Below are 57,500 nucleotides of genomic sequence, written 5' to 3' on the forward strand. Positions count from 1 at the left end.
GCGGTGAAGGGTTTTATTTTGAAATGCGAGAGTGAGTTCATCATTTGGCAATGCAAAATGATCCATTCCAATTTCAATGTATCCGGCTTTTTCTAAAAGTGTTTTTCCCAATTCGTACAGTTCACGTTTGGCATCATTCTGTGGTAGATCGTTTTCTGAAAACTTGCGCTGAATGCCTTTCATCCACGGGACGTGGGCGTAACTGTAATAGGCAATTCGCTCAGGCATTAACTCTTTTACAAAATTGAAAGTTTGCTCGATCGACTCCGGCTGTTGGTGTGGCAATCCGTAAATGAGATCGTAATTGATAGACTCATAACCGATTTCACGCGCTGCATTAGTGACATCACGAACCATATCAAAAGGTTGAATTCGGTTAATCGCTTCCTGAACTTTTTGGTCAAAATCCTGTACACCAAAACTCACACGCCTGAAACCTAAATCGTAAAGGGTTTGAAGTTGGTCTCTAGTGGTGTTTCGCGGATCTGCCTCAAAACTCATCTTAGCCTGTGGGTGAATTGTAGAGGTGCTCTTTATCATTTCAATCAGATCGCTGAGGTTCTGTTTTGAAAAGAAGGTAGGTGTCCCTCCGCCAAGGTGAATCTCAGAAATTTGAGGAACATCAGGCAATAGGTTTAAGTAAAGCTGCCATTCTTTTATTACGTAACCGATGTAAGAATCCTCAACTTTGTGGTTTGTTGTATGGCGAACATTGCAGCCACAATAATGACAAAGACTTTCACAAAAGGGTAGATGTATGTAAAGACTAATCCCTTTTTCGTTATTGGTAGCTCTGAAAGTTTCCACCACAGATTCTTTCCATTCATCGAGATCTATCGGGTCGTTTTTCCAGTACGGGACAGTTGGATAACTCGTGTAACGGGGGCCGGGAACGTTGTATTTTTTGATCAGTTGTTTTTCCATCTTTAGAAGCTCAATTGAGCTTCAAAGATCAGGAGTAGAAAGCTGACATCCCATGAGTGAAATCAAAACAAATACTGATTTTTGTCAGGATTTTAGAGCTTTCCTTTCAGGTATTGACCTGTATAGCTCTCTTTGTGATTTATTAAATCTTCCGGTGTGCCGGCAAAAACTAAATCTCCACCATTTTTACCACCTTCTGGTCCAAGGTCAATTACCCAGTCTGCAGATTTGATGATCTCGGCATTGTGTTCAACCACAATAATGCTGTGACCGTTGTCGATCAATGCGTTGAGAGCTCTGAGTAGCTTCTCGATATCATGAAAGTGTAAACCGGTTGTTGGTTCGTCAAAAATGAAGAGCGTTTTGTCACGTGTTTTTCCTTTTACCAAAAATGAAGCGAGTTTAATACGCTGCGCTTCACCACCACTCAATGTACTTGAAGATTGACCGAGCTTGATATAACCAAGCCCCACGTCTTGAAGCGGGAGCAGTTTGTTTACAACCTTTTTAGCATCGTTTTCTTCCTGAGCACCAAAAAATTCAATTGCTTCATCAATGGTCAGATCCAATACATCAGCAATTGTTTTTCCCTCGTACTCGATTTCCAGAACTTCACTCTTGTAGCGTTTCCCTTTGCAGGCATCACACTGCAAATGGATATCAGCCATAAACTGCATTTCAACAGTAATTTCACCCTCACCTTTGCATTTTTCACAACGGCCACCTTCAACATTAAACGAGAAATAGGAAGGTTTGAAACCGCGGAGTTTTGCGAGTTGCTGCGAAGCAAATAGCGAACGGATTTCATCAAATGCCTTTACGTATGTAACCGGGTTGCTTCGTGACGATTTGCCAATCGGGTTCTGATCGACAAACTCGATGTTTTGAATTGCACTTATGTCTCCGGCTAACTCGTCAAATTCTCCTGTTATATCACCGTACTCACCGAGTTTCTTTTGAATTGACGGGAACAAGATTTTGCGAACGAGAGTAGATTTTCCCGATCCTGAAACACCTGTTACAACTGTCAAAGCCTTTAGAGGGAAAGAAACATCAATGTTTTTGAGGTTGTGTTCACGAGCACCGCGAATATCGATTGACATTTTCCAGTCTCTGCGCTTTTCAGGCGTTTCAATATTCATTTTACCGGTGAGATATTTAGCCGTAAGACTTTCATCACTATTGATCAGGTCGTCATGATCGCCCTGGAAAACAACCTCACCACCATTCGTTCCGGCCATTGGCCCCATATCAATGATTTCGTCAGCAGCTCGCATCACTTCTTCCTCGTGTTCAACCACGATTACCGTATTTCCTAGTCTTTTGAGAGAATGCAACACGCCAACCAAACGGTTTGTGTCACGTGGGTGTAATCCTATACTCGGTTCATCGAGGATGTACATTGATCCAACGAGGCTGCTTCCTAAAGTTGTAGCCAGATTAATGCGTTGTGATTCACCGCCTGAAAGTGATCCTGAAGTTCGGTTGAGTGTGAGATAGCTCAATCCAACTTCCTGTAAAAACTGTAGTCGATTGTTGATCTCTATTAATAGTCGTTTTCCAACTTTCTTGTCGTAATCGGTTAAATGATTGTTGAGATCCTGGAACCATTCGTAGAGCTCATCAACAGGAGTGAGTACCAGGTCAATGATCGATTTCTCATTGATTTTGACATACGAAGCATCTTTGCGGAGGCGTGTTCCTTTACAATCTGGACAGGTTGTTTTTCCACGGTAACGCGATAACATCACGCGAAACTGGATTTTGTAACTCTTTGATTCCAGGTGTTTGAAAAAAGCATTGAGTCCTTTGAAGTACTCATTTCCCGTCCACAACAACTCTTTTTGTTCCTCAGTAAGCTCGTGAATAGGGCGGTGAATAGGAAAGTCAAACTTAGTTGCATTCCTGATGAGCTTGTCTTTCCATTTACTCATCTTTTCGCCTTTCCAGCAAACGATAGCATCTTCATACACAGATAATCCTTTGTTTGGAATCACGAGATCAGGATCAATTCCCATCACACTTCCAAACCCTTCACAGGTTTTACAGGCTCCCAGCGGATTATTGAAAGCAAAGAAGTGGTGAGTTGGTTGTTCAAATGTTATTCCGTCTAACTCAAAACGGTTTGAGAAATCCTTGCGGTCAAAGCCATCATCTGTTTTGGTCAGAACCGAACAACTTCCGTCACCTTCATAAAAGGCTGTTTGTACAGAGTCGGCAATGCGCATTTGATTGTCTTCATCATCGTTTGCTACAACGCGATCGATTAAGATTTCCAGGTTCTGACTGTGAACATCAGGATCAAAATCTTCAATTCTAACCGGTTTTTCATCACTCAGCAAACGAGTAAATCCTTGCTGTTTGAGGATTTTGACCTGTTCCTCAAGTGTTTTGTTTCCCGTAACGAGGAGGGGAGAGGCGATCATCAGTTTTGATCCTTCAGGTAGATTGGTGATGTAATTTACAACATCAGTAACGGTGTCTCGCTTTACTTCATCACCGGAAACAGGCGAAAAAGTGCGACCAATACGAGCGAATAATAATTTGAGATAGTCGTAAATTTCAGTTGTTGTTCCTACTGTAGAGCGGGGATTACGTGTGTTTACTTTCTGCTCGATGGCAATTGCCGGAGAAATTCCTTTGATATATTCAACTTCAGGCTTGTCGAGCTTGCCCATAAATTGGCGGGCATAAGACGAAAGTGATTCTACGTAGCGTCTTTGTCCTTCAGCATAAAGTGTGTCAAATGCCAGCGATGATTTACCGGAGCCGGATAATCCTGTGATGACAATAAACTTGTTTCGCGGAATTATGACATCGACACCTTTGAGGTTGTGCATTTTAGCACCTTTAATAACAATGTTCTTCTTTGTGTCGACTTGCTGGAGGTCCGTTTTTGGCATATTTTGCTAAAATTTGAATTTGCAAAGGTACAGGGAACTGAGATTTTATTTGTTTCGAAAAGATTTTTTTTTCATCTTAGCACCATATTTAACAGAAACGAGCTCCAGATAGTTCAATTCAAACAAAAATTTTAAAGCCTATAGTAGCATTTTTACTCTTCAAGAATTTTAAGTGATTAATTGAAAAAGAGGAGGTAATTATGCTTTGTGCTAATGTAAGCGATAAGGAACTCGTAAGTCAATATTTACGAGGAAAAGAACAGGCTTTAGAAATTCTCATCACCCGACATAAAGAACGCGTTTTTACTTACATTGTATCTTTGGTTAAAGATCGTCAACTCGCTGATGATATTTTCCAGGATGTATTTATTAAGGTTGTAAATACCTTAAAAAGAGGTAAGTATAACGAGGAAGGGAAATTTCTTCCATGGGTAATGCGCATCTCTCATAATCTCGTGATCGATAACTTTAGAGCTCTTAAACGCAATCCAACAATTGATGGTGGGGGAGACTTCGATATATTTGATTTAATCAAACGCGAAGATCCAAATGCTGAAGACCAACTTGTTTGGGATCAGATCACGGGAGATCTTAAGGAAATCATTGAAGAACTTCCTGATGAACAGCGCGAAGTGCTCAAAATGAGGCACTACGGTCAAATGAGTTTCAAGGAAATTGCCGAAGAAACTAATGTGAGCATCAACACTGCTCTTGGTCGTATGCGTTATGCGCTTATCAATATGAGAAAAACGATAGAAGAGCGAAGAGTGGATTTGCTCAAGCATTGATTTGATTGGTGAAAAAATCATTTTTTGATTTACATACAATAAGATCATGACTGTGGCCGTTATGTGGGAAATGAACCTAAAAAAAGTAAACATATCGTGCCTATGGAGCAACAGTTACCCTTTGAAAATGCTCACGATGAGCCTAAACACAAACAATTACTCGATGAAGTAAACAATGAAATTTACGAGCAGTATAAGAGCACACCGAGTAACAATACAGTTCAAAACATTTTGAATTATTCTAAATCACTCAAAGTTGAAAAAAGTAAACATGTTGGTGATTTAGCTTATAACATGAATTAAATAGAAAAGCCCCGAATTCAGGGGCTTTTTTTATGTTATATCAGTTGATTTCCTGTCATTTCCTCAGGAATATCGATTTCCATTCTCTTTAAAATGGTAGGTGCAAGATCACCTAACTTACCGTGTTTGAGATCGATTTTTTGGTCAGATCCTGTGACAAAGATACACGGTACCGGATTGGTTGTGTGAGCTGTGTTTGGTGATCCATCTGCGTTGATCATGCAGTCGCTGTTTCCGTGATCGGCAATGATGAAAAATTCATAGCCGTGTTTGAGACCTGCTTCAACAACTTGTTTTACTGATTGGTCAACTGTTTCACAGGCTTTTACCGCTGCTTCAAAAACTCCGGTATGACCAACCATATCTGGGTTGGCGAAGTTGAGACAAACAAAATCTGGCCATTCGTTTTCGAGTTCGGCTATGATTTTGGCTGTTACTTCAGGAGCGCTCATCTCAGGTTGTAAGTCGTATGTTGCTACTTTAGGTGAATTGACCATGATTCTCTTTTCATTTTCAAAAGGTTCTTCACGTCCTCCCGAAAAGAAGAATGTCACGTGTGGATATTTTTCAGTTTCTGCTATTCTTATTTGTTTTTTCCCTGCTTTAGCGATTACCTCTCCGATTGTGTTTTTCAGATTATCCTTCTCAAAAATAACGTGTACATTTTTGAAAGTATCATCATATCGTGTCATCGTGCAGTAATAGAGATCGAGCTTTTTCATTTCCTGTTCAGGAAAATCCTGTTGAGTTAGCGCCATTGAAATTTGACGGCCTCGATCGGTTCTGAAGTTGAAGTTGATTACCACATCGCCATCGTTGATGGTTGCCAAAGGCTCGTGATTGTCATTTTGGAGCACGATTGGTTTAATGAACTCATCGGTTACGTCATTCTCGTAACTCGATTTGATGCCTTCAGCAGCACTTTTAAATTCTGCACCCTTGCCGTGAACCATTGCATCATAAGCCAACTTAACGCGTTCCCAACGCTTATCGCGGTCCATCGCGTAATAGCGACCAACAATTGAAGCGATTTTTGCCGGAGTGTCACTAATATCTTTCTCCAGTTTTTCAATAAAGCCTTTTCCACTGTGCGGATCACAATCGCGACCATCAGTAAAAGCGTGGATGTAAATATTTTCAAGTCCGGTTTTAGCTGCTTCTTTGGTCAAACCCACAAGGTGGTTCATGTGAGAGTGTACTCCGCCATCTGATACCAATCCGATGAAATGCAGGTTTTTACCTTTTTCTTTAGCGTGTTGGAATGCGGCTTTTAAAACCTGGTTCTGACCAATAGAGCCATCTTCAACAGCTTTATTGATTTTGACTAAATCCTGAAACACCACGCGACCAGCACCCAGGTTCATGTGACCCACTTCAGAGTTTCCCATTTGCCCATCAGGCAAACCTACCGCCATGCCTGATGTGTCAAGCGTGTTGTGTGGGTATTTGGTGTAAAGTGAATCGATAAATGGTGTATTGGCTTTGTCGATTGCCGATACATTTTTATCCTTAGCTATTCCCCATCCGTCAAGGATCATGAGAACTACGCGATTGTTCATGGTGCTTATTTTTTACAAAGGTATAACCTGATTTTAAATTCGGGTGTTTATCGTAGACTAATGAACGATTATCACCGGTGAACGTTTGTGTTTTGTAATTTTGTTTGAACTTTTTAGTTGTTTTGCGTTTAACATAGTGTATGACAAAGAAGAAAGACGATAAAGAACTGGGAAAAGAATCTAAGACACCTATTGATCCTGATAAAGTAGCTGAAAATCCTGGCTTGTTGCCTTATGCCAGTAATGTTGGAGCTGTTTCGATCAGACCCGAGGATAAAGGGAAAATCGTGGGCAGGGCGATGTCGAGCATGGCTGATCAAACGAATCGTCAAATGGATCAGATAAAAGGACAGATTCAAACGCTTGCCGGACAGGCAAAACAACTTCAAAACCGTGTTGAAATCAGTCAGCAGATTTACGATGCTGATATCAACTTTGAGCCTGTTCCAGGTAAAGTTTATTTCCTCTATCAAAAGAAAGACGAAACGATGTTATTGTCGATGATAGCTCCAAATGAATGGGGAAGAAAAAAGCCTTTTGAAAGTTTTGTTGCTTCAGTACAGTTACTTTCAGATCACACCTGGGAAGTGATTGAGTACAGTGATGATCAAAAGTAGACCCTGAATCCTGCACCAAGAGTTAATAACTCCATGTAGGAAAGCTGTTTGTAGTTTTCATTAGCTGAGTAATTGTAAAGATCTAGATCCCAAATACTGGTTTCAAAATACAATCCAGCTTCTTTTATAAACTCGGTATCAAATGATCTGCTGATTTCTATTTGATAGAAGGATCCAAATCGCATTGCTGTTGTCCACCAGTAATAACCTCTTTCATATTGGCTGGTATTATTGTATTTGCTGTATCGCTCCCCGTAAGTGTAATTGATTCCAATACCCAGTGAAACAGGGTAGAGGTGAGTTTTATCATCAATATCGAATTTCCATGGGGTAAAGCGAAGTTTCAATGCTGAGCTGTATATGGGCTTGAGGAATTCATTTTCGGGAACTATGCCAAATGAGTACTCGAGATGTAATTTCTTTTTGTAGAGGTTCCAGTTTGGCCCAATTGAAACCATCCCGATGTTTCCTGCAAACTGTCCCTGAGCTCCGGTTGGAATCAGTTTTTTTGCAAACGAAGAGCTCGATGAATCCTGGGCTCTGACCGTAATTGAGAGACAGAATAAAATAAGCAATATGTAGTGTCTCCTTCTCATCTTAGTTTGTTACAAGTCTGTAAGAGAATTTATCATCCCATATTTTTAAGAGGACAAACTCACCGTTTTCAGGACTCGAGGTATTGAGAAAAGGGACATTTCCTGCCATAGAAGGTCGAAAGGCAAAATTGTGGTTGTGGCCATTTATGCTGATGAGTGTGTTTGGGTATTTATTGATTGTATTAAAGTAGTCATCTCTCAATGAAGGATTGAAATCATCGTTGTCATAAGGTACATGATTAACGACAATCGCTTGCTTGTAAGATGAAGTATCGGCTAATTGTTGATCGAGCCAGGAGATATCAGGTACATTTTGAGAGAAGTTAAATTCTCTGGCGTTTGTATTCAGGTAGATGAATTTGTAACCATTAAATGTGAATGTGAAGTCGTATGGACCGTACATTTCGCGAAATACTTTACTGCCATTTCCAATTAAATCGTGATTCCCAATAACAGTAATATAAGGAGCTTTAATTTCTTTTAAGATGTCGTGTATTAATTTGTATTCTTTTTGAATTCCAAAATCCACAAGATCTCCGGTGTGTATGACGAAATCAAGATTATCGATTTTGTTGATTCTGTCCACAGCTATTGATGCTCCTTCATAAAACCTTTGAGAGTCACCAATTAATGCTAGAGTTATTGTGTCAGAACCGGAATTGCGAAGTCTGTTGATGTTTTGTTGGTTAATGTCCATGTATTCTTCACTAAGATCAACCTGATAATGGTTGTATTCAAACTTATCACAGGAGAGATAAGTTAGAGACATGACAAAGAATAAAGATAGCGATTTGATGGGTTTCATTAACCAGTATTTGTAGTTGAAACGTAGTTTTTTAAGCAATGGTTAAAAAGGTAACAAGATTTTATGTGATTTGGTTTTAAATTAACTTAAAATGAATTCATAAAAAAACCCTGACGAAGCCTTGCGGCTTGTCAGGGTTTAAATTCAAAAGCCAATTAATTGCTTTTTATTTTCTTATTTGTCCATTACCCAGGACATAATATTTATTAGTCACCAATTGTTTTAGTCCAAGCGGACCGCGGTGGTGAAGTTTGTCAGTACTAATTGCAAGCTCAGCACCAACTCCCATTTGACCACCATCAGTAAAACGTGTTGAAGCGTTGTGATAAACAGCCGCACTGTCAATCTGCTCCATAAACTTAGAAGCATCAGCTTCATTTTCAGTCAATATTGTATTTGAGTGACCACCTGAATAATGGTTGATAGTTTCGATAGCGTCATCGAGTCCGTCAACTGCTCCAATTGCAGCTTTCATCGCGAGGAACTCCTCAAACCAAACATTTTCATCTTTGATTTCATCGTTTGTATCGAGTTTGTCGATTACATCGCTGCTTGCGATAATTTTTACGCCTGCATTAGAAAGTTCAGACTCAATTTTCTTGAGCGTTCCTTCAAAATCAGGATGATTTTTATCGACTAATACTTTATCGAGAGCATTACATCCTGATATTTTATCAGTTTTAGCGTTGATAATAACCGGAATAACTTTTTCCATATCAGCATCTGGAGCTACATAAGCAAAGTTATTTCCACGGCCACTGATCAGAACCGCACATTTAGCATGCTCTTTGACAAAATTGATCAACTTTTCACCACCGCGTGGCACGATGAGATCGAGTGGTTGATCTGGATTGCGCAAGAATTCTTGTGTCGTGGCGCGATCCATTTTGAGATACTGGATCCAATCCTCTTCAAGACCATTGTCTTTTAAAGCCTTGTGCCAGCATTTAACGAGTTCTTCGTTACTGTTGTGGGCTTCTTTACCACCTTTTAGTAATATTTTGTTGTTTGCTTTAAATGCGAGAACAGCAGCTTCAATTGTAACATCTGGGCGAGACTCGTAAATGATCATGATGGTTCCGAATGGAGCCGTTTTGTTCGTGATTTTGAGTCCGTTCTCGAGCGTATCATCACTGATAGTTTTACCTACCGGATCATCTTGATTTTTCACTTCACGCACGGCTCTAATCATGTCATCAACTTTAGCTGAATCTACTACAAGCCTGTCGTAAAGCGCCTGATCATCACGATCAAATGCTTCGAGATCTTTTTTGTTTGCTGCAATGATGGCTTCCTTATCTTTTTCCATGTAGTCCATCATTGACTGTAATACTGCATTCTTTTTTTCTTCGCTTAAAAGCTTCATATATAAAATTGATTTTATTCGAAAATCTTGTCGGTCAGAGCCGATTTTCGGTTCTGACCATCACATTACTCATCATCTTCCTGAAAGATGCGAGTTCCAACATCCTTGCCATGAACAATATCCATGATGATATCTGGTGTTTTACCGTTGGCAATAAATGTTGTTATGTCCTTGGCAGCAGTTTTCTTTGCAACATTTAGTTTGGATTCCATTCCTCCACGTCCTTCACCTTCTTTTTTGGTAGAAGACTGTACGAATTGTTCAACTCTTTGATCAGTTGTGACGTGTGTGATCAATGATGAATCATCATGATCAGGGTGACCGTCATACAATCCATCAGTATCAGTGAGGAGGATAAGCATATCGGCATTGATCAACTCTGCAACAAGACTTGCTAATTCGTCATTATCTGTAAACATTGACATGGATAATGATACTGCGTCATCCTCATTTGCAATAGGAACAATTCCCTGGCTCATGAGTCCTTCGTAACAGTTGATCATGTTTTCGCGATGCTTACCGGGATCGAAATCTCGTTTCGTAGCCAACACTTGTGCGCAGCGCATTCCGTAATCGTGGAACATGCTGTAATAGTGTCGCATCATGCGAGGTTGACCAACTGCAGAGTAAACCTGCCTGCGTACTGTATCATTTTCAATGTTATTGGTGTCCAGAACTTCTTTACCGGCAATTACAGAACCGGAAGAAATTAAGACTGTAATGACATCTTCCTCATATAACCTGGCTATTTGATCAACCAGTCTTTTGAGGATTGGGCCAACGATTCGGTTATCTTTATTAACCATTACGTTAGTCCCTACTTTTACAACAACTCTCTTTTTGTACTGCTTTTCAGAATCCATGTCTAAATGTGCGCGTTTTTAACTGTTTTCGTTTTGTTCTTTACCGAGTTCAACTGCGCGATTGAACGCGGCATATGCTGCTTCTTCAACGAGATCTTTGATATTGTTGTCCTCCATTGAATCAAGTGCTGCACGGGTTGTACCGCCCTTAGATGCAACACGGTTCATCCATGATGCAGGACTGAGATCTGACTTGTTGAATAATTCTACAGCTCCTTCAAATGTTTGACTCACTAAAACTTTAGAATCGTGTTCTGAGAAACCCATTTTGCGAGCTGCGTCCATCATGCTTTGCATGAAATAGAATACATATGCAGGACCACTACCTGAAATTCCTGTAGAGGCATCAACATCGTTCTCTGTGTCGAGACGAACAGAGCGACCTGTTGTATCGAGTAGTTTTTCTACAGTTGAAAGCTCAAGTCTTGAAACTTCGTCTGAAGCTGTAAATGATGTTAAACCTTTTCCAACCTGTGCTGGTAAGTTTGGCATTGCACGAACAACTTTTGTGATGCCGAGTCCATCTTTCATACTTTGAATTGTTACACCTGCCATGATGGAGATCGCAAGTTGATCTTTTGTCATCATCGGTTTTAACTGTTTAAACAATTCTTCAGAGTGATATGGTTTAACCGCGATAAAGATAATGTCTGCACTGGGAAGACAATCTTCTAGGTTCGTGTAAACATCAAAACGGCTTACTTTTTTGAGTTCTTCTGTTTTTTCCGGACTCGTATCCGAAATCATCAGGTTTGTTTTTTGGAGAAATTCTGATTTTACGAGGGCTTTAGCGTAAGCTAATCCCATATTTCCTGCTCCAATTACAAGTACTTTCATGAATGAAAATTTTCAGTCTTAAAGTTAATTAATTTATTCACTCCTTAGCCGCAAGGTTTGTGCATTTTGTGGGTTTAAGAGATTATATGTCTGTTAATGTCAAGATGATAGGTTTTTGTAAACAATTTAAAATCAATATTTAACAGCTTATTTCTTTAACTAAAATAAAAAAATATTGTACTGGGTGTCATATTGTTTGCTTTTGCGCCATATAGTCTGAATGCTGCAAATGCGTCATATTTACCTTCGTGTTGTGTATTTGTTTCTACAATTCCGAGACTCTGATTTGTGGTGATCACGGAGCTAGAAGTTGACATTTACAATTAAATTGTAGTGGCTGAAGTAAGTGCGGTAAAACATGTTCTTTTCAGGAATTGTGATATTCTCATCAGAGATCCGATAGATGTAAATAAACCTGAGATCAAGCCCTTTGAGCATCCCGTTGAAAGAATATTGGATATCAGATGTCAATTGGCTGTAAGGCGGAATTGCGTACTTGTTATTCTCAAGATCTTTTTGGGATACTGAAAAAATTCTGTTGTAAGCAAAGCCGGCATTTATATCACCGTATTTGGAGTTGTTGATACGGTAGTTCGCTTTTAGCTTCATCACATCAGAATTACCAAACCCGTCCTGCCAGCTTCTCGGTTCTGAAGTGAAGAAATTGTCTCTTCCCAATTCTCTCGGATAGAGAAAGCGACCTCCTTCAAAGGTATGCAGGTAATTCCCTGTGAGTAACCAGTTTGAAAGTTTTGTGCCGAGTTTTGCTGCAATGATATTTGCGTTTTCACCGGGTTGGTAGTAGCGATGGTTATAATCGAGCTGCTCTTGTTTAGGGAGTGCATGCTGAAATACGTACTGTACACCTGCCAATATATTTTCATTTTCGTAGTGTCCTTCAAGCCAGTGTATACCGTATATTCGGTCAAGCCAGTTAGTCCATAAGTTTACGCTCCATTTTTTCCCAATTTTATGTTGATGGCCTGCAACAACCAATGCTCTTGTATCACTTTTCTTGCGGTAATTCGATATTGTTCCATCAGGTTGTAATCCTCTACCAATAATTCCGATTCCATCATTCAAAGAATACCAGTTTGTCATTCCGCGGGATCCTATTCCGTTGATTACTCCCAAAAAAGATTTGCCTTTTGCATGTTGATATTCGCTCCATATTCCCTGATAAACGAAAGGCATCATTCGACCATCTAATTGCTGGAGAAGCGGTTCCTGATCAATATTTTGACTTCCAATTGTAACACGAATGTTTTCCTGTTCATAGCTGAGGTATAACTCATCAAAGCGAGTGTGTGTTTTATCAAAATTCGTTTCATTTAAATCGTAAAGTTCACTTTCCCATTTAGCACTTAATTGTGGGCTTGAATCGTTATACAATTCTGATGAGAATGTTTTGAATGCGATGTTTCCTGTTACACCCAGACTAAAACCATGGAATTTTGCTGTTTGAAATTTTAGAGAACCGCCAGTGGCATTTGTCCAGTAGTTTGGAAGGGTGGAGTGGTGAACGGTTGCCATGAAGTAATTTCGGATCTGACCATTAAATTTACCTTTTGAGAAGAATTCACTCAGGTTTTCGATATCGGTAGAGTCTGATTGTGAATTAGCGTGTGTTTCTAACGGGGTAATTAGAAGGAAGAAAACGTAAAAAAATAGTAATTTTTGTGAGTATATTTCCTTTAATGACACGATATGCTGAGTGTTTTAGTTTTTGATCGGCTGCAAAAATGATCCCAATATTATCAATTCACAGTGATTGTTGTTACAAGAGCTGTTTATTTTTGGTTTAAATTGATTGAACGATGAAAATATACAAAGAGTTTAAAGAGTTTGCCATCAAAGGCAACATGTTTGACATGGCGGTTGGTATTATAATCGGAACCGCTTTTAGCAAAGTTGTTTCATCACTGGTTCAGGATATCATCATGCCGCCCATTGGTGTTTTGTTGGGGAAGGTGAAGTTTGAAAATTTGGCTTTTGTTTTGCAACCTCAAGAGCTCGATGCTTCAGGAAAAATGATACAGGAAGAGGTTGTGCTGAGGTACGGTGCTTTTTTACAGCTAACCATTGATTTTATCGTAATAGCGTTTGCGATGTTTGTGGTGATTAAAGTATTCAACAGGGTTCGCAAGAAAGCAGAAAATGAAAAAGATACCTCTGAAGCAACTCCAAAAAATGTGGAGTTACTTTCAGAGATAAGAGATTTATTGAAAGAAAAATAAATCAAATTAAACTGAATAGGTTGGGGAAATTAAGAGAGGTGAACTTCATATTCACCTCTTCTTCATTGTCAGATTCTGAGTCTGCTGAGTCAGTATCCTGTAGATCTGGGGAAGACTCAACTTCTTCTTTTTCAAAATCCTTGCTCCAAAGCCCTTTATCAGTCATTGTCCAATAGTGACCAATCATTTTTCCATCGTACGTATTCGTAACGTTAGGAATATCATCGAGCATATTTCTAAGTCCGTTTTCAAAATAAATTGTCTTTCCCAACGGAACAAATAGCTCAATATCAATTTGTTGTTTTCGCCACTGATCATCTCTTGGGAACGTAAGCATTTCGCTGAAAAACAATCCGCTACCGTTTTGGTAATATTCGTAATTGATTTCACCGGCTCTTTTTTGAGCTTCTTCTATCGAGCCTCCGTTTGAGGCCTTGATAAATTCCACTTTAAATGCCGAGTCACTAGAGCGGTGAACATGTAAGTCAATATCACCTAAATACACGTGGTGATCATCCAGGTTAAAAGGATAGTTTGAACGAAATGAACCCGTATTCAGGTTTATTTTTGACTTTAGTTTGTTTTCGGTCAGAGCCAAAATCAACGTATCGCCAGCTGTCTTATCAATCGTTATTTCCTCAGTGATTTCGGCATGACTTTTAAAATCACCACCAGTTGAAAGACCAGCATAAATAGTAAGGATCATACCCAGAATAAAAGCTCCCAGAGATCCCCATGCAACCTCTTTTTTGATCGATCTCCTGGTGAGCAAAATCCAACCGACCATGGTCAATACCAGTAGTGGAATTCCTGCTACCAAAATTGTCCCTGTTATGGCTGAAAAGTAGTCAAATCCATTACTGAACAGTAGAGAACGCAATTCACTACCCGCTATAGAAGAGAACTCTTCAGCTTCGCCAAACATAATTGGACCATAGTTTGCGCCAAAGATTCCCATGATAAAGGCAAACAGACTAACAGAGCCTGCTATGAGTAGTAGTACGCCCAGTACTTTTCCCAGGGCGCTAAAAAACAACTTGAGGATACGGATTAAAAACTGGCCGAGGTTTTCGAAAAATTGCCCAACTTTTCCTCCAAAATCCTTTTCTGATGCACTATCGCGAAAAGAGTTGAATTTTTCATTTACGTTTTGAAAACCTTCTTCAACCTCTTTCCCGATTGTATTAAAATTTACGGGTTCCCCCTTCATCTCTAATTTTTCAGCAGAAGTACGCGCTTTTGGGATAATAATCCACAATAAAATGTAAAGCAACAAGCCAAAACCGTAAATGATAAAGGCTAATCCGAGAGCCAGTCTTAACCAAATTGGACTGATTCCAAAGTAGTGACTGATACCGGCACAAACTCCCCCAATAACTCTACTATCGGGGTCGCGGAAAAGTCGTTTTTTGGTTTTGCGCGTTTGGCTCTGACCGTGAAATTCCTCCTGTGTTTGTTCCTCGGGATCAATGAAATCCTCTGGCTGACCCATAGTAGCAATAACTTCATCGATGTCTTTATTCGTTACGACTTCACGCGTTTTGCCCAGTTTATCCTGCAACATTTCGGCAATGCGCGATTCAATATCAGTCATGATTTCATCTCTTCCTTCAGAAGCGCTGAAATAGCCTTTTATCTTGTTGAGGTAGCGATTCAGTGTTTGGTAGGCATCCTCATCTATGCTAAAAACGATGCCGCCTAAATTGATTGAGAGTGTTTTTTTCATAGTTGTTTTATTTTTTTGAAGATGCACTTGAAACGGCTGCATCTAACTCTTTCCAGGTATTTTGTAGTTCTGATAAAAATTTCTCACCCAGTGCAGTGAGTTTGTAATATTTGCGTGGCGGACCACTTTTTGATTCTTCCCAGCGATAACTCAATACGCCAGCATTTTTGAGGCGCGTGAGCAGCGGGTAAAGAGTTCCTTCCACCACGATCAGTTTTGATTTTTTAAGCTCATCAATGATCTCAGAAGGGTAGAGCTCGTTGTGTTTCAATAGAGATAGGATACACAACTCGAGCACTCCTTTCCGCATTTGAGCTTTTGTGTTTTCAATTTTCATGGGCTTATTCTCCTTTTTCAACTGTGAGATCACCATTGATGATCATCACAATTCCACTTCCGTCATCATCCAATCCGATTATGGCGATTTGTGTAATATTTTTTCTTTTCCTGTCAGTTAGAATGTAAGGGTCGTCATCATCTCGATCTTTTTGTTCACGCTTTAGATCAAACTTTTTCGCAATTAACCTGATCTTTTCTTCCGGGTTGAATTTTCCTTCAAACTCTCCATCACCAATTATGGTCAGATCCACAGATTTAATGTCGCCCTCAATGCGTTCCATTTCATCGCGGATGTCTGTTTCAACGTCAATTTCATTGAGTTCATCACTCTCGTAGCTGAAAGAGAGTTTAGTTCCGTACTCGCCCAGTATTTTGACGATATCGTTAGCGCTAACCTGTGCAACAGCCGCAAAGCTGCTGACTAAAGTTGCAATTGATAAGAGAAGTGCTTTCATCGTGTTTCAGTTTTATTTCGCAGCAAACTTATAACTAAAATAGTACTATGCAAAACATAGTACTAAAATAATGAAAGTACTATTTGTTTAATTTGTTTTAAACCAGTGTGTTGGTGTGTTTTGATTTGCTTAACGAATAATAATGACTTAGTTTAGAGTAAAATAAACCCTCAACATTATGCATTACCGAATTATCGTCTTTTTAGCTCTCTTCATTAGTTCTGTCTCATCTGTTGCTCAAATTGATTCTGCCGTAAAAGAAATGCGGTGGAAAGTCACTACATTGTTGATGCAGGATAGATCAGAGTCTTACACTGAATTTCATCCCACTTATTTTAATGGTATTGGAGTGAAATATAGAACCAGGTATTTGACTGTTCGAGCGGGAGTAGAACACTATGGTTACTTAGAGGATGAAAGGTCTAATAGAATCAAACTTGGAATTGAAAAGGGGATACTTTTACTAGATAGAATTAGACCATATCTTGCAGCTCAGGTATATACGTATCACAATAAAGATAAGTACTATGTTGAGCCATCAATTTACAATAATAATAGTGGTTATGTTGTAGAAAGTAATTATTTTGGGGTAGGTGGAATGTACTCATTAGGGTTGGAAGTAATCATAACTAAGTATATATCATTAGCTGTTGAAACACGATTTATACACGAATCAATTACAAGGGATTCCAAAGCTGAAAACTTTAAAGGCGAGTTTTTATGGAGAGATTCAGGTAAACGAAATTCATCTAAATACGAAAGTTTTGGTATGGTTACTTTTGAAATTCGATTGCCTTAAACAAATATTTAATACTATTTCGTGAAAATTGACTCATTCTTTTCTACGATAAAACTCAATTAGAGTCATCAGTTTCTGAATATTCAACTTGAAATCATTATTTCGAATCTCAATTAATCTTTTACCAGAATGAGAAACAAAGATTAAAGTTGAATAATTCTTATGTTGTTCTCGTGTATAATCTCTTGATGCTAGAAACACATATGAATGACTCCAAGGGAAAAAAGTACTATTTAAGTTTACTCCCTTTTTACTCAATATCATCAATCTATTACGGGTTTTCTTTTTTACTTGAATAATGAAAAATATTGAGAATACTATCAAAATCAAACTGATAATAACTGATTGAGAAATATTGGTCCAATTATTTCGATAACTATTGAAGAGCAAGAGACTTATAATAAAAAGATCTCCGGCAAACGCCCATATTATTATCTTTTTGAAAGTATTAGGTTGTACTTCTATTTCTTCTTCAATTGATGTTGGCATTATCTGTGGTTGCTGATTTGTCTTATAAATTGGTGTGATAGATAACCGGTCTTCACCACTGGATAGTTTCTGTTCAAGACCTTGTTTTAATAAATACTCATTTTCATCTTCATCAAGTTTAAATGATGGACATTCATTCTTAAAGTTGGGGGGCGAATCAGTTAATCCACAAATTATTCCTTCTGATTTATTAAAATCTCTATTTGTACATCTTCTACAGATTTGTACATATTGTTCTCGTGTTAAACTCATAATATGAAAAAGGCTAGTTGGAAAATAAAAATACGCTAAATACCGTAGTTTTTGAATAGCTCGTTGGGATTTCTTTGCTGAAAGTTAAATCCTGAGAATTATGAAAAAGCTGATTGCACTCATGCTGGCCTTATCTACTGTAGCAGTATTCAGTTGTAATAAAGATGATGATGACGATCCCACACCAACATCAAATAACAATAATAATTCTAACAATAATAACACTGTAGAGCGGCCTGCATCATACATTGTCATAGAAGGGGATTCATTCTTTGCTACGATGAATCGGCAAAACCCTGCTCAAAACGCTTTTCGTTACCAGTTTAATTTTAGCTCAGTCGATCAACTTGATCAAACCAATAATGATGGGCAAACGGAGTCGACAATTGGTATGGTTCTGACCATGGCTGAAAAACCATCAAGCTCTATTCAGGCACCATTGACTACAAACCGATTTATCAAAGCAGGGGAAGACTCGGCTAACCTCTACTTTTCGTTTTTCATCAATACCGGACATCCTGAAGAGGGAAAAAACTATTTGAGTCCGCGCGGTGATGTTTTAGATGTTGTGATATCAAATGGGGATCTGACAACTGACTTACCAGCGATGACGCTGATAGATGAAGGAGATAATAGCAGAACGCTAGACTTATCTGCCGGTCACCTCGAAGTTTCAGGTTGGTAGCCAACCTTTCAACTAAACCCAGCCCCGGTTCATTTGATCCGGGGTTTTTTTATTATTCAAATGGGTGATTTTTAGTAAAAGTTGTATCCCCGGTTGATACTGTTATGTCAATACTTCCGTCACCATAGCCATTGAGCATACACTCTGCATTGCAGTCGTTTTCTTGCGATTCAAATGTGTTTTCCCAGTTGCCGGATTTTATATGTCGCCACCCATATGCATTATTTGTGCTCCAAAAGAAACCAGTCTTGTCATCAGTATTATTGGAGTTTACCACTACAGTCATTTCCATGTTTTCGAGCAACACATGCAGTCCGTACTTGTGCCTCCTAAATGTGTCGCCATCATCGAGAGCCAGTAGATTGGGACCATATTCAGTAGAATCTGGAAAAGTATAGCTGGACTTAGGTGCTGAGGGTCGATTGTCATTTGAATTGTCATCATCTTTATTACAGGCAGCTCCAATTATCAATAACGCAGGTATAAAAAGTAAATTCAAGTGGATTTTCATAATTCGTCTTTTCAAATTCGTAACAAATCAAATCTAATAGAAAAGAGATACTTTTTTAATTTTATGGGGAATTTTAAAAAAACAGACAATTAATTTATATGGATTTACGAATTAAGTCTTTTGATGAATACAAAGAAAAATACGAGCAAAGTGTAAAGGACCCCAAAGGCTTTTGGGATGAAATAGCACAAAAATTCACATGGCAAAAGCCTTATGATGAGGTGCTCGACTGGAACTTTACCGATCCTGATGTCAAGTGGTTCATCAATGGAAAACTGAATATTACAGAGAATATACTCGATGCAAATCTTGAGAAACGCGGAAATAAATTAGCTCTTATCTGGGAGCCCAATGATCCGCGTGAGCGCTTTGTTCGTTGGACATACCGCGAGCTATACGAAAAAGTAAATCAGTTTGCCAATGCACTCAAAAATCAGGGGATTCAAAAGGGTGATGTGGTAGCTATTTACATGCCCATGATTCCGGAACTCACTGTTGCAGTTTTAGCTTGTGTGCGAATTGGAGCCATTCACTCGGTAGTTTTTGCCGGTTTTTCTGCTCATGCGTTAGCCGACCGAATCAACGATGCAAAAGCTAAAATGGTGATTACAGCTGATGGTCAGAACCGTGGCCACAAACAAATTCCACTCAAGCGTGTCGTGAATGAAGCTGTCCAAAATTGCGACTCTATCGAAACAGTTATCGTTTACGATCGTGTTGGCTGGAGCCCCGAGATGAAGGAAGGTCGGGACATCTGGTGGCACGATGCTATCGAGGGAATGGGATCTGACTGTGAACCGGAGCAGATGGATTCTGAAGATATTCTCTTCATTCTGTACACATCGGGCTCAACGGGCAAACCAAAAGGAGTTGTTCACACAATTGGCGGCTACATGGTGTATGCCGCGTATTCTTTCCAAAATGTTTTCCAGTATGAAGAGAGTGATATTTACTGGTGTACAGCTGATGTAGGCTGGATTACAGGACACTCTTACATTATTTATGGTCCGCTTTTATCAGGAGCCACAACCATGATGTTTGAAGGTGTTCCAACATATCCTGATCCTGGCCGCTTCTGGCAAATTTGCGATAAGCACGGAGTAAATCAATTCTATACGGCTCCTACAGCGATCAGAGCCTTGATGGCACATGGTGAAGATCATGTGATTTCATACAGCCTGGATTCATTGAAAGTCCTGGGTACAGTTGGCGAGCCGATTAATGAAGAGGCATGGCGCTGGTATTATATTCACGTTGGAAAAGAAAAGTGCCCTATCGTAGATACATGGTGGCAAACAGAAACAGGCGGAATCATGATTTCAGGACTTGGAGAACACACTCCGCAAAAACCGGCTCACGCTGGTTATCCGTTGCCCGGTATTCAGCCGGTATTGCTCGATCAGGACGGGAATGAAATTACTGAGAATGGAAAAGAAGGATTGCTGTGTATGAAATATCCCTGGCCTTCAATCCTCAGAACCACATACGGAGATCACGAACGTTGCAAGCTCACTTACTTTTCTACATTCAAAGATCATTACTTCACCGGAGACGGAGCAAAACGCGATGAAAACGGAATGTACAGAATCATCGGTAGAGTAGATGATGTGATCAATGTATCAGGACACCGTTTTGGAACGGCAGAAATTGAAGAAGCGATCAACTCAAACGATAAAGTAGTGGAGTCTGCGGTTGTAGGATATCCTCACGAAGTGAAAGGACAGGGAATTTATGCTTACGTAGTGTGTGATAATATTCCTGAAGACAAAGAATCTGCTCGTGGTGAGATCGTAGAAACAGTAGTTGAAGAAATCGGTAAGATTGCGAAACCTGAAAAAATTCAGTTTGTATCTGCATTGCCAAAGACGCGTTCAGGAAAAATCATGCGCAGAATTCTGCGCAAAATAGCAGAAGGCGAACCGGATAAATTGGGAGATACATCAACACTTCTCGATCCAGATGTTGTGGAAGAGATTGTTGAAGGTGCTTTGTAGAAAGTAGAAAAGTCTTCAAATAAAAAATCCCGCTGGAAACTCCAGCGGGATTTTTTGGTTCTGACCAATATTGAATTAAGGCGTATAGCCTTCGATAATTGTTTCAGCTGAAAAGCCTTCAAGGTTTCCGTAACGGTGGATGCAAACATCTACCGGAAGTGGGTTCATTGTTCCTGCAAGACCTTCATAGTGGTGTGTTCCTGCTTTCAACGTAACCGTTTCATCCGGTTTGTTTGCAGGAGTGTGACTTGCCGGAATGATGAGCAATATTGCGACTTCAGGATATTTTTCGCGCCATTCGCCAATGCGCTTGTCAACGCGATCCATCGTTTCCGTTAGGAATGGAGGATCGAGGCTCCAGTGTCCCGGGTTGTGTGGTTCTGAAAGATGGAAAAAGCTTCCTCCACTTCCAAAAACAGCATCGGTGTCTTTGAAGAGACTGTAGAATTGAGCGTCTTCTTTTCCCAGTACACGTGCATTGAACGGAGAGGCAAATCCTTCATTGCGAACGCCCCATTTGTAAAATGCATCGTAAACTGTTTGTGGTGGGCCAATATGTCTTGTTTCAGAATAGATTGAAGCGTAACGCAGTGCACATCTCAACAAGTGAGCTGCAGCAGCTTCTTCGCCTTCTTTCTTCGCTACAAAGTTGTAGGCTTTATCGACATATTGGTTGCGCTCGAGCTTGAAATCACCCATTGTAAACTGCTCAGCAGTAATTGAGATTTCAGGAGCTTTTTGTGTTTCTGTATCGAATTTCTTGATTTCGCCTTCTTCGTTGACGATGGACATCATTTTGTCACCGTGTTCGTCCGTTACGCCTTTGATGTCAATACATTCAAAGCCGTAGATAAGCGTTGGCTTAGTGAGTAGTTCAAATAAGTCTTTTCCATCGTAATCGGCATGAAGTAGAAGGTACATGATGGCATTTTCGAGGCCGGCTTTTACCTGAGCACGTCCTATTTTACCATCAAAAACTTCTTTCTCAATGCGGTCAAGTAGCTTGATGCTTCTTTTCCAGGAATAGTATTCTTTTAATAGTTCAATGTTCTTTTCAACAGAGTTTGAAGTAATCATGAATTGGATTTAAAAATTGGCTCGAATATAAAGCGATTGTTTCTATGCGAAGTAAAATTTAGCTCTTTTTTATGAATTTTTACCCCAAAATAGAGGCGTTTTAAATAAAACTTGAGAATTGCCAAAAAGAAAAGCGACCCGCAATTGAGTCGCTTTTCCAATAAACTGTCTAAAGGTTTATGTTAGATTAAAGCTTCACGATCTTTTTGAATTGATCAGCTTCGTTTTTGAGGATGTAAGTCCCTTTATTCAAATCTGATATATTCAAAACGTTTGTGTTTGAGTAAACTTTCACAAGTCTTCCGCTTAGGTCAAAAATCTCGTAATTCTCAACGCGGTTACTTCTGATCAGGTCACGTGATGGGTTCGGATATACTGACCATTTGCTGTTTTCTTTCAACTCTTCAGATCCGGTAGATAACCCGGTGATTTCAAAAACTGAAACTGTTCCTGATATCTCATTTGATGTAACGATGTAGAATTTGCCATCAGGAGATTTTGAAGCATCGATGTACTCGATATCTTCAATACCTAGATCGCCAACACTGTCGTTTGTCACTCCACCATTTTCAACATCCATTACGCTGAAGTCACGGTTGTTGAAATACTTCACTAAAGATGGAGAAGTTGGGTTTGACATATCGTAGATCATCACACCACCCTGGCGCTCGAGACCGATCATGGCATAAGGAGTTCCTTGAATATAAGCTACTTCAGCTGCTTCAGGCTCAGGACCTTTATTGTCAGAACGCGACTCAAACGAATCGTTTTCATCGTTGTTGCTGTTGAAGTTATCGGGATCTTCGCTGGCAATTGTTTGCTCAAACTCATCACCGCTGTCGAATTCAAGTGCTCCGGTTGAAGCATTCCATACAGAGAAAGAACGACCACCGTAAGAGTAGAGCTCATCATAATCACCATCGTTGTCAGTATCACCCATTGATAAAGTGATGTTCAATCTACCTAATGCAGTATCTTCCTGGAGAGTCGTAGCATTTGGAAAAGCTGACGGATCAAGTGTTATGTCTTTGATACGTTCTTCTTCAGAATAAGCATCGTAATCTCTGGCATCACCTTCGTTCGCTGAAATGATGTATCCCGTTCCGTTAACATTGATGTATTTGATTGCATCAGGTTGGTACATACCCATAACCGGGCGAGTAGTGATATTGATCATTCCATCATCATCACTTGCATCTAGTCCGTTACCTGACTGAGAGTGATCTTTAAACCCTAGAGGAATGATATTGTCAATTGTATTATTGGTCAGATCCACAATTGCTAATGCATTGTTTTCCTGTAGAATGACAAAAGCAGTTTCGCTGTTGTCTGATACTGTAACATATTCAGGCTCCAGGTTATTAGCAAAGTCAAGTGGTGCTTTAACATGGAAGTTGTCGAGTTGCCATAAAGTAGCATTTCCAGGTCCCGGCTCTGCAGTGTAACGAAATCCGATATAAACGTCATCTTCGAGATAATTTGAAAGCGAGATGTCACCACTGGTTGTATCAGTATAATTTCCCGGTGACCAAACAGCTTGGCTCGTAATTGTATCCCAGGTAAAAGACTCAGGGTTTCCGCTACCGTCATAATCAGTTGAAATCATCAGGTCTAAAGAACCACCTGAAAAACTGCGTGTGTTTTCAAAAGAGAAGAAAGCATCGTTGTATGCTGATAAATTCATTTTAGGAAGAATTAACCAGTCAAGGCTAAAAGTATCTCCACTAAAGCCGTTTATTTCAACAAAGTTGTCACCGTTATAATTGTCCCAGATATACGATACATCGCTGTAAACATCGTAAACAGTAACGTTATCGAGTGAGTCGGTTTCAAAATCATCGAAGAAAAGATTACTTGTGTCAGGGCCAAAGATGCGTACATCGCTGTCGAGAGTTCCTGTGAATGAACGCATTGAAACTGTAGTAGCGTTAGACTGAGAAACGCTGTTGATTCCGCCTGAAATATCGATGATAGTAATTGAACCATCAGGGTCTGCTGTGTAATCGTCATCAGGTTCACCTTCATTGGCAGCGATAACTTTTGATCCGTCAGGAGTGAAAGTTACCATGTCAGGAAGAGCACCGGCTTCAATTTGAGCGATGAAATTACCCGATCCGTCAAAGAAAACAACTGATCCATTTTCCTGCTTGTTGTCAGCTTCAACTGCAACTACAAAGTAACCGTCAAAAGTTGCTACACTATTGACACCACCACCGTATTGCGACATATCAATCGTAGAAAAGCTAGTGAGATTTGCCGGATCTGAAAAGTCGATCAACTCAACAGAGTTATCATCAGCATTTGTGAAAAGAAGGCGTTGATTAACTGAGTCGTGAACCACAATCTCAGCAGCTCCCTCATCAAATACATTAGTGCGGTATGTAGATAAGTATTCTACATCCAAAGATTGTCCATAGCCCATTGAAAACATGGCTATGAGAGAAGCAATTGTTAAGTAAATTTTTTTCATGACATTGTTTTTTGGTTGCCCCAAAATTGATGTCATGTCGTCAAAATAATTTTAGATCATTATTAATCGATCTTTAAAAACCATGCGGTAATGTTTACTCAAGTTTAGCTCAATGTTTACATGTTTCGGGAGAGTTAAAAGAAGTTTAAATATATTCTAAAAGACTGGAAATCTTTGGAATGAAAATTATGAAGCCAATTATTATTGCGGTCAGAGCCGAGATTAAAACAGCTCCCGCACTCAAATCTTTTATCCGTTTGATGAGCGGATCCGTTTCTTCAGTCAGGTAGTCACAAATATTTTCCAAAGCTGTGTTTACGATTTCAGTTACCAGCACAAAACCAATTGCGATTGTAATCAACATCCATTCAACTGAGCTGATGTCAAAGTAGAGTCCGCCAATGATGACAATGACCGCTGTTAGAACGTGCACCTTTGCATTGTCTTCTTCACGAAAAAGTGTTTTGATGCCCTGGATGGCAAACGAAAAGCTTCTGATTCTGGCTCTGACCGAAAAAGGCTTTGTGTTTTTTGACATAGCTCACTTTATTTTTTTCAAAGATATGAAGTCAATTTACCACATTGACTCAGACTCACAGTTGCTTTAGCTTGAATTGGCATCAGTACAATTTTGTTTATCGAGTTGCTGCTAATGATGAACTGATATCAAAAGTTAGAGGCTATTGCCAGATAACTAAAAATAATGCAATTTGATAAGCTGGCTTTTATAAGAAATGAGAAGCATAGAGTCAGCGGTTTTTATCCAGTCAATTTCAGATTAACTTTGAAAGTTTACAGGCGCTTCTTTCTCTAGTTGATATACTGTCGATCTTTTTTAGTAAGAAGAATTATCTGTGTTATTTTGAACTAAATAAATCCATAATATGTACAAAACATTTGTTGTCTTGTTGGCGCTGGTCGTTGGTATTTACAATCTGCAAGCTCAGCAATCTTCTATTGAAGAAATCTTGCAGACTATAGAATCTAACAATAATGAGCTAGCCGCTTTTCGTAGCTATATTGAAGGTGAAAGTTGGAAATTAAAAGCACAGAATAAATTACCTGATCCGCAGGCCAGTGCTTTTTATCTTCCATTTGGAGTGCATAATAGCGAAGACTACAGCGAGTTTCAAATCTCTCAGCAATTTGAATTCCCTACAGTTTATGCCGCACGAGGTAACTGGATTGATAAGAAAAAGGAAGGCCTGGAGCAAGAATATCAAAAGTTGAAACAGGATATTTTACTCGATGCCGAAAAGCTTATTCTAGAATTTATTTTCTTACAAAAGAAGTACAGGTTGGTTGAACAAAGGGTTGACCAGTCAAAAGAGATGTATGGCGAAGTAGGAGATCTTTTTGAGAAAGAGCAGGTTGATATTCTCGATAAAAACAAAGCGAGGATTGTATGGCTCGATCAGCAGTTTGCTCTGGAGGAGTTGGAAACACAGCAAATGAATATTGTACAGGATATTAAGGCATTAAACGGAGGAAATGAGATCAATCCTGAGCTATCGGTTTATCCCTATGGAATCGAAATTCCCTCAGAGGATAGTATTTGGAATGAATATTTAAATCAAGATGCGCAGATTGAATTATTAGAACAGGAAACTCAGGTGGCTCAGCAACGGTTGAAAGTTGAGCGAAACCAGCTCTTGCCAAATATTACGGCCGGGTATAATTATCAGGGTGTAGCCGGAAATAATTACTCAGGTTTCTATGGAGGTATCAGTATTCCGCTATGGAGTGGTCATAGCAAGGTAAAGGTTGCTAAGGCACAAATCGATTATCAGGAACAACATAAAACGGATGTCATTACTTCTCTTAAAAGCAAGTTTAGTTCAAGGGTACAGCGTTATCAATTGCTACTCAAAAAATACAGGGAATACCAACTAGCTATGGATGAATTGAATGGTAAATTGCTGATTCAAAAATCCTATGAGCTGGGTGAAATTTCTTTCTCTGAATATTTTAGTGAAGTAGCTTTTTATCATCAAGCTGAAGATAGAATGCTGGAAATTGAGAAGGAGCTTCAGCAGCTTAGGGCTGAGCTATTTAAATACAAACTATAAACCTTTCAAATTACAAGTATCGTAGCCTCTTTGAGATTCAATAGTGTTTGAAAAAACTCATGCTATCATTGTTCAATGAAAGCAAAACAGGACAAGAAATAGTGATGGAATTCAAGCTTTTTTATTTCGTTTTTTCGCTGTCTTAAAAGAGTCTTAAACAGGTTACTTACGTTTCTTCAAGTTTTATTTCAACTTCATTTATATCATACAGGAAGGTTGAAATAATTAACATTGGTATGGCGTTTGATTATCTGATGAAAAACACACGAACATGAAACGATTAACAATTCTCTTTTTCCTGCTACCGCTGTTCAGTCTTGCAAATGAAAAATCGATCGACTCAAAAATTGTAAAAGCGCATGTTTTTGCACGTGGAGCCGAGCTTACTCGCACAGCTAGCCTAAATCTTGAAAAAGGCAATCAAACGATCGTCATGAGTGGTGTGAGCCGCAACATCGATGATCAGTCGATTCGAGTGAAAGGGCAGGGGAACTTTACGATTTTGAATGTGACTAAACGCATCAACTATCTCCGTAACATGCCTACACCGGATTATGTGAAGGTTTTGGAAGATTCACTCGATTTCTATGAAAATGAGATTAAAAAGAATCGCGATTACGTATCGGTGCTGAATGAAGAGCGCTCGTTGATTCAAACGAATAAAAATATGAAGGGGAATGATCAGTCATTATCGGCTCAGGAGTTGAAAGAAATGGCTGAGTTTTTTCGCTCGCGATTGAATGACATTGCAGATAATCAACGCAAAACGAATAACACAATCACACAACTAGAAGAAGAAAAACGCAACGTTCAGAACCAGCTCAACGAATACAGGAGCAAGCTCAACCAACCGATTGGTGAAATCGTTGTTGAGGTTTTTGCTGAGAATGCAACCAGGGCACAGCTTGAAATAATGTACATGACGCAATCTGCCGGTTGGACTCCCGTTTACGATATTCGCGGTTCCGGATCTGACCAACAGATTGAAGCTTCACTTTATGCAAGTGTTTATCAAAACACAGGAGTAGATTGGGAAAATATTAACCTCACTGTATCAACGGCTACGCCTTCTATCAACGGAACGCGACCAAAGCTACATCCGTGGGTTTTGGATTTTTATCAGCCTGTTGAGCACAGAGGATCTCGTTCAAAATCGATGAATGCACCGCAACTAGATCAGGTCATGATTCAGTCTGAAGCAGTTTCTACGGGAGAGTCAAAATCGAAAACTCCTGCTCAGTTCTCTTCGGTTATTGAAAATATGTTGTCGATGGAAGTGGAATTGAATATTCCATTCAGTGTTAGCGGAGATGGTAAGAGACGTAAAACTGAAATCCGCTCGTTTGAAATGAATGCCGATTATTCTCATTTTGCTGTTCCAAAACTCGATCAGGATGCATTTCTCGTTGTCAATGTTGCAAACTGGGAGCAGTACAATTTGCTTCCCGGTGAAGCAAATGTTTTCCTCGATAACACTTATGTTGGGAATACTTATCTCGATCCGCGATCGGTTGATGATTCTCTCACGATCACGATGGGCAGAGACAAAAGCATTGTGATCGATCGTGAGAAAATAACGAAAGAATCGGGACAAACATTCTTTGGCAATAAGAAGGTCCGCAATTTCAGCTTTGAGATTACGGTTCGCAACACAAAAAGCACAGCGGTTGATCTCAAGATGATGGATCAAATTCCAATCTCAGCTCAAAACGATATTGAAGTGAAACTCGTCAACAGCAGTGGGGCTTCACTCGACACTGAACACGGTTTCCTCACCTGGAATATGAAACTGAAACCCGGTGAAGAGCGAACATTCACCTTTGATTTTGAGGTGAAATATCCTAAAGACAAAAACATCAATCTGTAAAATTATGAATGGGCCTCAGGGCCCATTTTTTTCGTTCTTTTGCACGCTATGACAAAGGCGCTTATTTTTGATATGGACGGCCTCATGGTTGATTCTGAACCCATTTGGCGAGAGGCTGAAATAGCGGTTTTCAACGAACACGGTCTTTCGCTAACTCCAGCCGAGTGCAAGCAAACAATGGGGCTCCGTATTGATGAAGTGGTGCAGTACTGGAAAGCGAAAACAGGACTTCCGTTTGACGCACAAAAAGTTGAAGAGTCGATCGTTGAGGAAATGCGCCAAAGATTGCTGAACGAAGCAAAACCAATGCCGGGTTTTATGGAGCTTTTTGATGAAGCTCATGGTCAGAACCTCAAGCTCGCAGTCGCGTCTTCATCTTATCCGGTTCTGATCAAAGCCGTAACAGAGCGCTTTCAAATTGCCGATAAATTAGATGCAATTGTCTCAGCAAGTGAGTGTGAGTTTGGCAAACCACATCCTGATGTATTTTTGAAGACCGCTAAAAAATTGAATGTAGCGCCATCTGAGTCGTTGGTTTTTGAAGATAGCCTGAATGGAGTAATAGCAGGGAAGTCGGCACAGATGAGTGTTGTTGCAGTTCCGGATGAGGAAGACTTCGAAAAACCACAGTTTTCAATCGCTGATGAAACAATTGAATCGTTGAGCAGTTTTAATCTATCGAAATGGCTAAGCAAGTAGAGATTTTTAAGGAGAAACAACCATTTGACAAGCCCATCCTGAAATTCGTTTTTGTGGGCGGATTCATCCTTTTTGCTTACGGATATATTCAGCAGGTTTATTTTGGAAAACCTTTTGGAAGTGAAGAAGGAGCTTCAAATGAAGGGTTGATGTGGGGAGCAATTATTTCATTGGTTCTTACCGTAGCCATTCAAATAGCAAAACTGGAGACCAGGATTGATAACAGCGGGATCAAGTTTCGTTTTTTTCCGTTTCATATCCGTTGGCGAAGTTATTCCTGGTCAGATTTAAAACAAATAAGGATTAGGCATTTTGAGCCTTTTGATGAATTTGGCGGCTATGGATTACGATCTCGAAAAGGCGTTTGGTCTTTTGCCGTAGAGGGAAAATATTGCCTGGAATTATTCAAGCAAGATGGCCGAAAGACTGTGATAGGAACGCGTAATCCTGAGGAAGCTCGTAAAACGGCAAAGCATTTTGCGGGTAGTAAAGTGAAGAAATAATTAACACTTTTGGTCAGAACCAAATGCTCGTTTTGCTGTTTCATCAATATGAAAGAACTGAACAATATTCCATTTATCACACCATTCGATTTTGCTGATATGAAGCAATGTGGTCGAATTACACAGCTCGATATGATTTCTCAACCTGAAGAGGCAATACTCTTTAGAAATAATGTTCCGGGAACAAGTTTATTCGGGAATTACGCTAATGATAACTACGGAATTTATTTTCCCGATAGTGGCGGATACATCAGGTTGTTTGACACCGTAATTTCAGCAAAGCGTTATTTTGAAGATGTTAATGAAGCGGAATCTGTAAAGGAAAAAGCTTAATCATCTTCCATTTGAGATTCCACGGCTTCCTCTGAACTGTGATTCTCGATTGTTTCGTTCCACAATTCCGGTCTGCGGATTTTGCCACCCTCTTGCGCGGTTCTGACCGTAAAATAAATGCTGATTGCTGTGAAAATAAGGGTGATAATTTTTGCAGTATTATTGAATTGTGGTTTCAAACGGTTAATGATGAAACCGATCATTCCTAATATCCCAACGATGATATTTAAGATATAACTCGTTTCACCCAACTCTTCATGTTCTTCAAGGTGATAGAAGGATATTTTTGAAAGTTCTTCAACAAAATGCTCAGCATCTTCGCCTGATAAGTAAGCCGGAATGCTTGTAATACCTGCTAAAAATAGTAGGCCATATCCAACAAGTGCGAGGTTTTTCTTTGAGGTGAAAAGACTGAGTAAAAGGATTATGAATCCAAAAATGATGCTGAAAACCGGAATGTGATTTACGATTAAATGCGTATAATTAGGGCTCATGACTTCAAATATTAATTTATTCAAAGATATGAACTACAAATTATTTGGAAATACAGGATTGCGCGTGTCTGAATTGTGCCTTGGAACCATGACCTTTGGAACGGAGTGGGGAACTGGCGCTGATAGAGATACGAGCAAAAAGATTTTTGACATTTACGCTGAGGCTGGTGGTAATTTTCTCGACACCGCCAATTTTTACACAAATGGAACGAGCGAACGTTTCCTGGGAGATTTCATCAAAAACGATCGCGATCACTTTGTTTTAGCGACTAAATATTCGCTTCACGATAGGGAGGGAGATCCAAACTTTACGGGAAATCACCGCAAAAACATGGTCAGATCCGTAAATGAAAGTCTGAAAAGATTACAAACCGATTACATCGACATTCTATGGCTACACATGTGGGATTTTACTACGAGTGTAGAAGAAGTGATGCGCGGTCTGAACAACCTCGTTGAACAGGGGAAAGTACTTTATATCGCTATCTCTGATACTCCGGCATGGATAGTAGCAAAAGCTAATATGATTGCCCGGCAGCACGGATGGGTTGAGTTTTCTGGATTGCAAACTGAGTACAGCCTTGTTGAACGAACACCGGAAAGAGATCTACTCCCAATGGCTGATGATTTTGGGTTATCTGTTACTACCTGGTCGCCACTTGGTGCAGGAATGCTAACTGGTAAATATCTCAATTCAATGGACGGGCGCTTATCGGAAAAGAGCGCGAAAATGACAGATCACAATTTGGAAATAGCTAAAACTGTCAAATCTGTAGCTGATGAAATTGGAGCGAGTCCGTCTCAGGTTGCATTGCAATGGTTGAGACAACAAAACAAATCTATCATCCCGATTGTGGGTGCGCGAAAAGTTGAGCAGATTGAAGATAATTTGGGTTGTCTCAAAATAAATCTCTCAAATGATCAAATGGACAAGTTGCATGACTCTAGTAAAATTGACCTCGGTTTCCCGCATGAATTTTTAAAGAAGGATGCAACCAGAAGTCATCTTTACGGAGGAACAGATTCGCAAATTGAATGGTGAGTTGGAGTTTAAATGTTTAGTAGTTTAACGTTTAATTGATTTGAGTTAGGGTTCGCTGGTTGGGATGTTTGAAGGTTTGTTAGAGACCCTATCATAAAATAAATACATACAGTACTTCAAAATAGAATTTAGGAAAGTGTAGAAAAAGCGAATTTCGAGAAATTAAACTAAAAGCTATTCTGAATCGGGATTAGTTTTTTCCTCAGTCTTTTTCTTTTGCCATTTCTCTATGGCGTTGTCATCGTACTTCACGAAAAGATGAATCCAAACAGATCGTGATAAACGAAAGAAAAGAGGTGTTAAAGCAATCAGCGATCCAACGGCAGTCACTAAATATTCCGTTACATTAAATTCGGGGTAGAGGATGATAAATGCTACCCAAACAGCTACTAAATACGCAATGCTGAGTCCGTAACTCACGTACATTGAACCGTAAAAGAAGCCTGGTTCAATTTCAAATTTTTGCCCGCATTTATCACAGCGTTCGGGCATTTGAAAGAGTTTAGATAAATTGTATGGATTGGGATCAGAAAATAAATTGGATTCCTGACACCGCGGACATTTCATTCTTATGATGCCATTTAGCATCGATCCTTTCATCGCCATTCAAAAAATAATTTAGCCTAACTACGCTAACCGTTAGTCTTTAGTTTCTATCGACTGGCATTTGTCCTTGTTCGCGAAACGCAAAACATTCAATATAGCTGTACTGGGCTGAATAACTGAAGATCCAATTACTTCATCACCAGGAGCATATACTTTATTAGATTTTGTGTTCCACGTAAACTCTTGCTCATTGTTCAATGTGATAATTCTTTCGTCAGCATCTGGGGAGATCTCGAATTTATCAGTTTTGTTTGAGTAAGTATCACCATTTGGAACTGTTAAAAACGTAGCAAATTTTGTCTCTTTAGGGTAAATTTCACAAATACATTTGCCCATAAAAACTTCGCTTTGAACAAAAACAGAGTTTATAAATGTAAGTTTCCATTCTTCTTGAATAGACTTTGCCGTGAGCGAAACGTTATAAGTTCCTTTTGAAATCATAGAACCGTTTTTATTGATCGTGAAATCTAATTGCATGCTCACGATTCCAGTATTTCCTTTAACTACAGCATTGTGGAAATCAGTTACTTCAAAATCAATTCCAATACCGTCTGCCATTCTGTAGCGCTCGTATTCTTTTTTCATTTTTTCAAAATCGAGCTGAGCGTATTCAACATTTCCCTGTAGATCAACGTCAACGTCAGATCCTACAAATCCGTCATCAAAGTAGTTGCGGAAATTAGGAGAGTTGAGTGAGCGCGATTCATCGCTCAAATAACCTTCGTAAAAGCCTTCAACGAATCGTTTCAGTGAACCTTCGTCCTGGGCATTGGTTACGGATCCGACCAATAGGCAAATAATAATTGCTGTGATTGATTTTGTGAAGTAATGCATTCCTGAAATATTTTTTACAAGTATAAAGGATTTTAACGATGTATAGCCTGCAATGGCTTTACAACATACACCCAGTTCTTTGTTAGTAAAAAGCTCGATTATTCATCGAAGCTCACCGTCACATTTTTAGATGTCGGGTGAGACTGGCAGGTTAGGATATAGCCCTGTTCAACCTCTTCGTCAAGCAGTGCGTAATTCTTTTCCATTTCAGCATCACCTTCTAATATTTTGCCGCGACAGGTCATGCAAACAGCTCCTTTACAAGCAAAAGGAACGTCAACACCGGCTTTGAGAGCGGCATCCAAAATGCTGTCACCGTCAGATGCAATATTGATGATCGATTCCTCACCGTCAACAATTACTTTTACCTCAGCACTGTCAACTTTTTCGCCTGTGGACTTCGACTTTTTACGTGAAGTGGCGTGCTGAGCAGCATTTGGCTGATCAGGAGATGTGAAGAGTTCGTAGTGAATCCGCTTTTTATCCACCTTTTGAGCTTCCAGTTCGTTCGTAACGAGTTTGATCATGGCCTCAGGTCCGCAGAGGAAATACTCATCAACTCCTGCCGGATCAAAAAGCATTTGGCAAAACCTTCCGCACTTTTCCTCATCGATTCTTCCGTAAAAAAGATCAGCTCCGGGATTTTCTCGACTCAATACATGATAAACACTCAGTCTGTCAACGTAAGCGTTTTTCAAATCTTCAATATCCTCTTTAAAGATGATGCTCCCCGTATTTTTATTGCCGTAAAAGAGCGTGAAATTACTCTTTGGTTCTTCGGTCAGAACCGACTTCATGATCGACATAACCGGAGTGATACCACTACCCGCAGCAAATGCGACATAATGCTTTGCGTTATTTTGATCGAGCTCAGTGTAAAACCTACCTTGCGGAGGCATTACTTTTAGGACATCACCAGCTTTTAGCTCTTCATTGGCATAAGTTGAGAACTTACCACCATCAACTTTTTTGATAGCGACACGCAATTCACCTTCCTTTGGAGCAGAGCAAATGGAGTAAGATCTGCGAACATCTTCTCCGCTTATTTCGGCTCTGAGTGTAATATATTGTCCCTGGATAAACGAAAAAGCATCACTTAATTCTTCCGGTACATTAAACGCAACCGACACTGTGTCGGAGGTTTCCTCTCTTACATCCTTAACTTCTAAATCGTGAAATCGCGCCATTATCAATTTATGTTAATCCTAATTTCGATATGCAAATCTAATCTTTACCCGATATTTTCCAATTCAACATGTTGGAGTAGGTGTGTTAATTAGACAGATTAAAAATTAGCCTGATTTGAGGTTAATTTTCAATGTGATGTGAACAATACGGCAAACACTAAGTTTAAATTTTCGTAAAATTGTAGTGAAATATGAGTGTTATGGAAAAAGAGAAGGATTTACAAAAGGAGTTTGACGCAAAAATCGATGCTGAAACGAAGATTGAACCACGTGATTGGATGCCTGATGCTTATCGCAAAAATTTGATTAGGCAAATATCACAACACGCTCACTCTGAGGTTGTGGGAATGCTTCCAGAAGCAAACTGGATTACTCGCGCTCCTTCTTTGAGAAGAAAAGTTGCACTTTTAGCAAAAGTTCAGGATGAAGCCGGTCACGGATTGTATCTGTACAGCGCTACTGAAACTTTAGGTGCTAAGAGAGAAGATACAGTAGATGACTTACATCGTGGAAAAGCAAAATATTCAAATATATTCAACTACCCAACTGTAACCTGGGCTGATATTGGCGCAATAGGCTGGTTAGTTGATGGAGCAGCTATTCAGAACCAGGTGATGTTGACACGTACTTCTTACGGTCCGTATTCCCGCGCAATGGTTCGTATATGTAAAGAAGAGAGTTTCCACCAACGTCAGGGATATGAAATTATGTTGACGCTCGCTAATGGTACTGAAGCGCAAAAAGAAATGGCTCAAGATGCACTCAATCGCTGGTGGTGGCCATCATTGATGATGTTTGGTCCAAGTGATAAAGATTCTCCACACTCTCAACAATCGATGGCGTGGAAGATCAAGAGACAATCCAATGACGAATTGCGTCAGGAATTTATCGATAAAACCGTTCCGCAAGCTGAGTACCTGGGTCTGACCATTCCTGATCCTGATCTCAAATGGAATGAAGAACGCGAGTCATACGACTTTGGACCAATTAATTGGGATGAGTTCTTCAACGTAATTAAAGGTAACGGCCCGATGAATAAAGAGCGTCTCAAAGCACGTAAAGATGCTAAAGACAACGGAGCTTGGGTGCGAGAAGCAGCCAACGCTTATGCTAAAAAGAAAAGAAAACGCGAAGCTGGTAAACAATCAGCAGCTTAAATAGATTATAGTTATGTCAGTAGATAATAAAGATTGGCCTCTTTGGGAGGTATTTATAAGGTCAAAAGCAGGATTGAGTCACAAGCATGTTGGTAGCATTCACGCTGCTGATTACGAGATGGCTCTCGAAAATGCTCGTGACGTTTACACACGCAGGAGCGAAGGTGTGAGTATTTGGGTTGTGGAATCAACTCACATTCATGCCAATTCTCCATCTGAGAAAGATCCGTTCTTTGATCCGGCAAATGACAAAATTTACAGACATCCTACATTCTACGATATACCCGATGAAGTAGGACATATTTAATAAATCGAATTTTTAATTATTGGCTTCTCTCTACGAGAGGCCATTCTTTTAAAATAGTGGAATGACGAAGCAAGAAGCGCTTTACAAATACAGTTTACGTTTAGGAGATAGCACGTTAATTCTCGGTCACCGTCTCTCAGAATGGTGCGGTCATGGCCCAAAACTAGAACAGGATATTGCTCTCATCAATATCGCTCTGGATTTACTGGGGCAGGCAAGATCTTATTTGAGCTACGCGGCTGAAGTCGAGGGAAAAGGAAGGACAGAAGATGATCTCGCTTATCACAGAGTTGAGAGAAACTTCCACAATTTGTTACTGACTGAGCGTCCAAACGACAACTGGGGAAACACAATCATGCGCTCTTTCTTCTTTGATGTATTCCATTATTATTTTCTGTCAGAACTCACAAAATCAAAAGACGAACAGCTAGCAGCTATTGCAGCTAAGTCGTTGAAAGAAGTAACCTATCACGTCAAGCACAACAGCGACTGGGTAATCCGTCTTGGAGATGGTACTGAGAAAAGTCACAAGATCATGCAGGATGCAATCGATGAGCTGTGGGACTACACAGGTGAAATGTTCGACATGGATGAGGTAGACGAAACTCTAATCAAAGAAGGTATTGCTCCAGATTTGGCACCTATTAAAGATAAGTGGTTGCAAAAGGTGAAAGATGTTTTTCGTGAAGCGACACTTGAAATGCCCGAGGTTCAGGAATGGCACCATACAGGAGGAAAAATGAAAGGTATTCACTCAGAACACATGGGGTATATCTTATCAGAAATGCAATATCTGCCACGCGTGCATCCGGATGCAACCTGGTAAGCTTTGCCGCGTATTTTGTTGAGGAGGAAATAAACTATGGCAGACGTTACAACACTTTCTAAAGAACAAGTATTCGATTGGTTATCGGAAGTTACTGACCCGGAAATTCCGGTTTTAACCGTAACCGACATGGGAGTTGTTCGCGATGTCGATTTTGAAGGTGATGAAGTCATTGTAACGATTACACCAACATACTCAGGTTGCCCTGCAATGAAAACAATCGAGAATGATATTGAAGATTGTTTGGAAAAGCACGGCATTGAAAAATACAGAGTGATCACAAAACTTTCTCCTGCCTGGACGACTGACTGGCTTACAGATAATGGTCGTCAAAAACTAGAGGAGTACGGAATTGCTCCACCCGCTGAAAAAACGACTGATAAAAGTGCTATTACCGGAGGGAAAAAAGTTGTGAAGTGTCCGCAGTGCGGCTCTACAAACACAGAGATGATTAGTCAGTTTGGTTCAACAGCCTGCAAAGCACTTTACAAATGCAACGACTGCTTAGAGCCGTTCGATTATTTTAAGTGTATTTGATTTAGGATTTAGAAGATTCTCAGCTATCTAATAACAGTATTACTTCTTTTTTCAATTTTGCTAAATGGTTAATGACGATACTCCAAATTAATTCGTCAGATATGCTATCATAGCCGTGAATGATCCTGTTACGAGTACTTATTATCCTTTTAGCGTTATTGAGTTTGAAGCCTTTATCTTTTTTTAGAATCCTGTTTACAGCTTCTCCGATTATCTCTAAATCTCTTTCTACAGCTCTTTTCGTCCTAATATCTGAGACATAATTTTCAAAGATTAATTGAGTATCATCAAAATAACTCTCAATCTCATTTATGGATTGTAATATATCAAAAAGCCATGTTTTGATTTCATTATCCATAAATCAACTGCTTAGAGGAGTCTATAGACTTTTTTAAAAATGGATTCTTAATTGCTTTATCTTCTAATAAATCAATATTCCGGTTCAATAATTTTTCAAGCGAAGATTTTAGAGCAAAATAATTATCAGCATAATCATATAGATCAATTTGAGAAAAATCAACTATGAAATCTATATCACTTGATTCCTTGAAGTTGTCAGTTAATACTGAACCAAATACAAACAGTTTTGACACTTTATGCTTTTCGCAAAGCTTTCGAATTTTATCAATATTTTTATTAAGAATATTCATTATGTCAAAAGTAAAACTTATCTATAATAAATAATCACTCTTTATTCTTAATAGCCTTCTTCAGGATAAAGAATCCGGCAACACCGGCAACAAAACTACCGAGCAGGATACCCATTTTAGCCGTATCTTCCAAAATACCTTTTCTGAATGCCAACTCAGAGATAAACATCGACATCGTAAACCCGATTCCTGCAAGTAATCCGGCTCCTATCATCATTTGCCAGTTTACTCCTTTTGGTAAATCTGCGAGTTTGAGCTTAATTGCGATCAGACTCAAACCAACAATTCCGATCGGTTTACCCAGTAAGAGTCCCAATCCAACACCCAAACTGAGTGAGTCGCCCATCATGGCTATCGGGTCATCAGGAAGTGTAACACCCGCATTGGCGAGCGTAAACATGGGCATCACAAAATAAATCACCCATGGATTTAAATTGTGTTCCAGTGTTTGAAGTGGAGGTTCATAGTTTTTACAGGCTTTTTTCACTTTGGTCACAACAGCCTGCTCTTCAAAGCTCAACAAATCGTGATGAAGTGGAGATATTGCTTTCGCCTTGATCAATACATTTTTAATGCGTTCTCTAAATCCTTTTAAACTGTAAGCGCTATCTGTTGGTATGGCTAGCGCAGCTACAACTCCGGCAACTGTAGCGTGAATACCAGATAACAGAAAGGCTGTCCACAAACCACCAATTCCAACTACAGCGTAAAAAGTTTTCTTGCGCACGCCAAGCATGTTGGCTCCGACCATTACGACAAGAAATGCTACAGCAATTCCAAAATTGACGAGTGAAATATCTGATGAGTAAAAGAGTGCAATAACGAGAACAGCTCCAAGGTCATCGGCAATGGCAAGGGCTGTTAAGAACACTTTCAATGACAACGGAACCCGCTTTCCCAGCAGACTCATGACACCTAGCGTAAAGGCAATGTCTGTCGCCATCGGGATTCCCCAACCTTCGTGCTCGGGATAATCGCTGTTGAACATGATGAAGATAAGGGCCGGTACAGCCATTCCACCAAGTGCGGCTACAACGGGTAAAATTGCTTTTCGCTTGTTCGATAATTCACCAACCATCACTTCACGCTTGATCTCCAAACCAACCGTAAAGAAGAACATCGCCATGAGTCCGTCATTGATCCAGTGGTGCAAATTTTTAGTGAGGTGAGCACCTTCAAAACCAATGGTGAATTCAGTTTCCCACAGTTCGTGGTAATAATGAGCGAAATCTGAGTTAGCCCAAATCATGGCTACAATCATGCACAAAATCAGAATGATTCCTGAAAGCGCCTGTGCAGAACTGAAATCTTCAAAAGTTGATATAAATCGTTTGGCTACTACAGCAAGTCTTTTACTTCTCTTCATTTTCCTCTTCTGGTGTCTTTATCTTCTCAATTAAAACTCGAAGTTTTGCGAAAATATAAAATCAAAACAGCAAGTATCTTTTATTTTCTAAAGCGCTGTTAACAATATTTAAAATTGCTCATTAACTTTGGGATCATGGTAAATAGCGCTAATATTACGGTTCCTTTCAAAATAAAGAATTTTGAAGGAGAAATTCACACTTCTTCACTTTATCAAATCGTTTATTCAACTGATGCAAGCGCTTATCGAGAGCTCCCTCAGGGAGTAGCTTTTCCTAAAACAGAAGCAGATATAGAACGGCTTGTGAAGTTTAGTGGTCAGAACCGAATGGGCCTCGTTCCCAGGGCTGGCGGGACATCACTAGCCGGACAGGTTGTAGGGAACGGACTCATCGTGGATGTGTCCCAATATATGCGAGAAATCATTGAGTTCAACGAGAAAGAGAAGTGGGTGAAAGTCCAACCCGGAATTGTACGCGATGAACTCAACCGATTCTTAAAGCCACACAAGCTCTTTTTCGCTCCTGAGACCAGCACATCTAACAGAGCCACAATTGGCGGAATGGTAGGCAACAATTCCTGCGGATCAAATTCTGTGAAATACGGTTCTACCCGTGATCATTTGTTAGAGGTTGAAGCTGTACTGGCCGATGGTTCAAAAACTACTTTTAAACCCTTGAGTAAGGAGGAGTTTGAAAAGAAGTGCTCGGGAGAAACGACTGTAAGCCTGTTAGAGCAAAACATCTATCAGCAAACAAAAGAGTTGCTGAATAACGATCAGAACCGAGACAAAATAAAGAATCGTTATCCAAAACCTGAAATCCCGAGACGCAATCACGGCTATGCCCTCGACTTGTTGATGGATTGTGATGTCTTTGAAGAGAGTGACAAGCCTTTCAACATGTGCAAAATGATTGCCGGTAGCGAAGGAACTCTTGTCTTTATCACATCAGTGAAAGTTGCTTTGGAGCCGCTTCCGCCTAAACACGAAGGCCTGGTTTGTGTACACTTTCACGATTTGTACGACTCATTAAAAGCCACAGTCCTTTCATTGGATTTTGATCCGGGAGCGGTTGAGTTGATGGATTACCACATCCTTGAACGAACAAAAGACAATATTCAGCACCGCAAAAACCGCTTTTTCGTAGAGGGAGATCCCGAAGCTATTTTGGTCGTTCAGCTATTTGCCGATTCTGCGGAAGAACTCAAGAAAAAAGCTGAGGATCTGACTAATGCTTTTAAAGAACAAAAATTCGGCTATCATTACCCGGTTGTCACCGGATCTGACTGTGAAAAGGTATGGAACTTGCGAAAAGCAGGCCTCGGATTGTTGTCAAATGTCGTGGGCGATAGCAAGCCGGCTCCTGTGATTGAAGATACAGCAGTTGATGTACGCGATCTTGCACAGTACATTGAGGACTTTAACGAAACGCTCAAGAAATATGATTTGGAGTGTGTGCATTACGCACATGCGGGGTCTGGGGAGTTACATTTACGACCTGTTTTAAACTTAAAAACTGCGCGAGGACAAGAGCTCTTCAAAACCGTACTGGACGAAATTGCACATTTGGTGAAAAAGTACCGCGGTTCGTTGAGTGGAGAGCATGGAGATGGCAGACTGAGAGGAGAGTTTATTCCGTTTATGGTAGGAGAGGAGATCTATGATTGGTTTGTGGAAATCAAAAAAACATGGGATCCGGAAGGTGTTTTTAACCCCAATAAAATCGTGGATACTCCGCCCATGAATGAACAGCTTCGCTACGAAAAAGACCAGGAAACGAAGAACTTTGAAACTATTTTTGATTTTAGCCATTACAAAGGCTATCAGCGAAGTGCAGAGCTCTGCAACGGATCGGGTGATTGCCGAAAATCACAGTTAGCTGGCGGAACGATGTGTCCAACTTACATGGCTACTGGAGATGAGTTACAAACTACTCGTGCCAGGGCAAATACGTTACGTGAGGTCTTGACAAGAGATGAAAAGCCTTTTCAAAATAACGATGTCAAAGAGGTGATGGACACCTGTATCGGGTGTAAAGGATGTAAATCTGAATGTCCGTCAAATGTCGATTTAACTAGACTCAAAGCCGAGTTTGATTACCAGTACGCAAATCAAAATGGTGTCGCTTTTCAAACGAGAGTAATCGGTTCGTTTGCCAGGTTGATGAAGTTGGCAAGTAAGTTCCCAGGAGTAGCAAATTACTTTGTGAAAAGTGAGTTTTTTAGCTCAATAGGGAAGTCTGTACTCGGTTTTGCAAAAGATCGTAGTCTGCCCGAGATCAGTAAAGTTACTTTGACAAAATGGTACAGGAAAAAATATCACCCTCAACAAAACCCGATTAAAAAGGTGTGGCTGTTTGCAGATGAGTTCATTGAATTTAACGAAGCTCACATTGGGATTGCTGCAGTTGAACTGTTGCAAAAGTTGGGATACGATGTTCGTGTCATCGATCACCCTGAGAGCGGTAGATCTTATTTTTCAAAAGGACTTTTGAAGCAAGCGAAAGAGATTGCTCGCAAAAATGTTTCTATTTTCTCACCGAAAGTGAGTGAGGACGAGCCGCTAATCGGAATAGAACCTTCAGCAATTTTGAGTTTCAGAGATGAGTATCCTGATATCGTGGGTAGTGATCTGACAGAAAAAGCCAAAAAGCTGAGTAAAAACGCTTTTCTAATCGATGAGTTTTTGGCTAGTGAATTGGAAAAAGGAAATATCAAAAGTGATCAGTTTCGGTCAGAGCCCAAAACAATTCATCTTCACGGACATTGTCACCAAAAGGCGCTTTCCTCACTATCAGATACAAAGAAGATTCTGCAATTCGCAGGATATAAAGTGCTGACAATTCCCAGTGGATGTTGTGGAATGGCCGGTTCTTACGGTTATTTGAAGCAAAATTTTGAGACGTCTATAAAGATTGGTGAAATGGTACTTTTTCCGCGGGTAAGGTCTGCATCAAAAGAGGATATCATTGCAGCAAATGGAACGAGTTGTCGCCATCAGATCAAAGATGGGGTACAAGTAAAAGCACTGCACCCGATAGAGATTATGAGAGATGCATTAAGTTTTTAAGAGTAAGCTAAACGCGAGGTCGAGGTTGAAGTTGAGAGTGTTCTAATCTTGCTTTTTGATTATTGAAAGTTTAAGTTGTTAAGGGTTTGAAGTTTATGGGTTTGGTGTTTGTTTTTAGCCGCCAGACCCGGATGCTGAGCGGAGCTTTGGCGAAGTCGAAGTAGTAGGGAGTTTGGAGGTCAAGCTGAAAGTGCTGATCGAAGCGTCAGCAGGCGAGGTTGAGTCCCGAAGCAAGTTCGGGATCTAAGTTCATCTAAGCTTTGGCTGGTGCCAAAGGCTAAGATTTACTAAGAGTTGAGAGTGTTCTGATCTTGCTTTTTGGATTATTGAATTTCTAAGTTGTTAAAGGAGCTTAATGTCGTGTAGACCTGACAGGTTTCAAAACCTGTCAGGTCTTGGGAAAAAGGTTAAGTGCCGTAGGCACGACTTAAAACTAACTCTGGGTTTTAGCCCAGAGCAAAATTCATCAGATTTGTAAAATGTGAACCGTACCTACGGCACTCAATATCTAGCTATGACACTTAGGCTCCGGGTGATAACCCAGAGATAGAAGTGTATCGAGTCCATGGCACTTGTACCTCGAGTGTAAGCGGATGAAGCTTGAATATTATAATGTTGGTTTTCGATTAATCCTTTCTTTCTTTACCCTTTTTTAGGCTGAAAATCATTGAGATTATAACGAGCGTCATTGAAATGATACCGAGGTATTGACCACCATTTTTAGACCAGGAGAGGTCGTTGTAGTCGATCAAAAATAGGTTTGCAATGAGAATAGTTGCAGCTATGAACAGGAGTGTGATTTGGAACTTTTTCATTTACTTATTTTCAGAGTATAATCAAATGTGAAATTTAAAACCTTAGTTTGAATTACAACTCTTTTTTAATTCGTGTATTAATTAAAAATACACTGAGACTGTACTGGCGAATTCTATTGCTGCATCCATTGTTATTATAGTCATAAAGCCGATTTCATTTTTTAGGTTTTTACGATAGTTGATGAGTAGATAGAGGTAAATCCCTACTGGGATAATCATGCTTAATCCTATGATTCTTGCATGTGGGTAATGCTGAATTTGAGCTACAAACTTTCCAAAAATAAAAATGCTTGAAATTATGATGGGAATATTTTTCTTGAAGTTTTCCTTTATGAGTGTCCTGAGTTCATAAATGACGATTAGTAAAAGTGATAACATAAATAAAATGAATCCCAATTGACCATGTTCAGGAGTGACAGTGGCTAGAGGGACTGCTATAATTTGAGTTAACAATATTAATTTGGGTAGTTTTTCATTAGTCTTTTTAAAACTGTAGACTCCAAAAAGCGCAGATAAGAGAAAAAATACTTGAAAAGTAAAAATCATTTTATCAGGATAAAAACAAAAAAGCTTTGAAAGTGCAGTTGTACTACACCTCCAAAGCTAATGATTGTTACACCTTTTCCAAAGTTCAAAACTTTGGAAAAGGTTTTATTCAGTTAATGATATTTAAAATCCTTCTAAAAAATTTTTTCTACTCAGTAATGGAAAAGTCGTTGTTCTTTAACCATTTTTTTGAGTAGCGGACTAGGGCGGTAGCGATCATCACCAAAGTGCTCCTGAAGATCCTCTAGTTGTTCCTGAACCCATTCAAGGCCCAGTTCGTTAGCCCATTTCAATAATCCTTTTGGATAATTGACACCTTTGGTCATTGCCACGTCTATATCCTCCTGTGTTGCGATGTTGAGGAATACAGCATCAACGGCTTCGTTGATGAGCATCACAACCACGCGGTTCAGTATATATTTTCCAAGAGCCTCATCCTTTTCGGGTGCAGGGTTCTGACCGTTATCTTCGTGATTGTAAAAGCCCTGTCCGGTTTTTCTCCCGTAATGGCCTAGTTCTTTCAGGCGTTTTTGGGTGATTGAAGGTTTGTAACGCGGATCGTAATACATCTGTGTCCACACAGTTTCTGTTACCGTGTAATTCACATCATGACCGATGAGATCAGTAAGTTCGAACGGACCCATTTTAAATCCGCCAAGATCTTTGAGCGCCCAATCGATAGTAGCGACATCAGCTACGCCTTCTTCGAGCATTTTGAGCGACTCACCGTAGAATGGTCTAGCAACGCGATTCACGATAAAGCCGGGAGTGTCTTTTGCTATAACTGTCACTTTTCCCCAGTCTTTGATGAGGTCACGAGTTGCATTTGTCACCTTGGAGTCAGTGGCCATTGAAGGGATAATCTCAACCAGTTTCATGAGCGGAGCAGGGTTGAAGAAATGCACGCCAATCACATTTTGCTTGTTTTTAACTGCTGCCGCAATTGAGGCAATTGACAAAGATGAAGTGTTTGTCGCCAAAATACAGTCCTTATTGGTAACAGACTCCAGTTGATGGAAGATTTGCGTTTTAACATCGATATTTTCGATCACTGCTTCAATCACCATTCCGCAACCTTCAAAACGGCTGAGTCCGTCAACATATTCAATTCGGCTCAAAATAGTATCAGCTTCGCCCTGAGAGTATTTGCCCTTTTCTACAAGTCGGTTCATAATCTTCACGAGCGAATGACGAGCTTTGAGCAGCGCTTCTTCCTTTTTGTCGTACATCAATACTTTGTGGCCCGCTGTAGCTGCTACCTGCGCAATTCCGGTTCCCATTGTTCCGGTTCCAATTACGCCAATAGTTGTATGTTTTGTCAATTTCATATTCTCAGATTTATAGTGACTTTTCGATTTACTTTCCTGTAAAATTAGGTTTTCTTTTTTCTAAAAATGCCTGAACTCCTTCGTTGTAGTCGTGTGTTTGACCGGCCTCCGTTTGAATATCATCTTCGCGTTGCAGTTGCTGGCTTAGGTCATTCGTCCAGGATTCGTTGAGCAGTTTTTTGGTCAGACCCAGCCCTTTCGTAGGCATTTTGGCCAGTTTCGTAGCTGTCTTCTCAATTTCTGAGTTGAAGTCTGCATCAGGAACAGCCTTGTAGATCATGTTCAGATCCTCAGCCTCTTTAGCCGAAACTTTATCTCCCAACATCATCAATGCTGTTGCTTTTTGCATGCCCACTAATCGAGGTAGGAAGAACGTTCCACCGCTATCGGGGATTAAACCAATTTTGCTGAATGCCTGAATAAAACTTGCCGATTCAGTGGCAATCACAATGTCACAAGCTAAAGCAATATTGGCTCCCGCTCCGGCTGCCACACCATTCACAGCAGCTATGATCGGTTTTTCGATGGCTCTGATCAATTTTATAACCGGGTTGTAGTGTTCCGATACGATTTTTTGAAGCTCGATACCATTGTCATCAGCTGCTTCTTTGAGATCCTGACCGGCACAAAAAGCTTTTCCATCTCCGGTAAGCACGATGGATCTGACCGAGTCGTCTTTATCAGCTTTTTTCAATTGATTTTGTAACTCCAGAGCCATTTCGCGTACGAATGAATTGAATTTATCGGCTCTGTTAAAGGTAATGTATGCAACGCCATTTTCATGACGCGTTTGGATTAATTCAGACATAATCAATTTTATTTGCAGCGAAATTAAGGTTTTGGCTTTTTATAGCTGTAATATCTCGTGGAAAGTAAGTAGAAGCTGTTGAAAATAAAAAAAGCCACCCGAAAAGGAGTGGCTTTGCAAAATGTATGAATTAATTTTAATCTTCTTTTTTCATGTGAACATCGCGTTGCGGAAATGGAATTTCGATTCCTTCAGCATCAAAGCGTAATTTGACTTGTTCCATGAAATCCCAGTATGTAGGCCAGTAATCTGAAACTTTGGTCCATGGGCGGCAAAGAATATTAACTGAGCTATCAGCCAGCTCGCCAATCACAATTGTTGGAGCCGGATCATCGAGACAGCGCTCATCTTTTTCAACCATTTCAGTTAGTATTTCCTTAGCGCGTTTGAGGTCAGATCCGTAACCGATGCCAAATACCATATCAACACGTGCTATCTCTTTAGCCGAATAGTTTGTAATACTATCGTTAGATAATTTGGCATTCGGAATGACGATTTCTCTGTTTTGAAAATTTCTCATTTTGGTGTAAAAAAGCGTTATTTCTTCAACAACACCCATGAAGCCAGCACCATCGATAACATCATCAACTTTAAATGGCTTGAGAATTAAAAGAAGTACACCTCCCGCAAAATTGGCAAGAGTTCCCTGGAGAGCTAAACCAACAGCCAAACCTGCGGCACCTAAAACAGCAATAAAACTGGTGGTTTCGATGCCTACCATACTGGCTACTGAAATGACAACCAATATCTTAAATAACCAACCTACAATGTTACCGATAAAGGGTTTAAGCGTTGGGTCAAAATCGCGCTTATCAAGTGTTTTAATGAATCCTTTTTTGATTTTTCCAGCCAACCAAAAACCAATTATCAGTGCTATTATAGCCATGATAACTTTTGGGCCGTAATCGAGTAAATAATCAAATGCAATTTGTGAGTATTCGTTTACCTTACCGGCAGAGTTTGTAAGTTCTTCTTTCATTTTTGTTTGGTTTATTTATTTGCTTTAAAACTATAAATTATAATTTAAGTTATTTATTGATCCAAATCGAGTGAGTAAAAAGCACCTATTTCTACCGTCATAACAGTGTAAGGCGACTCAATGTTGTAATTTCCTCTATTTCCATTCACAGTGTATTTGGCTTCATTGAAGTTGAAACGGGCAGATTGATAGGCTAAGTCTAAGGATAACCCCCACGCATTGTTAAAGTTGTACCGAAATTCACCCGAAAGTAAATAACTGAACGAAATGGCATTTTCAGAAAAGTAGGTTGATCGTATTTGATCATTACTTTGGTTCGATTGCGCCAGTAGTTCAACACGGGGTAGCTCACCGTAAGCGAGCCCGGGTTTAAATGACAAATTTAAAGATGAGGCTCCATTTGTAATAGCAAATTTAGGTCCGATCCAAAAGCCGTGAATTTTCCAGCTATCTGCATTTGCACGGTAATCGCCAGCTCGATCACGCGTGAGGTCAGCAGCAATCGATTTGCTATCCATTTGGTTCTGACTGTAACGGTAATTGGCCGATATGAAAATGATGTTTTTCAAAAATTTATCTGCATGTAGGTTGACTGTATAACCTGTTTTAGCAAAACCGCTTTCGCTGTTTGAAAAGTTTTCCGTTTTGGCAAACATACCAAGAGGTTGAGAGAGTCCACCGGTCAACGAAAAAATCCAATCTGGTTTAGTTGGTTTTGGTTGATACTCGTTTCCGTATTGATAATCAGGAGCATATTGAGCATTTGAAAATAGTGCTATAGAGCAGGCTAAGATGATTATAAGTAAATATCGCATTATGAGTTGGGCGATTTTTGTGGGGTGATTTTATCCCACGAAAAGTTGAAGTTGACACCCAGTTTAATACTCAATCCAGATGCTATTTGGAATTGCCTGTCTTGTTTGGGAAGTTTCTTTTCAATTTTTCCTGTATTGCCGTGAGCACCCATCTCAATAAAATAGGTGATAGGAGGAAACTCACGTTCATCTGATGATGTGATTACTTCACAGCCAAATAAACCGTATCCGCCAACATTAAAAGGGGTTGTTGTTAAGTCAGGTGCTATCAAAAATGAGAGACCGCCTTCACCGTAAAACCGAAAAGGAGAATCGAGTTGTGAAACGATACCAACTGTTCCTACTTCAGCAGATTGAAAGGAACTGGTCTCACTGGAATACTCACTGTTTTTGAATTGAAGGTGATGAACTTTAAAAGTTGTTCTCATTCTTTCAAAGTCAAAAAAAGGAGCGTTTAATTTACCACCATAGCCAAATGAATGCGGGTATTTTGTAATCTCAAAAGCGAGTCCGATTCGTTTTTTTTCTAAGTCGTATAAGTTATTGCCTGAGAAAGCAAGTGCGCTGCTACAAACAGCTAATAGCACGAGTACAAAATTTCTCATGTAAAAATCTGATTCAAAATTTACGTTTAAAAGGCTCAAGGATTAACAATCATCAAAATAAATAAATATTGTTGATTTGAGTAGGATTAATAACAATGAACTGGCTTCTTTGAATATTTGAATCTATAAATAATAATCGAACTCAGGTTAATACTAACACTCAATCCACTGTCCTTTCTCAATAATTCGCTATTTTCGGCAGCTACTTACAACCAAAAATAATTAAGGTGAAATGATCGTGATATTTTGATTTTATAGTCAAATTGCGAACGTTTCATTAGACCGTTGAAAAATTATTTACAAGATGAAATCACTCGAAGGAAAAGTTGTTCTCGTAACCGGAGCCACTCGCGGAATAGGAAAAGCAATTGCCCACACATTAGCTGATAATGGAGCATCTGTGGCTTTTACATTTGCTTCATCTGAAGATAAAGCCAAAGCGATTGAAAAAGAACTTACTGATAAAGGGGTACAGGCAAAAGCTTATAAATCCAATGCTGCGAATTTCTCTGCTGCACAGGAGCTTGTAAATCAGGTTCTTTCAGACTTTGGAAATATTGATGCTCTTGTGAACAACGCTGGCATTACGCGCGACAATCTTCTTATGAGAATGAGTGAAGATCACTGGGATGAGGTATTGGAAACAAACCTTAAATCTGTGTTCAACATGACTAAAGCAGTTCAGCGCACAATGCTCAAGAATCGCAAAGGATCAATTGTCAACATCAGCTCAGTTGTAGGCGTAAAAGGAAATGCCGGACAGGCAAACTACGCAGCTTCAAAAGCCGGAATGATCGGATTTACAAAATCTGTGGCACTAGAGTTGGGATCGCGCAACATCCGTTGTAATGCAATTGCTCCAGGATTTATTGAAACTGAAATGACAGAGAAACTCGATGAAAAAACAGTTCAGGAATGGCGCGATGCAATTCCGCTCAAGCGAGGCGGAAAGCCTGAAGATGTAGCTGACCTCGTTCTGTTCCTCGTTGGTGATCAGTCGGCATATATCACCGGGCAAACAATCAATGTTGACGGAGGAATGTTAACGTAATATGAGCATCACCACAGAGTATTCTCTTTGGTTAATCATAGGGTGTATAGCGCTTGCAGCGTTGTACACCTACCTTTTGTATTCACCTAACAAGAGTACAAAACCATTTTCCAAAACCGCCATTTGGGCACTCTCAGCCTTTCGCTTTATCTCAGTTTTTGTACTCAGCTTTTTGTTGCTTAATCCACTGCTCAAAACAACGGTGAGTGAAAGCGAAAAAGCACGCGTAGTAGTTGCCGTAGATAACTCACAAAGCATTGTCCTCAACAAAGACAGCAATTTTTTCGAAAATCAGTTTCGGTCAGATCTCGATAACTTTTTCACCAAACTTCAGGATCGTTACCAGGTAGAAAAACTCGTTTTTGGAGGTGAAGTCTCTGAATTACAATCAGCTGATTCGCTCAACTTTTCAGATCCCTATACCAATCATCAGGCGGTAATCGAAAATGTGGATGAAACACACGGTTATTCGAATCTAGGGGCTATGATCGTAGCAACAGACGGACTCACAAACGAAGGGCGAAATCCGCTCTACTATCAAAAAACCAATAACTTCCCGATTTATACAGTTGGAATGGGCGATTCATCACGACAACGCGATGTGTTGATCAGGAAGGTGCGTCACAACGATCTGGCTTTTTTGGGCAATACATTTCCTGTTGAGGTGATGGCCGCAGCTAATGATTTTGAGGGTAATGATGTAAAGGTTGAGATTAAGCAAAATGGGAATGTTCTCAAATCAAAGACCTTTTCAGTTTCAAAACGAAACGAGTTTAAAAGCTTTGAATTTCAACTAGAAGCGAAGGAGCCCGGTGTTCAAAAATATACTGTTTCATTATCTCGGCTCGATGGCGAGTTGACTTATGTGAACAATACACGCGAGTATTACATCGAGGTGATCGACAATCGCAGTAAGATACTTTTTGTGAGTAGTGCACCACATCCTGATATTGGCGCTATGGTGAGATCACTAAAACCGCTCGAAAATTATGAGCTCCAAACGCATCTGGCAATTAGTGACGAAGAACTTCCCAACCTGGAACAATTTCAGTTGGTAATCGCTTCCAATATTTTTGGTGATCAACACAATGAATTGAGGAGGGATATTACAGAAAGTGATATTCCGGTGTTGTGGCATGGCGGACTCAACTTATCAGCGGGAAATATGTCTGACATCGGGATGGGAATGGAGCTTTCCAGAGTTAGCAACCAGGTGAGTGATGTTATGGCGTCAGCCAGTAATCAGTTTGATTTATTTGAAATTTCTGAAAAACTCAACGAGCGAATTGAAAGTTTTCCTCCGCTCAAAATGACTTTCGGGAATTACAATAGCACTGGTGGATTGTCAACGATTTACTTTCAACAGGTTGGCAACGTGGTAACCGATCAGCCACTTGTTGCTTTTCAGTCCGGCTCTGACCGTAAACAGGGAATCATTTTAGGAGACGGACTTTTCAGATGGCGATTATTCGATTATGCTCAAAATGGCGATGCGGCCGCTTTTGATGAACTCATTAGAAAATCCGTTCAGTTTTTATTGACTAAAGAGGATAAGTCGCGTTTTCGTTTGTCGTATGAAAATCAGTTCTCGATTGCACAGCGGGTAGAAATTGGTGCTTCACTCTACGATCCAAGTTACGAGTTGACGAACGAGCCTGATGTAGAGCTCACGATCAACCGAAATGGAGAAGAAGTGCCGTACACGATGAGTAGGAGAGGTGATCGCTATGTGCTCGATCTCGGTTTTATGGAACCCGGTGAATATACTTTTACTGCTGCAACATCACTGGCAGGTGATCAATTTTCGAGAAGTGGAAAGTTTACAGTTAAAAGCATTAGTGTGGAGTCACAAAAAACACGAGCAGATTTTGGCTTGTTGATGGCTTTAGCTGATCGCAATAACGGCTCTTTTCACAGTGCTCGCGAGCTCGATCAATTAGCTGATGAGTTACTCGCTAAAGACTTCCCAACGGTGGCTCACAAACACGATGAATATGCTGATGTAATCGAGCTGGAATGGTTGTTCTTCGTGATATTGCTCTTACTCACTGCCGAGTGGGCAACGAGAAAATACCAGGGCGGTTATTGAATCATCTTAGGAAATTTCCTTGCGAATAACACCAGCAACGCTCCGTAAATGAATGAAAGCATGATGAGTCCGAGGAGCGTAAAAGTAGCCCAGTTCAGCGGTGAAAAAATGTACTCGGTAACCTGTTCAAAGTTTTGAAGAACTTTGTTAGCCTCTTCAGTGCCAACATTATTCTCAGCGATTGATTTTTCAAACTCGGCACGTCTTTCCATGATCATTTTATTGAAGAAGTCAGGAGAGACAAAACGGTAAAATATATAGGAAAAAGCAGAGTACAAAAACGCCAGTATAGCTGATGGTCTTAGAGCTGCTTTCAGCTCCATGATGTAAGTGAGGTATTCCCTCGACTTGATTCGCTGCTCTCTGATTCCCATGTAGCCGGCAACGAGGATGAACAACAAAATGGGATAAACGCGTATTGTCCAATCCCAGTTTAAGGTTTCTATCAATAAACGAAATACCACCAATAGCCCGAATAAAATCAGGGCTACGGTGGTACTATTTATATTTTTTGGACTGTTGAGTTGCTTTTCTTTAGCCATTCATCGAAATGAGGAATTCCTCGTTATCGCGTGTTGACACAATTTTACTTCTCAAAAACTCCATCGCTTCAACAGCAGTCATATCACTGATATGCCTGCGGAGAATGTGCATGCGTTGTGAAACTTCTTTATCCAGCAACAATTCATCACGTCTTGTAGAAGACGAAACGAGATCGATAGCAGGGAAAATACGTCTGTTCGCAATTTTGCGATCGAGCTGTAGTTCCATGTTACCGGTACCTTTAAATTCTTCAAAGATCACTTCATCCATTTTAGAGCCGGTATCGATCAGAGCCGTAGCTAAAATTGTTAGCGAACCGCCACCTTCGATGTTTCTAGCTGCACCAAAGAATCCTTTTGGTTTGTGAAGAGCATTGGCATCAACACCACCACTCAATACTTTACCTGATGCCGGAGAAACAGTGTTGTAAGCACGGGCAAGGCGAGTTATTGAATCGAGCAGAATCACAACATCGTGACCAGATTCAACCATTCTCTTTGCTTTTTCCAGAACAATACCCGCAATTTTTACGTGTCTATCTGCCGGTTCGTCAAATGTTGAAGCGATAACTTCCGCATCAACACTGCGCGCCATGTCAGTAACTTCCTCAGGTCGCTCATCGATGAGTAAAATCATCAAATAGCACTCAGGATGATTGTCAGCAATAGCGTTTGCTACTTCCTTGAGCAATTGCGTTTTACCTGTTTTAGGTTGTGCAACGATCAATCCGCGCTGTCCTTTACCAATTGGCGTGAACATATCCATGATACGCGTAGAAACACTGCTCTTTTTGTGACCAGTTAGATTGAATTTTTCCTGTGGGAAAAGAGGAGTTAGGTAGTTGAAAGGCTCACGATCACGAACCTGAACAGGTGTGCGACCATTGATCTTTTCAACTCTAATGAGAGGGAAGTATTTTTCACCTTCTTTTGGAGGACGAATACCACCTTCAACGTTATCACCGGTCTTTAAACCAAATAATTTGATTTGAGACTGGCTCACGTAAATATCATCAGGAGAAGGAAGGTAATTGTAATCTGAAGAGCGTAAGAAACCGTATCCATCGCTCATTGTTTCCAAAACACCTTCACTCGTTACGATATTTTCAAAATCGTAGTCGAGTCCATCTTTTCTGCGCCTGTCATTTCCCTTACCGTTGTTTCTACCACCTTTGTCATTATTGTGGCGATTGTCATTGCGGTCGTTGTTTCTGCGCGAGTGATGATCGTTGTTATTATTGCTATTGTCCTGCTTTTTGTCTTTATTAGGACCTTTGAAATCTTTCTTGTGGTTACTTTGGCGATCCTTGTTTTGGTTATCGCGCCCACCTTTATCATCCTTATTGTTGGATGGATGATTATTTCTTTTTCGGTCAGATCCCTGTTTAGACGGGCCGCCTGGTTTTTGATCCTTATTGGATTCAGGTTTAGGCTGTCTCTTATCAGGAGTCTTGTTATCGTCTTGTTTCTTTGCAGAATCTGACGGTTTATTTGAAGGGTGAGTAGAGCGAGTACGCGGTCTTCTATCCCCTTTACTGTCATCTGATTTTTTGTTGTCAGATGAATCTTTTTTTGGAGCGTTGTCCTGTTTTGTGAGTGGTTTTACCGCCTGGTAGTCGAGAATTTGATAGATGAGATCTTGTTTTTTCAAGCGGTTGATCTTAGGTACATCGAGTTCTTTAGCGATTTGCTTTAACTCTTCAACCTTTTTGTTGTTCAACTCAATAATGTCGTACATGAAAGTCTAATTAGAATAGTCAATTTAGATAGAATTCAATCACTTAATATGAAGAATCTTAAATCTTGATTTGTATTGAAATGGATTGAGGGGATAGTTGAAATCCCTCGAATACTGCAATAATACAATATTCTTGGGGATTGACAATTGGGGGAGTTTATTTTTCGCATACTTTTGGCGAAAATTTAAAGAACCATGTTGCAGCGCATTCAAACAGTTTATTTGTTCATTAGTATTATCGTAGCAATTGTAGGAACGTTTTTGCCAATTTTCTATGCCACAGGACCTGATAATATGTACAGCGTCACTGCGTGGGATTTCTCTTTTGATTCAACTTCACTCATTGGGGGGTGGCCGGTTCTCATCCTGTTTATTTTATTTATCGTGATGAATGGAACCACGATTTTTCAGTTCAAAAGTCGCACATCACAAATGACACGTATTAAGGCCAGCTATTTGGTTTTGGCTCTGACCATTGTTGCCCAGGGAGTGCTGTGGTACTTTTGGAAAAATGAAGTTCAACTGGAAGTAATCCCGGGTTGGAGTTTTATCATTCCGGCTGTTGCTTTTGTCTTCAATGTACTTGCTTACAGGGCGATCAAGAAAGATGATGATCTTGTAAAATCTGTAGACAGATTGCGCTAATTATTTTCGCGTTTCCAGTTCGATCACATCCAAATCTTTAATCCGCTTGCCTTCAATTGTAAAACGGAGTAATGTGCGGACTTTGTGAAAACCCACTTTTCCGCAAGCTCCGGGATTCATGTGTAGCAATCCTAGCTTTTTGTCGTTCATGACTTTGAGGATGTGCGAATGACCTGAAATAAATAAATCGGGCGTATTGGTTGTCAGTTCTTCGTAAATTCTGCGGTTGTACCTGCCCGGGTAACCGCCAATATGTGTCATAAATACTTTTACTTCTTCCACAGTAAAGCACTGATCGAGTGGGTGAGCGGCACGAATTCCCTGTCCGTCAATGTTGCCGTAAACGGCTCTGAGCGGTTTAAATGCTTCCAGTTCATCAGCAAGTGAAAGCCTGCCTATGTCACCTGCATGCCAAATTTCATCTACGTCTTTAAAGTGCTCAAACACCCGCTTGTCCAGGAAAGAATGCGTATCCGATAACAGACCAATTCGTTTCATTGGCATCAAACATAACACAGTTGTATGTCTCTACAAACGTTATTCGCTACTTTTGCGCGGAATGAAAAAGCGATACGCGCTCATACTTGCTTACGATGGTGCCAATTATTGCGGTTGGCAGATTCAGCCCGGTGTTGAAACAGTGCAGGGAACGCTGGAAAGTGCGCTCTCTACAATTTTACGGCAAGAAGTTGCTGTAATCGGTTGTGGTCGCACTGATACGGGTGTTCATGCCTCTTATTACGTGTCGCATATTGAGGCAGAGCTAAACAGGTCTGTTGCTGATTTGCATTATCATTTGAATAATTACTTACCTGCCGATATTGCGATTATCGATCTGCAGGAAGTGAGTAGTGATTTTCATGCCAGATTTAATGCTGTTGAGCGCGAGTATCAGTATTTCATTCAATTGGAAAAGAATCCGTTTATGCATCGATACGCTGCGTTTAGTCACCAGGAACTGGATATAGAAAAAATGAATGAAGCGGCTAAAAAATTACTCATAGCTGAGGAATTTGGTGCATTTTGCAAAGCGGGTAGTCAGAACCAAACGAACATTTGTGATGTTCGGGTAGCAGAGTGGGATGTGAATGAATCACAACTCACTTTTACGATAAGCGCAAACAGGTTTTTGCGGAATATGGTGAGAGCCATCGTTGGTACGCTTATAGAAGTGGGAAGAGGAAAATTAACTGTGGCGGATTTCGAAGAAATTATAGATTCGCAGGATCGTACAAAAGCAGGTTTCTCGGCTCCGGCCAACGGTTTGTTTTTGACAGATGTTAAATATGGATCTGACCAATTGAATACAACAAATTACAAACGAGTGAAGTTAGGTTTAAATGGCAAATAGTGTATCGGGAAGAGCTTTTGATGTGAGTTTGTTCAAGCGGGTAATGCGGTATGTTAGGCCGTACAATAAATTGTTCTACCTGACGGGAGCACTTACAATTTTGCTCGCTATTCTCACTCCACTCAGGCCTTATTTAATCCAGTACACGGTTGATAATGCCATCGTAAAACCGAATGGTCAACTTTTGATCACGCTCACGATCGTGATGGTGAGTATCTTGATTGTTGAAGGCGGTGTTCAGTTTATTCAAACTTACATGGCCAATAAAGTTGGTCAGTCGGTGATCAAGGATTTGCGCAATGAGACGTACGACAAAATCGTCAATTTTAAACTCAAATACTTCGATCGAACTCCAATAGGTAGGCTGGTTACGAGAGCTGTTAGTGACATTGAAACAATTAGCGAGATCTTTTCCCAGGGAATTCTCATCATTGTGGGTGACATTCTCAAACTTGTAGTGGTAATCGGGTTTATGTTTTATATAGACTGGCGATTGACGCTCTTTAGCCTTGTCCCGATCCCGCTACTCATCATCGCGACAAATATTTTTAAGAATTACATCAAGGCTGCTTTCCAGGATGTGAGAAATGCAGTTTCCAACCTCAATTCTTTTGTCCAGGAGCATATCACGGGAATGAATATCGTTCAGATTTTCAACCAGGAAAAGCGCGAACACAAACGTTTCTCTGATATCAATAAAGAACACATGAAAGCCCACATTCGCACGGTTTGGGCAAACTCAATATTTTTTCCGGTTGTGGAGATTTTAAGTGCTACTTCAATAGCGCTGCTCGTTTGGTGGGGATCAAAAAGTGTTATTCAGGGTGAAGCTTCACTGGGTAATCTTGTTGCCTTCATTTTGTATATCTACATGTTGTTCAGACCCATTCGTCAACTGGCAGATCGTTTCAACGTATTGCAAATGGGAATGGTAGCCTCTGAGCGAGTTTTCAAAGTTTTGGATACTGATGCCAGAATTGAAGATTCGGGTGATAAAATACCGTCTTATTTAAAAGGGAAAATTGAATTTGATCACGTTTGGTTTGCTTATGAAGGTGAGGACTGGATTTTGAAAGACCTCACTTTTGATGTAAGCAAAGGTGAAACAGTCGCTTTTGTGGGTGAAACCGGAGCTGGAAAAACGAGTGTAATCAATCTATTATCGCGTTTTTACGAGTTCCAAAAAGGATCGATCACGATTGACAGAGAGGATATTAGGACTTATGATCTCGCTAAGTTGAGAGAACGTGTTGGTGTTGTCTTGCAGGATGTTTTCCTCTTCAGTGATTCAATTTACAACAACATCACGCTTTACAACGACAGTATCTCGAAGGAGAAAGTCATTGAAGCCTCAAAGCTTGTTGGCGCACATGAATTCATCATGAAGTTACCTGGTAATTATGATTTTAACGTTCGTGAACGCGGTGGAATGCTTTCTGTTGGTCAAAGACAGTTGATTGCTTTCATTCGTGCTTATGTTTACGATCCCAGTATTTTAGTGTTAGATGAGGCTACTTCATCAGTTGACACCGAATCGGAGATGATGATCCAGCGAGCTATTGAGGTTCTGACTAAAGGCCGAACCAGTATTGTCATTGCTCACCGTTTAGCTACTATTCAGAACGCTGATAAGATCATCGTTCTCGATAAAGGGCGCGTGATGGAAATCGGTAATCATCAGGAATTGCTGAAAAAGGACGGACACTACAAAACGTTGTATGAGCTCCAGTTCTCAGATGCAGAAGAGAAGTGATTATTTTTTAATCGAATATGCGCGAAAGGTGTTGAGAAGTAACGCTGCACGGGTCATTGGGCCTACGCCTCCGGGAACCGGTGTGATGTGCGATGCTTTTTCTTTCACTTTATCAAAATCGACATCACCGGCAAGTCGGTAACCTCGTTTCTTTGAAGCGTCCTCAACGCGAGACATTCCAACATCAATAACAACAGCACCTTCTTTTACCATTTCAGCTTTGAGGAAATACGGATTTCCAATAGCTGCGATTACGATATCAGCTTGTTGTGTGATTTCTTTGAGGTTTTTCGT

At 40.1% G+C, this 57,500-nt stretch carries 58 protein-coding genes (2 of these 58 running past the window's edge); 23 read left to right on the forward strand and 35 right to left on the reverse strand.

Translation table 11 applies throughout. The features are described from left to right. Together hemN and uvrA are read right to left on the reverse strand one after the other, a co-directional pair. Positions 1-924: the 5' portion of an oxygen-independent coproporphyrinogen III oxidase gene (gene hemN / locus F3059_RS05370; RefSeq protein ID WP_151167106.1), read on the reverse strand. The gene continues 438 nt to the left of window position 1, outside the view; 924 of the gene's 1,362 nt are visible here — the first part of the coding sequence; it begins with the start codon at positions 922-924; its stop codon lies beyond the left edge, outside the window. A gap of 92 nt (positions 925-1,016) precedes the next feature. Continuing rightward, the gene (uvrA, locus tag F3059_RS05375; protein ID WP_151167107.1) at positions 1,017-3,827 is read right to left on the reverse strand and encodes an excinuclease ABC subunit UvrA; all 2,811 of its coding nucleotides are present in this window, start codon (positions 3,825-3,827) and stop codon (positions 1,017-1,019) included. 200 nt (positions 3,828-4,027) lie between these two features. On the opposite strand from uvrA, the gene F3059_RS05380 reads away from it, so the two are divergent. Both F3059_RS05380 and F3059_RS05385 read left to right on the forward strand, forming a co-directional pair. Further along, on the forward strand, positions 4,028-4,615 hold the full coding sequence (locus tag F3059_RS05380; protein WP_151167108.1) for an RNA polymerase sigma factor: 588 nt from the start codon (positions 4,028-4,030) through the stop codon (positions 4,613-4,615). Positions 4,616-4,717: 102 nt separating this feature from the next. Further along, positions 4,718-4,918, forward strand: a complete 201-nt coding sequence (locus F3059_RS05385; protein ID WP_151167109.1) for a hypothetical protein — start codon at positions 4,718-4,720, stop codon at positions 4,916-4,918. 35 nt (positions 4,919-4,953) lie between these two features. Here the strand turns inward: F3059_RS05385 and gpmI are convergent, their stop codons facing one another. After that, entirely contained in the window at positions 4,954-6,477 is a 1,524-nt protein-coding gene (gene gpmI, locus F3059_RS05390; protein ID WP_151167110.1) for a 2,3-bisphosphoglycerate-independent phosphoglycerate mutase, read from the reverse strand. Between the two features lie 140 nt (positions 6,478-6,617). On the opposite strand from gpmI, the gene F3059_RS05395 reads away from it, so the two are divergent. Next, a complete protein-coding gene (locus tag F3059_RS05395) occupies positions 6,618-7,094 on the forward strand; it encodes a DUF2452 domain-containing protein (RefSeq protein ID WP_151167111.1) in 477 nt (158 codons plus the stop codon). On the opposite strand, the gene F3059_RS05400 is transcribed toward F3059_RS05395, so the two are convergent. The 6 genes from F3059_RS05400 to F3059_RS05425 form a co-directional block, all read right to left on the reverse strand. Next, positions 7,085-7,690: a hypothetical protein gene (locus F3059_RS05400; RefSeq protein ID WP_151167112.1), complete on the reverse strand. Its 606-nt coding sequence runs from the start codon at positions 7,688-7,690 to the stop codon at positions 7,085-7,087. The genes F3059_RS05395 and F3059_RS05400 overlap by 10 nt on opposite strands. A gap of 1 nt (position 7,691) precedes the next feature. Continuing rightward, a complete protein-coding gene (locus F3059_RS05405; RefSeq protein ID WP_151167113.1) occupies positions 7,692-8,495 on the reverse strand; it encodes a metallophosphoesterase family protein in 804 nt (267 codons plus the stop codon). 166 nt (positions 8,496-8,661) lie between these two features. Beyond that, positions 8,662-9,861: a glutamate-5-semialdehyde dehydrogenase gene (locus tag F3059_RS05410; protein WP_151167114.1), complete on the reverse strand. Its 1,200-nt coding sequence runs from the start codon at positions 9,859-9,861 to the stop codon at positions 8,662-8,664. Positions 9,862-9,926: 65 nt separating this feature from the next. Then, a complete protein-coding gene (proB, locus tag F3059_RS05415) occupies positions 9,927-10,724 on the reverse strand; it encodes a glutamate 5-kinase (RefSeq protein WP_151167115.1) in 798 nt (265 codons plus the stop codon). An 18-nt stretch (positions 10,725-10,742) separates the two neighbouring features. Continuing rightward, positions 10,743-11,561 carry a pyrroline-5-carboxylate reductase gene (gene proC, locus F3059_RS05420; protein WP_151167116.1) on the reverse strand — a complete coding sequence of 273 codons (819 nt, stop codon included), beginning with the start codon at positions 11,559-11,561 and terminating at the stop codon, positions 10,743-10,745. A 303-nt stretch (positions 11,562-11,864) separates the two neighbouring features. After that, positions 11,865-13,265, reverse strand: a complete 1,401-nt coding sequence (locus F3059_RS05425; RefSeq protein WP_151167117.1) for a hypothetical protein — start codon at positions 13,263-13,265, stop codon at positions 11,865-11,867. A 113-nt stretch (positions 13,266-13,378) separates the two neighbouring features. Here F3059_RS05425 and mscL point away from each other — a divergent pair, with 113 nt between their 5' ends. Further along, positions 13,379-13,798 (forward strand): large-conductance mechanosensitive channel protein MscL, encoded by a 420-nt coding sequence (gene mscL, locus F3059_RS05430; protein WP_223274548.1) that lies wholly within the window; start codon positions 13,379-13,381, stop codon positions 13,796-13,798. Between the two features lies 1 nt (position 13,799). On the opposite strand, the gene F3059_RS05435 is transcribed toward mscL, so the two are convergent. Genes F3059_RS05435 through F3059_RS05445 form a run of 3 tightly spaced genes read right to left on the reverse strand, consistent with a single transcriptional unit; the run spans position 13,800 to position 16,318 of the window. Continuing rightward, positions 13,800-15,524, reverse strand: a complete 1,725-nt coding sequence (locus tag F3059_RS05435) for a PspC domain-containing protein (RefSeq protein ID WP_170265056.1) — start codon at positions 15,522-15,524, stop codon at positions 13,800-13,802. Between the two features lie 7 nt (positions 15,525-15,531). Continuing rightward, positions 15,532-15,861: a PadR family transcriptional regulator gene (locus tag F3059_RS05440; RefSeq protein WP_151167119.1), complete on the reverse strand. Its 330-nt coding sequence runs from the start codon at positions 15,859-15,861 to the stop codon at positions 15,532-15,534. Positions 15,862-15,865: 4 nt separating this feature from the next. Then, a complete protein-coding gene (locus tag F3059_RS05445; RefSeq protein ID WP_151167120.1) occupies positions 15,866-16,318 on the reverse strand; it encodes a hypothetical protein in 453 nt (150 codons plus the stop codon). Between the two features lie 178 nt (positions 16,319-16,496). Here F3059_RS05445 and F3059_RS05450 point away from each other — a divergent pair, with 178 nt between their 5' ends. Beyond that, on the forward strand, positions 16,497-17,117 hold the full coding sequence (locus F3059_RS05450; RefSeq protein WP_151167121.1) for a hypothetical protein: 621 nt from the start codon (positions 16,497-16,499) through the stop codon (positions 17,115-17,117). A 33-nt stretch (positions 17,118-17,150) separates the two neighbouring features. Here the strand turns inward: F3059_RS05450 and F3059_RS05455 are convergent, their stop codons facing one another. After that, positions 17,151-17,858, reverse strand: coding sequence for a hypothetical protein (locus F3059_RS05455; protein WP_151167122.1), 708 nt, complete (start codon positions 17,856-17,858; stop codon positions 17,151-17,153). A gap of 100 nt (positions 17,859-17,958) precedes the next feature. Between F3059_RS05455 and F3059_RS05460 the strand changes: the two genes are divergently transcribed. Next, positions 17,959-18,543: a hypothetical protein gene (locus F3059_RS05460; protein WP_151167123.1), complete on the forward strand. Its 585-nt coding sequence runs from the start codon at positions 17,959-17,961 to the stop codon at positions 18,541-18,543. A gap of 52 nt (positions 18,544-18,595) precedes the next feature. On the opposite strand, the gene F3059_RS05465 is transcribed toward F3059_RS05460, so the two are convergent. Further along, complete coding sequence (locus tag F3059_RS05465; RefSeq protein ID WP_151167124.1) at positions 18,596-19,054, reverse strand: hypothetical protein; 459 nt, start codon at positions 19,052-19,054, stop codon at positions 18,596-18,598. 98 nt (positions 19,055-19,152) lie between these two features. Between F3059_RS05465 and acs the strand changes: the two genes are divergently transcribed. Continuing rightward, the gene (gene acs / locus F3059_RS05470; protein ID WP_151167125.1) at positions 19,153-21,048 is read left to right on the forward strand and encodes an acetate--CoA ligase; all 1,896 of its coding nucleotides are present in this window, start codon (positions 19,153-19,155) and stop codon (positions 21,046-21,048) included. A gap of 75 nt (positions 21,049-21,123) precedes the next feature. Here acs and F3059_RS05475 read toward each other — a convergent pair whose 3' ends face one another. The 3 genes from F3059_RS05475 to F3059_RS05485 form a co-directional block, all read right to left on the reverse strand. Next, the gene (locus F3059_RS05475; RefSeq protein ID WP_151167126.1) at positions 21,124-22,125 is read right to left on the reverse strand and encodes a PCIF1 family methyltransferase; all 1,002 of its coding nucleotides are present in this window, start codon (positions 22,123-22,125) and stop codon (positions 21,124-21,126) included. Between the two features lie 187 nt (positions 22,126-22,312). Continuing rightward, on the reverse strand, positions 22,313-24,595 hold the full coding sequence (locus F3059_RS05480; RefSeq protein WP_170265058.1) for a choice-of-anchor I family protein: 2,283 nt from the start codon (positions 24,593-24,595) through the stop codon (positions 22,313-22,315). Positions 24,596-24,740: 145 nt separating this feature from the next. Continuing rightward, positions 24,741-25,133 carry a diacylglycerol kinase family protein gene (locus F3059_RS05485; RefSeq protein ID WP_151167128.1) on the reverse strand — a complete coding sequence of 131 codons (393 nt, stop codon included), beginning with the start codon at positions 25,131-25,133 and terminating at the stop codon, positions 24,741-24,743. Between the two features lie 346 nt (positions 25,134-25,479). Between F3059_RS05485 and F3059_RS05490 the strand changes: the two genes are divergently transcribed. The 5 genes from F3059_RS05490 to F3059_RS05510 all read left to right on the forward strand — a co-directional run bounded on the left by F3059_RS05490 (position 25,480) and on the right by F3059_RS05510 (position 30,066). Continuing rightward, positions 25,480-26,664 carry a TolC family protein gene (locus F3059_RS05490; RefSeq protein WP_151167129.1) on the forward strand — a complete coding sequence of 395 codons (1,185 nt, stop codon included), beginning with the start codon at positions 25,480-25,482 and terminating at the stop codon, positions 26,662-26,664. Positions 26,665-26,935: 271 nt separating this feature from the next. Next, entirely contained in the window at positions 26,936-28,531 is a 1,596-nt protein-coding gene (locus F3059_RS05495) for a DUF4139 domain-containing protein (protein WP_151167130.1), read from the forward strand. A 48-nt stretch (positions 28,532-28,579) separates the two neighbouring features. Then, the gene (gene hxpB, locus F3059_RS05500; protein ID WP_151167131.1) at positions 28,580-29,230 is read left to right on the forward strand and encodes a hexitol phosphatase HxpB; all 651 of its coding nucleotides are present in this window, start codon (positions 28,580-28,582) and stop codon (positions 29,228-29,230) included. Then, positions 29,215-29,733, forward strand: coding sequence for a hypothetical protein (locus F3059_RS05505; RefSeq protein WP_151167132.1), 519 nt, complete (start codon positions 29,215-29,217; stop codon positions 29,731-29,733). Before hxpB ends, F3059_RS05505 begins: the two co-directional genes overlap by 16 nt. 48 nt (positions 29,734-29,781) lie before the next feature. Beyond that, the gene (locus F3059_RS05510; protein WP_151167133.1) at positions 29,782-30,066 is read left to right on the forward strand and encodes a hypothetical protein; all 285 of its coding nucleotides are present in this window, start codon (positions 29,782-29,784) and stop codon (positions 30,064-30,066) included. Here F3059_RS05510 and F3059_RS05515 read toward each other — a convergent pair. Next, positions 30,063-30,584: a hypothetical protein gene (locus F3059_RS05515; RefSeq protein ID WP_151167134.1), complete on the reverse strand. Its 522-nt coding sequence runs from the start codon at positions 30,582-30,584 to the stop codon at positions 30,063-30,065. The two genes, F3059_RS05510 and F3059_RS05515, sit on opposite strands and share 4 nt — an antisense overlap. Before the next feature lie 4 nt (positions 30,585-30,588). Between F3059_RS05515 and F3059_RS05520 the strand changes: the two genes are divergently transcribed. Then, positions 30,589-31,602 carry an aldo/keto reductase gene (locus F3059_RS05520; RefSeq protein ID WP_151167135.1) on the forward strand — a complete coding sequence of 338 codons (1,014 nt, stop codon included), beginning with the start codon at positions 30,589-30,591 and terminating at the stop codon, positions 31,600-31,602. Positions 31,603-31,776: 174 nt separating this feature from the next. Here the strand turns inward: F3059_RS05520 and F3059_RS05525 are convergent, their stop codons facing one another. The 3 genes from F3059_RS05525 to paaE form a co-directional block, all read right to left on the reverse strand. Further along, positions 31,777-32,208 carry a DUF983 domain-containing protein gene (locus F3059_RS05525; RefSeq protein WP_223274549.1) on the reverse strand — a complete coding sequence of 144 codons (432 nt, stop codon included), beginning with the start codon at positions 32,206-32,208 and terminating at the stop codon, positions 31,777-31,779. 33 nt (positions 32,209-32,241) lie between these two features. Then, positions 32,242-33,042: a hypothetical protein gene (locus F3059_RS05530; protein WP_151167136.1), complete on the reverse strand. Its 801-nt coding sequence runs from the start codon at positions 33,040-33,042 to the stop codon at positions 32,242-32,244. Positions 33,043-33,140: 98 nt separating this feature from the next. Beyond that, positions 33,141-34,229: a 1,2-phenylacetyl-CoA epoxidase subunit PaaE gene (paaE, locus tag F3059_RS05535; protein WP_151167137.1), complete on the reverse strand. Its 1,089-nt coding sequence runs from the start codon at positions 34,227-34,229 to the stop codon at positions 33,141-33,143. 200 nt (positions 34,230-34,429) lie between these two features. On the opposite strand from paaE, the gene paaA reads away from it, so the two are divergent. The 4 genes from paaA (at position 34,430) to paaD (ending at position 37,056) form a co-directional block, all read left to right on the forward strand. Beyond that, on the forward strand, positions 34,430-35,386 hold the full coding sequence (gene paaA / locus F3059_RS05540) for a 1,2-phenylacetyl-CoA epoxidase subunit PaaA (RefSeq protein ID WP_151167138.1): 957 nt from the start codon (positions 34,430-34,432) through the stop codon (positions 35,384-35,386). Between the two features lie 13 nt (positions 35,387-35,399). Next, positions 35,400-35,693, forward strand: a complete 294-nt coding sequence (gene paaB / locus F3059_RS05545) for a 1,2-phenylacetyl-CoA epoxidase subunit PaaB (RefSeq protein WP_151167139.1) — start codon at positions 35,400-35,402, stop codon at positions 35,691-35,693. A 61-nt stretch (positions 35,694-35,754) separates the two neighbouring features. Beyond that, on the forward strand, positions 35,755-36,519 hold the full coding sequence (gene paaC / locus F3059_RS05550; RefSeq protein ID WP_151167140.1) for a 1,2-phenylacetyl-CoA epoxidase subunit PaaC: 765 nt from the start codon (positions 35,755-35,757) through the stop codon (positions 36,517-36,519). A gap of 36 nt (positions 36,520-36,555) precedes the next feature. After that, complete coding sequence (gene paaD / locus F3059_RS05555; protein ID WP_151167141.1) at positions 36,556-37,056, forward strand: 1,2-phenylacetyl-CoA epoxidase subunit PaaD; 501 nt, start codon at positions 36,556-36,558, stop codon at positions 37,054-37,056. A 19-nt stretch (positions 37,057-37,075) separates the two neighbouring features. Here the strand turns inward: paaD and F3059_RS05560 are convergent, their stop codons facing one another. The 3 genes from F3059_RS05560 to nhaA are packed head-to-tail and all read right to left on the reverse strand — an operon-like array spanning position 37,076 to position 39,072. After that, the gene (locus tag F3059_RS05560; protein WP_151167142.1) at positions 37,076-37,414 is read right to left on the reverse strand and encodes a HepT-like ribonuclease domain-containing protein; all 339 of its coding nucleotides are present in this window, start codon (positions 37,412-37,414) and stop codon (positions 37,076-37,078) included. Then, positions 37,407-37,706: a nucleotidyltransferase family protein gene (locus F3059_RS05565; protein ID WP_151167143.1), complete on the reverse strand. Its 300-nt coding sequence runs from the start codon at positions 37,704-37,706 to the stop codon at positions 37,407-37,409. Before F3059_RS05565 ends, F3059_RS05560 begins: the two co-directional genes overlap by 8 nt. A 34-nt stretch (positions 37,707-37,740) precedes the next feature. Then, entirely contained in the window at positions 37,741-39,072 is a 1,332-nt protein-coding gene (gene nhaA / locus F3059_RS05570; RefSeq protein ID WP_151167144.1) for a Na+/H+ antiporter NhaA, read from the reverse strand. A 135-nt stretch (positions 39,073-39,207) separates the two neighbouring features. Here nhaA and F3059_RS05575 point away from each other — a divergent pair, with 135 nt between their 5' ends. After that, entirely contained in the window at positions 39,208-42,141 is a 2,934-nt protein-coding gene (locus F3059_RS05575; RefSeq protein ID WP_151167145.1) for an FAD-binding and (Fe-S)-binding domain-containing protein, read from the forward strand. A gap of 626 nt (positions 42,142-42,767) precedes the next feature. Here F3059_RS05575 and F3059_RS05580 read toward each other — a convergent pair. From F3059_RS05580 to F3059_RS05610, 7 genes are all read right to left on the reverse strand, one after another. Beyond that, complete coding sequence (locus tag F3059_RS05580) at positions 42,768-42,956, reverse strand: hypothetical protein (RefSeq protein WP_151167146.1); 189 nt, start codon at positions 42,954-42,956, stop codon at positions 42,768-42,770. Positions 42,957-43,037: 81 nt separating this feature from the next. Continuing rightward, entirely contained in the window at positions 43,038-43,502 is a 465-nt protein-coding gene (locus tag F3059_RS05585; RefSeq protein WP_151167147.1) for a hypothetical protein, read from the reverse strand. A gap of 152 nt (positions 43,503-43,654) precedes the next feature. After that, positions 43,655-44,830, reverse strand: coding sequence for a 3-hydroxyacyl-CoA dehydrogenase NAD-binding domain-containing protein (locus F3059_RS05590; protein ID WP_151167148.1), 1,176 nt, complete (start codon positions 44,828-44,830; stop codon positions 43,655-43,657). Positions 44,831-44,858: 28 nt separating this feature from the next. Next, on the reverse strand, positions 44,859-45,638 hold the full coding sequence (locus tag F3059_RS05595; RefSeq protein WP_151167149.1) for an enoyl-CoA hydratase-related protein: 780 nt from the start codon (positions 45,636-45,638) through the stop codon (positions 44,859-44,861). Positions 45,639-45,774: 136 nt separating this feature from the next. After that, a complete protein-coding gene (locus F3059_RS05600) occupies positions 45,775-46,617 on the reverse strand; it encodes a mechanosensitive ion channel family protein (protein ID WP_151167150.1) in 843 nt (280 codons plus the stop codon). A gap of 53 nt (positions 46,618-46,670) precedes the next feature. Continuing rightward, entirely contained in the window at positions 46,671-47,432 is a 762-nt protein-coding gene (locus F3059_RS05605) for a hypothetical protein (RefSeq protein WP_151167151.1), read from the reverse strand. Further along, entirely contained in the window at positions 47,432-48,037 is a 606-nt protein-coding gene (locus tag F3059_RS05610) for a hypothetical protein (protein WP_151167152.1), read from the reverse strand. Before F3059_RS05610 ends, F3059_RS05605 begins: the two co-directional genes overlap by 1 nt. Before the next feature lie 304 nt (positions 48,038-48,341). On the opposite strand from F3059_RS05610, the gene fabG reads away from it, so the two are divergent. Next, entirely contained in the window at positions 48,342-49,088 is a 747-nt protein-coding gene (gene fabG / locus F3059_RS05615; RefSeq protein WP_151167153.1) for a 3-oxoacyl-[acyl-carrier-protein] reductase, read from the forward strand. A 1-nt stretch (position 49,089) separates the two neighbouring features. After that, positions 49,090-51,177, forward strand: a complete 2,088-nt coding sequence (locus F3059_RS05620; RefSeq protein WP_151167154.1) for a VWA domain-containing protein — start codon at positions 49,090-49,092, stop codon at positions 51,175-51,177. Here the strand turns inward: F3059_RS05620 and F3059_RS05625 are convergent. Further along, on the reverse strand, positions 51,171-51,719 hold the full coding sequence (locus tag F3059_RS05625) for a DUF4199 domain-containing protein (protein WP_151167155.1): 549 nt from the start codon (positions 51,717-51,719) through the stop codon (positions 51,171-51,173). The two genes, F3059_RS05620 and F3059_RS05625, sit on opposite strands and share 7 nt — an antisense overlap. Next, positions 51,712-53,457, reverse strand: a complete 1,746-nt coding sequence (rho, locus tag F3059_RS05630; protein ID WP_151167156.1) for a transcription termination factor Rho — start codon at positions 53,455-53,457, stop codon at positions 51,712-51,714. Before rho ends, F3059_RS05625 begins: the two co-directional genes overlap by 8 nt. A gap of 195 nt (positions 53,458-53,652) precedes the next feature. Here rho and F3059_RS05635 point away from each other — a divergent pair, with 195 nt between their 5' ends. Then, a complete protein-coding gene (locus F3059_RS05635; protein ID WP_151167157.1) occupies positions 53,653-54,102 on the forward strand; it encodes a DUF4293 domain-containing protein in 450 nt (149 codons plus the stop codon). Here F3059_RS05635 and F3059_RS05640 read toward each other — a convergent pair whose 3' ends face one another. After that, positions 54,103-54,600: a metallophosphoesterase family protein gene (locus F3059_RS05640; protein ID WP_151167158.1), complete on the reverse strand. Its 498-nt coding sequence runs from the start codon at positions 54,598-54,600 to the stop codon at positions 54,103-54,105. A gap of 61 nt (positions 54,601-54,661) precedes the next feature. On the opposite strand from F3059_RS05640, the gene truA reads away from it, so the two are divergent. Together truA and F3059_RS05650 are read left to right on the forward strand one after the other, a co-directional pair. Continuing rightward, complete coding sequence (gene truA, locus F3059_RS05645) at positions 54,662-55,453, forward strand: tRNA pseudouridine(38-40) synthase TruA (RefSeq protein WP_151167159.1); 792 nt, start codon at positions 54,662-54,664, stop codon at positions 55,451-55,453. After that, positions 55,443-57,206, forward strand: a complete 1,764-nt coding sequence (locus tag F3059_RS05650) for an ABC transporter ATP-binding protein (protein ID WP_151167160.1) — start codon at positions 55,443-55,445, stop codon at positions 57,204-57,206. Before truA ends, F3059_RS05650 begins: the two co-directional genes overlap by 11 nt. Here the strand turns inward: F3059_RS05650 and folD are convergent, their stop codons facing one another. Next, a protein-coding gene (folD, locus tag F3059_RS05655; RefSeq protein ID WP_151167161.1) for a bifunctional methylenetetrahydrofolate dehydrogenase/methenyltetrahydrofolate cyclohydrolase FolD crosses the window boundary here: on the reverse strand, positions 57,207-57,500 show its 3' portion. The gene runs 582 nt beyond the window's last position; only the last 294 of its 876 coding nucleotides appear in the window; its start codon lies beyond the right edge, outside the window; its stop codon occupies positions 57,207-57,209.

This window comes from Salibacter halophilus (assembly GCF_008806325.1).
GTDB lineage: Bacteria > Bacteroidota > Bacteroidia > Flavobacteriales_G > Salibacteraceae > Salibacter > Salibacter halophilus.

Excerpts from the sequence above, each read along its gene's own strand:
- uvrA (WP_151167107.1), bottom strand. The coding sequence starts at position 3,827 with ATGCCAAAAACGGACCTCCAGCAAGTCGACACAAAGAAGAACATTGTT.
- F3059_RS05380 (WP_151167108.1), top strand. The coding sequence starts at position 4,028 with ATGCTTTGTGCTAATGTAAGCGATAAGGAACTCGTAAGTCAATATTTA.
- F3059_RS05385 (WP_151167109.1), top strand. The coding sequence starts at position 4,718 with ATGGAGCAACAGTTACCCTTTGAAAATGCTCACGATGAGCCTAAACAC.
- gpmI (WP_151167110.1), bottom strand. The coding sequence starts at position 6,477 with ATGAACAATCGCGTAGTTCTCATGATCCTTGACGGATGGGGAATAGCT.
- F3059_RS05395 (WP_151167111.1), top strand. The coding sequence starts at position 6,618 with ATGACAAAGAAGAAAGACGATAAAGAACTGGGAAAAGAATCTAAGACA.
- F3059_RS05400 (WP_151167112.1), bottom strand. The coding sequence starts at position 7,690 with ATGAGAAGGAGACACTACATATTGCTTATTTTATTCTGTCTCTCAATT.
- F3059_RS05405 (WP_151167113.1), bottom strand. The coding sequence starts at position 8,495 with ATGAAACCCATCAAATCGCTATCTTTATTCTTTGTCATGTCTCTAACT.
- F3059_RS05410 (WP_151167114.1), bottom strand. The coding sequence starts at position 9,861 with ATGAAGCTTTTAAGCGAAGAAAAAAAGAATGCAGTATTACAGTCAATG.
- proB (WP_151167115.1), bottom strand. The coding sequence starts at position 10,724 with ATGGATTCTGAAAAGCAGTACAAAAAGAGAGTTGTTGTAAAAGTAGGG.
- proC (WP_151167116.1), bottom strand. The coding sequence starts at position 11,561 with ATGAAAGTACTTGTAATTGGAGCAGGAAATATGGGATTAGCTTACGCT.
- mscL (WP_223274548.1), top strand. The coding sequence starts at position 13,379 with ATGAAAATATACAAAGAGTTTAAAGAGTTTGCCATCAAAGGCAACATG.
- F3059_RS05435 (WP_170265056.1), bottom strand. The coding sequence starts at position 15,524 with ATGAAAAAAACACTCTCAATCAATTTAGGCGGCATCGTTTTTAGCATA.
- F3059_RS05440 (WP_151167119.1), bottom strand. The coding sequence starts at position 15,861 with ATGAAAATTGAAAACACAAAAGCTCAAATGCGGAAAGGAGTGCTCGAG.
- F3059_RS05445 (WP_151167120.1), bottom strand. The coding sequence starts at position 16,318 with ATGAAAGCACTTCTCTTATCAATTGCAACTTTAGTCAGCAGCTTTGCG.
- F3059_RS05450 (WP_151167121.1), top strand. The coding sequence starts at position 16,497 with ATGCATTACCGAATTATCGTCTTTTTAGCTCTCTTCATTAGTTCTGTC.
- F3059_RS05455 (WP_151167122.1), bottom strand. The coding sequence starts at position 17,858 with ATGAGTTTAACACGAGAACAATATGTACAAATCTGTAGAAGATGTACA.
- F3059_RS05460 (WP_151167123.1), top strand. The coding sequence starts at position 17,959 with ATGAAAAAGCTGATTGCACTCATGCTGGCCTTATCTACTGTAGCAGTA.
- F3059_RS05465 (WP_151167124.1), bottom strand. The coding sequence starts at position 19,054 with ATGAAAATCCACTTGAATTTACTTTTTATACCTGCGTTATTGATAATT.
- acs (WP_151167125.1), top strand. The coding sequence starts at position 19,153 with ATGGATTTACGAATTAAGTCTTTTGATGAATACAAAGAAAAATACGAG.
- F3059_RS05475 (WP_151167126.1), bottom strand. The coding sequence starts at position 22,125 with ATGATTACTTCAAACTCTGTTGAAAAGAACATTGAACTATTAAAAGAA.
- F3059_RS05480 (WP_170265058.1), bottom strand. The coding sequence starts at position 24,595 with ATGAAAAAAATTTACTTAACAATTGCTTCTCTCATAGCCATGTTTTCA.
- F3059_RS05485 (WP_151167128.1), bottom strand. The coding sequence starts at position 25,133 with ATGTCAAAAAACACAAAGCCTTTTTCGGTCAGAGCCAGAATCAGAAGC.
- F3059_RS05490 (WP_151167129.1), top strand. The coding sequence starts at position 25,480 with ATGTACAAAACATTTGTTGTCTTGTTGGCGCTGGTCGTTGGTATTTAC.
- F3059_RS05495 (WP_151167130.1), top strand. The coding sequence starts at position 26,936 with ATGAAACGATTAACAATTCTCTTTTTCCTGCTACCGCTGTTCAGTCTT.
- hxpB (WP_151167131.1), top strand. The coding sequence starts at position 28,580 with ATGACAAAGGCGCTTATTTTTGATATGGACGGCCTCATGGTTGATTCT.
- F3059_RS05505 (WP_151167132.1), top strand. The coding sequence starts at position 29,215 with ATGGCTAAGCAAGTAGAGATTTTTAAGGAGAAACAACCATTTGACAAG.
- F3059_RS05510 (WP_151167133.1), top strand. The coding sequence starts at position 29,782 with ATGAAAGAACTGAACAATATTCCATTTATCACACCATTCGATTTTGCT.
- F3059_RS05520 (WP_151167135.1), top strand. The coding sequence starts at position 30,589 with ATGAACTACAAATTATTTGGAAATACAGGATTGCGCGTGTCTGAATTG.
- F3059_RS05525 (WP_223274549.1), bottom strand. The coding sequence starts at position 32,208 with ATGGCGATGAAAGGATCGATGCTAAATGGCATCATAAGAATGAAATGT.
- F3059_RS05530 (WP_151167136.1), bottom strand. The coding sequence starts at position 33,042 with ATGCATTACTTCACAAAATCAATCACAGCAATTATTATTTGCCTATTG.
- paaE (WP_151167137.1), bottom strand. The coding sequence starts at position 34,229 with ATGGCGCGATTTCACGATTTAGAAGTTAAGGATGTAAGAGAGGAAACC.
- paaA (WP_151167138.1), top strand. The coding sequence starts at position 34,430 with ATGGAAAAAGAGAAGGATTTACAAAAGGAGTTTGACGCAAAAATCGAT.
- paaB (WP_151167139.1), top strand. The coding sequence starts at position 35,400 with ATGTCAGTAGATAATAAAGATTGGCCTCTTTGGGAGGTATTTATAAGG.
- paaC (WP_151167140.1), top strand. The coding sequence starts at position 35,755 with ATGACGAAGCAAGAAGCGCTTTACAAATACAGTTTACGTTTAGGAGAT.
- paaD (WP_151167141.1), top strand. The coding sequence starts at position 36,556 with ATGGCAGACGTTACAACACTTTCTAAAGAACAAGTATTCGATTGGTTA.
- F3059_RS05560 (WP_151167142.1), bottom strand. The coding sequence starts at position 37,414 with ATGGATAATGAAATCAAAACATGGCTTTTTGATATATTACAATCCATA.
- F3059_RS05565 (WP_151167143.1), bottom strand. The coding sequence starts at position 37,706 with ATGAATATTCTTAATAAAAATATTGATAAAATTCGAAAGCTTTGCGAA.
- nhaA (WP_151167144.1), bottom strand. The coding sequence starts at position 39,072 with ATGAAGAGAAGTAAAAGACTTGCTGTAGTAGCCAAACGATTTATATCA.
- F3059_RS05575 (WP_151167145.1), top strand. The coding sequence starts at position 39,208 with ATGGTAAATAGCGCTAATATTACGGTTCCTTTCAAAATAAAGAATTTT.
- F3059_RS05580 (WP_151167146.1), bottom strand. The coding sequence starts at position 42,956 with ATGAAAAAGTTCCAAATCACACTCCTGTTCATAGCTGCAACTATTCTC.
- F3059_RS05585 (WP_151167147.1), bottom strand. The coding sequence starts at position 43,502 with ATGATTTTTACTTTTCAAGTATTTTTTCTCTTATCTGCGCTTTTTGGA.
- F3059_RS05590 (WP_151167148.1), bottom strand. The coding sequence starts at position 44,830 with ATGAAATTGACAAAACATACAACTATTGGCGTAATTGGAACCGGAACA.
- F3059_RS05595 (WP_151167149.1), bottom strand. The coding sequence starts at position 45,638 with ATGTCTGAATTAATCCAAACGCGTCATGAAAATGGCGTTGCATACATT.
- F3059_RS05600 (WP_151167150.1), bottom strand. The coding sequence starts at position 46,617 with ATGAAAGAAGAACTTACAAACTCTGCCGGTAAGGTAAACGAATACTCA.
- F3059_RS05605 (WP_151167151.1), bottom strand. The coding sequence starts at position 47,432 with ATGCGATATTTACTTATAATCATCTTAGCCTGCTCTATAGCACTATTT.
- F3059_RS05610 (WP_151167152.1), bottom strand. The coding sequence starts at position 48,037 with ATGAGAAATTTTGTACTCGTGCTATTAGCTGTTTGTAGCAGCGCACTT.
- fabG (WP_151167153.1), top strand. The coding sequence starts at position 48,342 with ATGAAATCACTCGAAGGAAAAGTTGTTCTCGTAACCGGAGCCACTCGC.
- F3059_RS05620 (WP_151167154.1), top strand. The coding sequence starts at position 49,090 with ATGAGCATCACCACAGAGTATTCTCTTTGGTTAATCATAGGGTGTATA.
- F3059_RS05625 (WP_151167155.1), bottom strand. The coding sequence starts at position 51,719 with ATGGCTAAAGAAAAGCAACTCAACAGTCCAAAAAATATAAATAGTACC.
- rho (WP_151167156.1), bottom strand. The coding sequence starts at position 53,457 with ATGTACGACATTATTGAGTTGAACAACAAAAAGGTTGAAGAGTTAAAG.
- F3059_RS05635 (WP_151167157.1), top strand. The coding sequence starts at position 53,653 with ATGTTGCAGCGCATTCAAACAGTTTATTTGTTCATTAGTATTATCGTA.
- F3059_RS05640 (WP_151167158.1), bottom strand. The coding sequence starts at position 54,600 with ATGAAACGAATTGGTCTGTTATCGGATACGCATTCTTTCCTGGACAAG.
- truA (WP_151167159.1), top strand. The coding sequence starts at position 54,662 with ATGAAAAAGCGATACGCGCTCATACTTGCTTACGATGGTGCCAATTAT.
- F3059_RS05650 (WP_151167160.1), top strand. The coding sequence starts at position 55,443 with ATGGCAAATAGTGTATCGGGAAGAGCTTTTGATGTGAGTTTGTTCAAG.